The sequence below is a fragment of the Marinomonas spartinae genome, assembly GCF_900089775.1.
In the GTDB taxonomy this organism is placed as follows: domain Bacteria; phylum Pseudomonadota; class Gammaproteobacteria; order Pseudomonadales; family Marinomonadaceae; genus Marinomonas; species Marinomonas spartinae.
The window spans coordinates 1-57671 of sequence record NZ_FLOB01000004.1 but is presented as its reverse complement, the minus strand read 5'-3'; the positions used below and the strand labels follow the sequence as shown (position 1 = coordinate 57671).

Genomic DNA, 57671 nt, shown 5'->3' with positions numbered 1-57671 from the left:
GCTGTGTGCGGAAGGTAAATTCACCGATGCCATGCATCTACAAGACAAGTTGTTTGCCCTTCACAGTGCATTATTTCTAGAGCCCAACCCAGCAGGCGCTAAGTACGCTATGTCATTGCTGGGGTTATGTACCGAAGAGTGCCGTCTGCCGATTACCGCGTTACAGGACAGTAGTAAAGCGGCGATCCGTCAGGCTATGGAGTCACTAGGCTTACTATAATTTGGATTTATTATTAAGCACTTCCCCATCTAACTTGATGGAAATCAAAGCCAATTGTTTTAACGATTGGCTTTCCTTTTTCCGATAAAAATAATTATTTGTCATGTTTTATTGCTACAGTAGAAGCTCTGAATTTTTTTCTATTATTCTGCCAGCTAGCAGAATAATAGAAAAAAACACTCACTCTAAACACTTAAACCTCCAGTAATAGGGAGATATCAATGGCTAAGGTACATTTTGTTGGTGGTGAAAAAGGCGGTGTGGGTAAGTCCATGACGGCTCGGGTATTAGCACAATTTTATATCGATAATGAAAAACCTTTTTTAGGCTTCGACTGTGACGCCTCTCATGCTACTTTTTCTCGTTTTTACAGTGATTTCGCTTCCCCAATTATTGTGGGTGAAGAAGACAGCTTAGATGGTATGCTCGCCGCTGTCGAAGAGTACCCAGAGCGTGATTTAATTGTCGACTTAGCAGCACAAACAGCTAAACCATTAGGAAAGTGGATAGAAGAAACTGACGTGTTTGGTCTACTTGATGAAATGGGCTACCAAGTCTGTCTTTGGCATGTCATGGACGATGGAGCCGATACCATTACTCTACTTGATCAACTCCTAGAGCGCTATCCACAAGAGTCGGTGGACTTTGTCATCGTACAAAACTATGGTCGAGGCAATGACTTCTCTCGTTTCCAAAAGTCTGACACCTATAAAAAGGCGGTAGAACGCGACGCATTGATCATTGAGCTGCCTAGATTGCAAACGAAGTTAACGCAGAAGATCGACTTTAATAACAGTAGTTTCTGGGCTGTCGCCAATGACCGTAGCATCATGAATATTGCCGAACGCCAGCGTATGAAAGTCTGGTTACGTAATACTTATCAGCAGCTACATCAGCTTGGCTAACCTTTTTACCGTTACAGCAGAATAAAGTGATATCAATCAAGCCAAGGTGACTCCACTGATAAATCAAAGCCTTGGCTTTTTTATGAGCGCCATAAAGACACTCAGGCTATAGGAAAATATTTTACGGCCTCCCCCCGCTATCAGCGTCCAGATAAAGGTTTCTTAATTCAACGCATCTTAAGGTTTTTCGATCACTAAATAAAAATCCCCCTCTGACACAGCATCTGTGTCAGAGGGGGATTTAGACGCTAATAATAGCGAATAATTACACTACCATGTTAAGCCGTTTTTGCTTCTGTCCCTTCATGATATTCAACCTGATGCTCATCCTCTTCTTCAGGAATAACCGGCGTTTCATAACTAGAGGCGATTCCCCAGAAGTAAGTCACCAAAGAAATTATCACAAGAATGATGATATCTACGGGTGAACTAACATAGCCCTTACCGCCGAAGTTACCAGCGTACGACAAGATGAAAAGCGCGATATAATAAACAAGCAACCAAACGGCACGCTTAACATCGCCTTTTCCTTGATCATTCTTAGCAAATAAAGCATATCCGACCCACGCCAGCATCAACACAGGTAAGAGCAGTTCATCTACGCCCCAACTACTCCAATAAATCAGTAAAGTACTTGCGATGAAGGCTAGAGGACTAATAATCGCAAAAGCTGGTAACACAAACGGACGCTTCAAATTTGGAAGACGCTTACGGAAAACTGCCGCACTAACAGGACCTGGCATATACGTTAGCACGTTAGCCGATGTAACCGCTGCAATCAGACCACCCCAGACCTGAAACTCAGAAGGCAACGTCCAAGCAATGGCAAGAATCAGAGACAACCACAGAGCACCACGAGGCACACCAGACTTCACATCCACCTTACCCAACGCCTTAAATAAATGTCCATTCTTTGCCCAAGCAAACAAAATACGACTTGCGCCTGCCAAATAAATATTGCCTGTACCCGCTGGGGAAATAACCGCGTCCACAAGAATTAAGTTAACCAACCAAGCAAGCCCTAGAGAACGAGCCAAATCCGCATAAGGAGAATTGAACACATTCGCAAGACCATGCCAGCCATGTGCTTTCAATAAGTCTGATGGCACGGCTCCCATAAAAGAGAATTGCAACAGAATATAGATAACAAAACTGGCTCCTAGTGCCAACATAATGGCAATCGGAATATTTCGTTGTGGGTTCTTCGCCTCACCAGCAAAGTCCACCGCTTGGCGAAAACCAAGGTAAGCGAAAACAATCCCTGCCCCAGTTAGTGAGGCAAACACTCCATGCACCCCACCTGGATGAGTCGCAGGAACTTGCAAATTCGCACTTTTGAAGTAGCCAAAAAAGATAACGATTGCCACGATAGGAACAATGAATTTAATTGCAGTAACAATGGTATTAATGCGACCAAAAACATTCACACTCCAATAATTTAAGGCGAAGAAAAATACCAATAAAAGGATCTGCATAAAGAAGCCAAGATCCGTCGGACTGCCATCCGACTGACCTAATGCAGGCCACCAATACATGGCATATTGACGAACCGCCTCAACTTCTACCCCCGCCGTACTGGTATAAGCCAATAAGGCACTAACACCAATAACAAAGCCAACAAGATTACCATGCGTGAAATTTGGATAGCGAACAAATCCTCCAGCACGTGGCACACTTGCCCCTAATTCAGCAAATACCAGACCAATAAAAAGTACCATAATGGCACCCAACGCCCAGGCATAACCAGACCACGCTCCCGCAAAGCCGGAGCTTCTTAATGCGGCATAAAGCCAGCCAGAACCGATCATAGAACCGATTCCAAGCAGCGTTAAGTCTAACAATCCTAATTTTTTCTTAAGCTTACCATCAGCCATAGCCGTTCCCCTACGAAAGCAAAAAGGTTGGAAAAGTGAACTACACTATTATTTTTTATTTGAAGACACTTCTTTCTTTAAATAATAAGTACTGATTTATCACTATTTTTCTAAAATGTGTCAACTATTTGAAAGGGATCACTATATTGACTTAAAGCAGCAAAGCCACGCTAAGGAAATTAGCAAAAAGCTGAACCATTAAATGTCGATGAATATCAGAATTAACAGGATTTTTTATAAGACACTGTTTTATAAAGATTTTATTTTTATGATGTTTATACTTTTTAAGTAAATAGAAAACATAAAGCACACAAAAAACAAAAAAATCGCAATAAATAAGACTAAAAATATTAAAAAAATCGTAAATAAAAAACAATTAACATGCAAACAAATAGGCTATATAGAAATTTAGATGATTTTTTGGAGGAGGAAAATAATTCGTAAAAAAAGTGGAATAAATATTAATCACTTGGAAACAACCCTATACATTAGATCTATACCCCCTTCCAAAGGACGTTTCTTACCATTGATAAATAGATTTTCTCTGAGTTATACCCCATTATTCGATAAGACCTCGAGTATACTTCAAAAATGTTACATGAAATAACAGTTTGACTATATAATTATTTAATCATCCTGCTTTTTTACCTGATGTATTTGATACTCTATGGCCACTTTGACTAAGTAGATTCATGAAATATTATCTAGGCTAGACACCCTGCCCCCATCCAAATTCATTCCATGAAATTGGAAACTATTTTTTCGCTAGCACTTCAAGAAACACTTAGTTTTAGTTGGAAGACTCAACATTCTTTTTGGCTATGCAGGCTAATTTTCCTTTAACCCTAAAATTAAGCTTTCCTCGTTACAGAGCACTAAGGCAGCATTAAGACGTGATACTGAAGGAATCTAGGTGTACGTAAAAAGAGTGGTGCCTTTCTGAAAGACATATTGAACAAGATTTAAAGGCATGCATTCTTTATAAGGTGCCTTCCTTAAATACCCTCAAAACCGTTTCGCGTTAGTTTTTAAGAATCATAAAAAACACATTCAAAAAAGGACGCCAAGGCGCCCTTTTTTAGGATGATATAAACTCGCTTTAAACAGAAAAAATGATCCAGTTAAGTTAGGCCAAAAATTGAATAGCCCGCTCAACACCTATTCTAGGGCTACTAATCACTGGGATTGAAAGTTCAACATCATCAGTCACTCCCGCCATAGAGGACTGAGCGAGCAGAATCAAGTCATAGTCTTGTTCTTTTTCCCTTAAGACTTTGGCTATGTCCTCATAATAGCCTTTTTCATTGCCTGATAAAAAATGCTCCCAAGCATCATCAACGTACTGAAGAGTCACTAAGGGTTTTACTCCAAAATGATTCATAGAAGATTTCAATAGCTCGCGAGTTGGCTTTAACGTACTCTGTAACGCTGATAAGACCAATATATTATTTGCTCTCTCTACCGCAAAGTCCGCCATCGCTCTATCAATGCTTTCAATATGGCTATCATTAAGCATACCGATATTTTCTGCTACTTGCCCAATATACGAACAGGTGACGACCACCACTTTCGATTTTTGGCTTAGCGCTTCTATGGCTGCCGTCACATCACCTTCTAATACTCTATCTATGCCATTGGCGTGAGCTCGACTCAAAAAGTGGGGCCTCACTTCATGTTTAACGGATAACTCCGGCGCAAGCTCAGCCATAATGGCATCAAAGTGTTTAACAGATAAAGCAGAGGTGTGCAAAAAGCCAATATCATATTTTTTAGTGGCTACCCTACTTTCAACGGCAGTATTTACCGTTTTCATATTAAGTGCGAATGTTTCTGTTATCGTAGTCATAATCATCCCTCGAATACATAAAACAACTTATTTATAATAAGTCATATATAAATATCTTTAGCTTCTTTTAAAAAAGCTTCTAAGATAATTTATAGTTCCTTTTGTTTTAATATTCTAGGAGGAAACGGCTTCATCCTTATAGTTTTTTCATTTATAAAAAAGCTGACATAGAACGTCTATTTGTATATAAAAAGACAACAAAACTTGCTCTTCTATTAACTATAGTAAAGATATATAGAGAATCATTTATTGGAGGAGTATTTGACGCCCAATTCTTTCAAAGACTGACATTTCCTCGCTATAGAATGTCGACCAAATAGCCTTATCATCCATCAAAGCAAAGAATATCTCTTCACTGCATAACACTTGCGGACGCTCCGTGAATGTTGTGCAAGCAAGGTTATAAATGACAAACTCTAACTCTTTGACGCTCTCGAAGCTCCAGTCCGATTCTCTATACTCAAAACACTCGTATTGCCTAAGATTGCCATAGAACAACTCTACGGTACGGTGAACAAGTGTCAGTCGAACACAGAAACAAGGCAAGCCAGTCATCAGTAACAACCAAGGCAAAAGAAGGCGTGGCAATATTGTTAAAAAGGTGAGTTGAAAACAAGGTCAATAAAAAAAGCAGAAAGACTTAAAGTGCTTTCTGCTTCTTATCCTATTCTAGTCAATCAGCTTGTTATTCTCATCAAAAAAAGGAAACGGCCCAGCTGATTTTTCACCGACCTCAATGTAACTAATATGACTCACAATACTATCAGGCGCCAGCTTGAACAACTGGATAGCAGGCGGTTCGAGGGAGAACCTTGATGGCGCATTGGGGGTTAAATCCAGCGTCACCGCATGACTATGGGAGGGTCCAACCCACACAGGTAAACCATTCCATGTGGCGTATATAGCACGATGTAAGTGCCCTGCTATTAGTCCTTTTACCTGTTTATAAGGCTCAAGTACTTGCCATAACTCATCATCATTGAGGAGTTTTTGCACATCCATATGGTCAATCCCCACCTTCATTGGCGGATGATGAAGAAAAATCAAGGTTGGCAAGTCACACTTGTCGGCCAGCTGAGTCGCTAACCACTCTAATGAGTCTGGGGTTAACTGTCCGTATGGCTTACCTAATACAGAAGAGTCCAGCCCTATCAAATGGTAGCCATCCACAACATGGGAAAAGTGGCAGTAATCTGCATGATCAAAACTTGAAAAACCCTCAAAGGCAGCACGAAGGTATGCTCTATGGTCGTGATTCCCTGGTATCACTTTAACGGGAGCATGCAATTTTTTTAGCTCTGGTACCAACACATCGTACTCTTCAGGGACACCAAAATCGCCTAAGTCGCCTGTTACCACCACCCAATCTGGCTGGGGAGAGAGACCATTAATGTGCGTCACCGCCTGTTTGAGACACTGTAATGTATCCACTTTTTGATAGGCGATTTTACCTTGTTTTTTTATATGAAGGTCCGTTAGTTGGGCAATCAGCATAGCACTTACTCCATACCACTATTGGGTAACAACACAAGACGTGATGGCGGAATCATTAAGCCCACCCGATCCCCTATCGTATAGCGCTTACGCTCAAAACAATCTACATGCACAGGCTCTTGCAGCCCTTCAACTTCGACTAAAACTCGTGTTCTGTCCCCTAAAAATACACTGTGAGACACAGCCCCTTTAACGGTGGCCTCGTCAAACGCCATTAAACACACATCTTCAGGACGAGCCATACAGCGAAGACGCTTACCTCCGGAGCAGGATTGATACAGCGATGGAGACAGTGGTAAAAACTGCTTCCCAAAAGACAAAGCTTGGCCTTGTAACAAACCATCAAAATGGTTCATTTGACCAATAAAGTTAGCCACAAACTCGCTGTTAGGTGACAAATAAATCTCTTCAGCGGTCCCTATTTGGGCGATTTCGCCATGATCCAAAATAGCAATACGATCTCCCATCGCCATGGCTTCTTCTTGGTCATGCGTCACGTACACCGCCGTAATGCCCAAACGTTTTAACAAAGCGTTAATATCGGTCCGTAAGCGTTTTTTCAACAAAGCATCCAAAGCGGATAATGGCTCGTCGAGTAAAAGCACTTCTGGCTCGGTAATGATGGCACGAGCCAAAGCCACTCGCTGACGCTGACCTCCAGATAGCTGATCGATCGCACGTTGGGCATAGGGTTGTAAGTCAAACAACTCTAGCATTTCGTTTACTTTTTTCTGTTGGGTGGCTTTATTTTCACCACGCACTCGCAAGCCATAAGCAATATTTTCACTCACATCCATATTGGGAAACAGTGCATAGGATTGAAAGACCATACCAACACGACGCTGTTCGATGGCTATCTGAGTGACATCCCGCTCACCAAACAGAATTTGACCACCCTGATCACAAAATTCTAAGCCAGCAATAAGACGCAAAGTGGTGGTTTTGCCACAACCTGATGGCCCTAATAAAACTAAAATTTCACCCTGTTCAATATGAAGGTCTAAAGGCTTCAAGGCCAGTGTGCCATCAGAAAAGGTTTTCTGAACCTGCTTTAATGTAATCGCCACACTCGTTGATGCATTTTTCATTGTGTTACTCATCTTATTCATTCATAAAGGCTGTTTAATGCGAACTACGCGCTACGCTTGGGTCGACGGTTCAGAAATTGCGCGGCAATCAATAAAGGCAAAATCATACCAAGGAAAATCAAGGTGTAAGCGGAGCTGACTTCCAACCGCATAGAAGCATAAGAATCCGCCAAGCCAACGGGCAAGGTTTTCGTCAATGGCGTATGCAACATCCAGGTTAAATTAAACTCCCCTGCTGACAAGGTCAGGGTCATCAAGATGCCGCTCACGATACCTGTTTTGCAATTGGGCACGATGACATGAAAAAAACGCTGCCAAAAACTCGCCCCTAGACTGGCGGCCCCTTCTTCCAATACGCGGAAATTAATGCTTTGCAAAACCGCTAAGACGGACTTCACCATAAAGGGCAAAGTAAAAATCACATGACCCACTAAAATAAACGACCAGCTCATGCGAAACTCAGTGATACCGCCGTATACAGAGATCAGCCCCAGCGCAATCGCCATACCTGGGATGGCAATGGGTAAGGTTAAACACTCATCTAAAAAGGCCGATAATTTGCTTCGAGTGCGCGCCAAATAGTAGGCACAAGGCACACCCACACAAAGATTGACCAAGGTTGTTACCAAGGCAATTTTCATGGTTAGCCAAATGGTATTGGAATACATATCCCATACCTGCTCGACCCAACGAAAGGTCAAGCCACTTTTAATACCAACAAAATAGTTATTGGTCAGGCCTGCCGTGATTGACATAAAAACGGGCACGATTAAGAAAGCACAAATCAATAAAGTGAAGGCCAATTGCAAATAAAAAAACACGCCCTTTTTCATATTAACCTCCCATCCCTAACGACGAACCACCTTGACGCCGCGCAATGGTCAAACATACCCAAGTAATAAAGCCAAGAATTAAACTCAATGCGGCCGCCATAGCGAAATTCGCATTTAAGGTAAATTCGGTATAGATCGTCATCGGCAAGACATTGAGATTGGTTGCCAAGGTAAAAGCGGTCCCAAACGCCCCCATGGAGGTAGCAAAGCAAATAGAGCCAGACGAAATTAAACCTGGAGTCAGTGCGGGTAATGTCACATCCCGGAGTAACTGCCAACGATTTGCTCCTAGGGAACGTCCCGCTTCAATCAAATTATCATCCAACTTCTCCGCCGCGCCCATTACCGTCAGTACCACGCGAGGAATAGAGAAATACAAATAACCAATAAAAAGGCCCGAAATAGAATAAGCGAGCGTCCACCGTTCGTCTGTTAATGCAAGACTCAACTCAGCGAGCAAACCTTGTCGCCCTGCCAACATAATGACAAAAAAGCCAATGACGACCCCAGGGAACACCAAAGGAAAGCTCAACATAGCAACCAATATAGATTTGCCTTTGAAGTCATGGCGAGTCAAAAACAAACCAACAATGGTGGCAATGATCAAACTGGCTAGGGTAACCACGGTAGACAGCCAAAAGGTTGACCACAAACTGCTTAAATACATTGGTTTAGTCAAAATGTACCAATAACTGATGCCATGCTGTTTCGCAAAAGATAGCCATACCAGCTTCGCCATTGGCAGCAAAAAAAACGCTAAGCTGACAACCAGCGCAGGAATCATCAATAAAATATATTGCCTATTTTTCTTCATAAAAACGCTTCGTTGCGAGATAGTTCAAGAAAATGAAATAAAAAGAGCGGCATGCGCACTCCGCTCTTTTCGTGATGGTCTTAATGAACTTCGTTTAAATAACGCTGAGCAAACCCATTCTGGGCGGCTGCCATTTTCGCGAAGTTGACGGGTTTAGCTCGTTTATAATCTGACTCAGGTAAGAATTTTTTCTCGATTTCTGGAGTCATAGCAGAGGCAATGACAGGACGGAGATAGGCCTCAGCCCATAGACGCTGCCCTTTATCAGACAAGACAAAGTCTAAAATTTTATGAGCCAATTTAGGATGTGGTGCATTCTTGACTTCGCTCATCACGTAAGGCACCACAATGGAGCCCTCTTTAGGAATCACAAACTGCACATTCGCCCCGTCTTTGTATTTCGCACGGTAGGCATTGAAGTCATAATCCAGCAGAATCGGAATCTCACCAGAAATCACGCGGGCGTAAGCCGTTTGTTTGGGGACAATCGGATCGTTCTTGGCTAATTTTTTAAAGTAATTGATGGCGGGGGTAAAATTGCTCATATTGCCACCAAACGACTGATTAATCGCCACGGCACTGGCATAACCCACAAAGGCACTGGTCGGATCAAGATAACCAATCATACCTTTATATTCTGGCTTCAAAAGGTCTTTCCAAGACTGTGGAACAGGACGACCATCTAGAGCATCTTTGTTAACAAAAAAACCAATGGTTCCAGAATGGATGGCGAACCAGCGCCCTTTAGGGTCTTTCAATCCTTTGGGAATTTTATCCCAATTTTTGGGTTTATATGATGCAACAACCCCCTTTTCAGCGGCTTTGATACCAAACGACACACCGTAATAAACCACATCAGCAACAGGACTGTTTTTTTCAGCCACCAATTGCGATAACGCCTGACCTGAGTTTTTATTATCCATTGGGATAGAAATACCTAGGTCTTTTTTGATCAGCTGCAGCTGCCCCCCCCAATTAGCCCACTCAGGTGGACAGTTATAACAAATCGCATCCGCTGCGTAAGACGCTCCTGCGGTCAACCCTAAAGATAGGACCGCCAGTTTAGTAAACTGCTTTAAGATACTCACAACTTTCTCCTTCTCTTTAAAAGAACGTTTCTTATTGAACGCTTCGCATGTTGGATGGCTGATGACGTTCAGCCACGGTTCCCACAAAGTGGGTTTGGTAATCTAATTGTCTTGCTAAAGGAAACGCCGTTTTGTGCTTGGCGTTAAACAGCAAATCCACTGCACACAATCCCATATCGTGGTGTGGTACTTGAATTGTTGCTAATGGAGGGTAAAGAATCTGCCCCAAAGCCATGCCGTCAAACCCCACTACTGATACCGCTTCTGGCACAGCCACACCTTTTGACTTGAGATGATTCACCAGCTTTAACGCCAACAAATCGTTACTGCAAAACCAAGCTGTCGGCGCACTTGGGGAATCAAAAAAAGACGATTGGGTTTGATCAAAAGGTGTCAGGGCATATTGATCCACTTCAATCAATTGACTGGAGATCTCAGAAGAATGCTCTTGCAGAAAATCGGTAAATCCTACATAACGTTGCTTAGCTCGATCAGAAGACAGAAAACGGCCAGCCACCATGCCGACTTTTGTATGACCAAGAGACAAAAAATGCGCTGCAACCTCTCTGCCTGCTTGATAATTATCCACAAAGACACAAGGCTCGTTTACTGATTGATTATGAACAAGACAAAAAGGGAAACGAAACTCCCTTAGTAAAGATAAGGCGTCATTATCATCCACCGATGTCGTCGTCAAAATCACGCCAGCGACGCGTTGGCGAATGAGGTCGATAATGGCTTGTTTTTCAAGACAACGCTCATATTGCGTATCCACGACGATAACAGAATAACCAAAATGTCGTGCTCGCTTTTGAATGCCCGCAACAATTTCAGAAAAAACGGGGTTTAGCAAACTAGGAATCATGACACCAATGGTCGGGTTTTGATTCCACTCAACCTGATTCGATGTTCGGCCCGTATCATATCCTGTCAATGCGACCACTTTCTCAATACGGTCGCGAGTCGCCTTGCTCATCGGACCTGTATTATTCAAACATCGCGATACACTTGCAGGAGACACCCCTGCTAACGCCGCCACATCTTTGATATTCATAGGAATGAGCCTTCTTTACCCCACTAGATGCAGCGCAGTATAAGAACCCACCATGACAAATTCATGACAAAAAAAGACAGCTAACCAGAAGTTAAAAGATTTTAGCCGCAAGATATCATTATTTTTTGAATTTTAACGACAGAAACGCATTTATTTCATAGCAAAAAGCCACACAAAAGAGAACAAAAAATAATCAGTTTTTTTTCACCCCCCTATTCTGACACAGCAAAAAAACAGCTTTTTCTTATCATATACACAGTGCTTAAACCTTAGCTTTTCGCAACAAACACAACACAATTTCTGATGATAACTTACCGTCTTTCTATGGCCGTTTCCCATATTTAGTCTATGGTTAATGATAAAATTGGCTGTATAAAGGATTATTAAGTTATGCGAACACAATCAATTCGAATCAAAATGATGCTCCCCATTATTGCCCTATCTTTGATTCTCGCCGGTTTATTTGCATTTAACGCAATCATAAGCAGTTATCAAAGCAGCATTTTAAAAAAGCAAACCAGTCACTATTTTGAAGCCATGTCGGTGGTGTTAAATGCCGATCGAGACATTTACCAAGCACGCTTAGCGCAAGAGCAACTTTTTTTTAATCAGGGCAACCCTCAAAAAAATCGTGACACCTTTACAGAAAATGCCCAGCAAGTATTCGATCGATTTCAAAAATATCGGGAATACTTAGCTGATGAACCGAAAGCAGTCCTAGAGCCTTTTGCAGATTTTGATCGCCTCTATAAAGAGTGGCTAAATGTAAGCCAATCACTTCTTAGCACCAGCCAAGCGGCCACACCATCCCCCGTGGTAGAGATAGATAAGCAGTTTTTTAAGCTACGTAATACGCTCGATAAAGCAGGTGAAAGCCTTCATGACTTCGCCAGTAGCACAGAAAATATGCAAAGCCTTAGTGCTCAGAGCTTAGAACGCTACCTAGAAGCTATCACAGAAGTATTGAGTGCTGACCGAGATCTTTATCAGGCCCGCTTGGCCCAACAAAAAATCATCAATCACATTGGCGAATTTCAAGAAAATAAAGCTGAGTTTCAAAACAATGCAAAACAGGTCATTCAACGCTTTAACACCTATCGCACCTATCTTAAAAACGAGCCAAATCTCACAAAGCCTTTCGGTAATTTTGATGTGCAATTTAGTCAGTGGCTGGCTGACAGTACAGACTTAATCAATACTTACTCGGCAGGCAGCAACAAAGAGCCAAAAGGATTCAAGCAAATGGAAGAAAAATTTTCTGCCATTCGTGATTTGTTAGACAAAGCAGGCGAATCCGTAAGAGAACGCTCCCACGACCTACAAGTCGATGTAGAGCAGAAAGTTCAAGAATACCAAAACATTGCGAAGATCATTCTACTGATCTCCTTCGCGATTGCTCTCGTTGTCGGTTACATCATTCCATTAAAGCTGACAAAAAGCGTTGAAAGCATCACCCAGCGGATTAAAGAGATTTCAGAAGGTGATGGCGACTTAACTCAGCGTATCAACTCATCTTCTAAAGATGAACTGGGGGATCTGTCTAATGAGTTCGATAATTTCTTAGAGAAATTACGCACCATCATCAGTCATATCCAAAAAGAATCCTTTGCCTTGGGGGACACGACCAGTGAACTTAATACCGTCTCCGATAAAACCGGGAGGATTACCGATGCATTGGTCGCGGCGTCAGAGTCCATTGTCAGCGCAGGTCACGAAATGAATATGTCTAACCAATCGATGGAGGAGATCGCAAGTAATACAGCAGCAGAGGCGAAAACCTCAAACCAATTAACGAAAAATGGCCTCAAAGCGGTCAATGATTCTCAAAATGCCATGTCCAATTTAGTAAAAGACATTGCCGAAGACTTATCCCGTTCCAACGAACTTGAAAAAAGCTCGGAAGCCATTGCTTCGGTTTTGGAAGTCATCCGCAGCATTGCAGAGCAAACCAACTTATTGGCCTTAAACGCAGCTATCGAAGCCGCTCGCGCCGGTGAGCAAGGACGAGGGTTTGCTGTCGTTGCTGATGAGGTTCGAACACTTGCGACCCGAACACAAGACAGTACTAACGAAATCGAAGCCATGATCACTCAACTTCGTGAAAACGTACAAAAATCGTCTCTGTCTATTCAAAACAGTCAGTCCAATGCAAATCATACCGCCGACAACTTTAATGAGGTCACCAAAGTTTTCAACGCCTTAACGGAATCGTTCAACAAAGTTCAGGATATGGCATCACAAACCGCTCAAGCTACCCAAGAACAATCCACCGTTGCCAACGAAATTAACCAAAACTTAGCATCACTCCAAGAACAAACCGACAGCATTCAAGAGATCTCTCAGCTCATTAGCAGCCAATCAACACGAATTTCAAGTCTCTACAATGGGTTGGAGGAACAGGTCGGAAGCTTTAAGATTTAAGGAGAGGGAGAATAAGGCTAGATAGAGAATAAAAAGCGCTCAAGGGCGCTTTTTATTCAAATTCATTGTTATTCAATGAACAATACGGATAGCCCATCTACAAAAGTGGCACACTGGCGGTATTATTCTTGAACATCCATATACTTGCTTGCCCAAACTCGGTTTTCTTCTAGTGTCGAATAACGAGTAGACAATTCAGAGGCATTTAACTTACCTTCCGCTATACCACGCTGTTCACGCAGACAATCATATGTTGCTTTAATAGCGGCAAAATAGGCAGCATGCCCATTTACCACAATACGAACACCCAGCTCTGCCAAACGCTCACGATCTTCTAATTCAGGGTTGCCATAAGCAATTAACATTAATGGAATAGAAACATGCTGACTGATTTTCTCTAAATGATCGAAGTCACGAATCCCCACCATACAAATGCCATCAACGCCCTCTGCTTCATAAGCTTTCACACGCTCAATGGTTTGCTCATCGGTCAATTGCCCCGCATTGGTGCGCGCAATAATGCACATTGCAGGATCAATACGGGCATCGAGCGCCGCACGAATCTTACCAACCGCTTCTTCCTGAGGGATTAAATCCGTCGACTTACGTCCATATTTGGCTGGTAGCAAAGTGTCTTCGATTGTCAAAGCGGCAACACCAGCACGCTCAAGTTCAGTAATGGTACGCATCACATTCAAGGCATTACCATAGCCATGGTCCGCATCCGCAATAATCGGCAGGCGGGCAACACGGCCAATGCGTGTCGCTTGCTCTGTAAACTCACTTAATGTAATCAATGCAAAATCGGGAGCAGCAAGCACTTGAAGAGACGCAACGGAACCACCCAATATACCGACTTCAAAACCAAGGTCTGCTGCAATACGCGCTGACATAGGATCAAAGGTCGAAGCAGTGTAGTAACATTTTTTTGTTGCTAATAATGCACGAAAGTCATTTCGCAAATCATGTTGGGAAGGTGTTGCCATCAATCTACTCCTAAAATCTATCGTCAGTTTACATGGTGCGATGGCAGGGCATTATACCTACCTAATATAGAGGCTTCATCAGAATTTAACTGATTGGTTAGTTTTGAAGCTAAAGAAAGCGCAAGGATAATTATGAAAAAAGGTCTCTTGTATATCGCTCCATCAAACCAAGTACCCTGCCTGAAGAACTGGCATGGCTCTGTGTTTGTTGTGTGACGGGGATTCTAGCAAAAACATATAGTTGAAATTCACAATATTTGTGTATGAATCATTAGCTATGCTTATACCGACTATTCATCAAACAACGGTATCAGCAGCAAAAAAATACTCTTTACGCCCAAAATCGACATTCTACACCACGCCAATTAAAGTCGATCTTACCCAATAAAAACGCCTCTTACCTTTATAAGAGGCAAGAGGCGCTTAAATAGATGAACCTAGCATCATTATATCAAGAAGCAAGTCACACCATAGAATTACAATGGCTCACCATCAAATTTTTTGACGATGCAATCCTTGCCTTTTTGTTTGAGCATATTACAGAAACCAACACTGTAAGCACGATCTAAAAACGGACCGACTTTTAACTGGTACATGGTGCGTCCATTAACAACAGCTTGATTAATATGTGGAGTAAGGTTCACAAAGACATCTGAATTATTTTTACTCAATCTCTTCCATCCATTCACCGCTTCTTGACGACTTGTATAAGCCGCGAGCTGAACACCATATTGATTATGGCCGCTCGATGCTTTGCTCGTAGTTTTGGCAACAGAAGGCGTATTATTGTAATTCGGCGTTAAGGCTTTAGGCTCAGAAGACGACATGGGCGCGGCTTGCATTGAAGACGACTGGGAGGAAGCGGTTTGTGCAGAGCTTTGTGCAGGAGAAGACTGAGCAGGTGCCATTTGCTGATTTTGGTTGTTCGCAACAGGGGTTACCTGAGGCGCGACACTGGGCGCCGCTTGCGTTTCACTCTCAGACAATCCTAAACCATCACTATTAGATTGAGAGGTTGCATTATTAGACTGTGATGCACTATTGGCAGCCATTGGTTTATTCGCACTGTCAGTCTGTTTAAGTTGCGCAAGCTGATCTTGTACCGCTTTTATCTCGGCATCGTGTTCTCTTACTTTTGTCTGCAAGTCCTGATACGTCATAAAGGTATTTTTACCTTCAAACATTGAACAAGCACTTAATGATAACGCCGCTGCAACAACCAGCAGTTTTTGTGTGACACCCATTAAAATTCCTCCATGTACACCAAATAAGGCAAAACTAACCATGAGAAAGCATAATCAAGAACATTATTGCTCTCTAACCGTTTAAGAACCAGCTCTGCCCCCACAGTATGAACCCATATCTTGCCGCCTTCCCAACAAAAACGAAAGGTAAAAAATACCTTATTTGCGTATGAAATACACCTGCAATTAATGAAATTCCATCACCAATGACAGGAAGCCAAGTAAATAATAAACTCCAGTAGCCATATTTATTAAACACACGCTCAGCACGCTGGCGTGATGTTGCACTCACTGGAAACCATTTTTTTGTCTCAAAACGAGAGATAAAACGACCGAGATACCAATTAGTCAACGCTCCTAGGGTATTACCTACACTAGCGAAAAACCATAGCCATACAACGGACGATACAGCTTCATTAGCATAGTAAAGCAAAAAAGCTTCTGAACCCAAGGGCAAAATAGTAGCGGACAAAAATGCTGTACCAAAAACAATTAAATAGCTCAATTTTTATTCCTAAAAGCCGCTATAAAGACTGCACCACACATACTTTATTTGTGAATATTATGATATACATCAAAGTGTAAGTTCGAGTTCTTATCATTAGCACAGTAGAATGCGCCAGGGATTACATCGGGAGTAATGCATGCTGAAAAAAATTAATAACATAAAAATACGCTATAAACTCTGGGCAATTATTGGCTTAATGTCATTAGGGACTGCGGCATTAATCCTAGTGTCATTGACTACACTGTTTCACAGCGAAGTGAAAGACCGAGAAAATCAAACTCGAGATGTACTTAGTATTGCTCACTCTATCATTGCTCCTCTTTACGAAAAACAAAAACAGGGTCAACTGACGGCTGTTCAAGCCAAACAACAGGCGATTCAAGCCCTTTCACTTATTCACTACGGCAGCGATCAAAAAATATGGTTATTGGGTAATGACCAAGAGTTACTAAACGCCCCAAGCCTGAATTCAGGTGGCCAAACACCGCCAGACTCACTCCTTACCGGAATAAATACCCATACTGAAAATCAAGCTTGGCGTTTTCAATATCAAGATAAAAATGGCCAACAGCACAGCATGATAGCCAGCAGCACAACATTTTCACCTTGGCAATTAACCTTGGTCACTACCTCTTCTATGGACGAGGTAATTAACCTATTTTTAGACACTTTAATTAACTATGCCATTCTGGTGGGGGTGTTAACCATCGTCATTGGCGGTTCTGCTTTGTTCATTATTCACATAGTCACAACCCGCATCAGCACCTTATGCAATACTATGACATCGGTGAAAAAGTCCGGCAATTTGACTCGCCGTGTTGAGTTTGATGGTTCGGATGAAATGGGAGAAATGGCAGACGCTTTCAACAGTATGATGAGTGATTTCCAGTCGATCGTCCGTAATGTCAGTCACTCCAGCGAAACTTTAGACAACATTGTTGGCCATACAAACCAATCTACCGAAAAAACCGTTAACGGTGTGTCCATGCAGCTAAGAGACACAGAACAAGCCACACAACTTATGCAGGACATGATAGCGTCAGTCGATGAAACACAAGACATTGCCGAGCGCGCGAGCCGAACCGCCACAGAGTTAGGGCAGCATTCGCAGCAAGGCTTAAGTGTCATGAACAATGCGAATCAAGACATTCAGCGTCTTTCTCGTGAAGTAGGCGATGCAACGAAAAAAATCCACCAGCTCCGAGAAGATGTTACCAATATCAATGAGCGACTCGGTATTATTTCCGAAGTTGCCGATCAAACCAATTTGTTAGCGCTGAATGCGGCCATTGAAGCAGCCCGTGCAGGTGAACAAGGCCGAGGCTTTGCCGTAGTTGCAGATGAAGTTCGCCAGTTAGCTCAACGCTCACAAATGGCGGCTACGGATATTGGCGGTTTGATCAATGAACTAACTCAACAAACCCTTACTACCGTGGAAGTCATGGAAAATGCACAAAACACGGCAAACCAAGGAGCTGAACAAACTTCTGAAGCAGGAAAAACCTTTAAGGAAATCGCCAGTAGCGTCTTATCCATTTCTAAACTCAACACGCAAATTACCCAAGCGACCAGTCGACAACATGCCTCGTCGCAAACTGTCAGCGAAGCCTTGGACAATATTGCTAATGTATGTGGTACCACCACAGTCAATTCTAATGAGATCCATGAGTCAGTTGAGCAATTAACCCAGTGCGCCTCTCAATTACGCATTCTTGTGAACCAATTCAGCACATAAAGAAGGCTGAAGAGACGCCAATTTCACCGTCTTTAATTTATCCTACTTACTCATCAGACCGCCCGTTTTTATAAAAAGCGGGCGCTACCTAAATCTATACCTGTTTACTATCAGGTTCCCTTCTATTGCCCTGCTTGCGTTCGTGTATTTTGGCTTCTGCTCTGCTAATGAGCTCACGACGGCATCCTTTTTGCTGATTATTTTTTATCTATACTCTAAGCCGTTATGCACTACCAAAAAAAGCGCCTATGATGATAGCTTCACTAACTTGAATCGATAAGAAGTTCGCTTTACTGCTTTATCTTAGTAGCAACTCACCATATGCTTACGGTAGTACATTTATATATAAGTAAACGAATCCAGCATCCAGACAACTGATTTCATGTTTTACGTTCTGAGGGAAGGAATATGGCGTTTGATACCCAAAAAAAGCTAAACTCTCTATACAAACACATCCAGGCTGTGATCCTCTCTCGGCAACACCCTGTTACTGGACTTTTTCCCGCTAGCACCAGCATTAATAACCACGGCAACTACACCGATGCCTGGGTGCGAGATAACGTTTATAGCATTCAAGCTGTCTGGGCTCTTCACCTCGCCTACAAACGTGCATCTAATCCAGATAAACGTGCTCATGAGTTAGAGTATTCCTGCATCAAAATGATGCGTGGCTTGCTGTATGCCATGATGCGCCAATCCCATAAAGTTGAAGCCTTTAAACACAGCCTCGACCCCAAAGATGCACTGCATGCAAAATACGACACCAAAACAGGGCTCGAAGCGGTCGCAGACGATGCTTGGGGCCACTTGCAAATTGATGCCACCAGCTTCTACTTATTGACATTGGCTCAAATGACCAAAGCGGGTAGCAAACTCATCTTCACCCACGATGAAGCCAATTTCATTCAGAACCTCGTCTATTATATTTCTCGCACCTATCGCACCCCTGATTACGGTATTTGGGAGCGAGGTAATAAAGTAAATAACGGCAAAGCGGAAATCAACGCCAGTTCCGTCGGCATGGCCAAAGCCGCAATGGAGGCCTTAGATGGCTTAAATTTATTTGGTAATGACGGGCCTGAATGGGCAGTCATCCATTCCTTTGCAGACGCCGTGGCCAGAGCAGGTTCCGTGTTACAATCTCTCCTGCCAAAAGAGTCACGCTCAAAAGAGGTGGACAGCGCGCTGTTAAGCATCATCAGTTTTCCTGCCTTTGCAGTGAATGACGAAAAACTTACCCAAAAAACTCGTGATGAAATCCTTAGCAAGCTAGGTGGTGAATATGGATGTAAACGCTTCTTATTAGATGGACATCAATCGGTTCTAGAAGATCAAAGCCGAATCTACTACGAATACAATGAGTTGATTAACTTTGAACATATTGAATCTGAATGGCCACTCTTTTTCACTTATTTGTACATTGACCGACTTTTTGCCCGCGACTGGGAAAGCGCAAATTTCTATCGCCATAAACTCGAAACACTGATGATAGAAAAAGACGGTGAGATGCTACTCCCCGAACTCTACTATGTCCCGAAAGAGAGCATCTTGGCAGAAAAAGAAAAACCCGGTTCGCAAAAGCGCCTTGCGAATGACAACCTGCCTCTCGTCTGGGCACAAAGCTTATATTTAGTGGGTAAAATGCTCGATGATGAGCTGATTCGAACGGATGATCTCGACCCTCTAGGATTGCATCGTATTCAGCATCGACCTAACGTGGTCACCACCTCCATGGTGATTCTCGCGCAAAACAATGCAGTAAAAGAAAAGCTGTTAAAGGCGGGCTGCCTCTGTCAAACCATCGATGAAATTGCTCCTTTTAAGGCCATTAGTGCTGTCCAGCTTGTCGAAACCTATCGTCACTTAGGCGCCTCTCCGGCATTAGGGCTCAGTGGGCGCCCTAATAGAGCATTAAACAGCTTAGCCACGTCCCAACCTTTTAGTATTAACGATGAAAGCTACTTGTGTTTATCTTGGATTCAGAATGAAGACAAAGACTATCGCAAAGTCGACCCCATACTGTTTAAAGCGCATATTAGTAATGAATTAAATATTATTAAAGATCATTGGTATTATCCTGCCAATGCCGTGTTTACTATTTTGATCGATGAAGCCTTAAGCGAAATGCCTGGCTGCGATGATTTATTTGAGTTTATCCGTCAACTGCAAGAACGTAAAACGGAAGAATTTCGAGTGATTGCTCAATCTGCCAAGAATGCTTTTAAATCAGGGAACCGTCGAACCATCACGATTGTATCACCAGAATCCCAGGTACTGGGTGCAACGTTACCATTGCACGAAAAACCTTGGCCATTAGCGAAGAGCAATACACATTACGATACGCAAAAAATTCATGAGATCGACACAGACACATTACTGGCTCGCTTACACCAAAAACCAAGCTTATCGGAAGCCATTGACTCCTTAATAGAACTAGGCACACGACGAGCGCTAATGAATACTATCCCTGGGTCAACACCCGCCGTCACCGCCTATAAAGTATTGGACTCCGTCTACACTCAAGCACTTCTCACAGAAAACTGGCAAGCTTCTAGACAACTGTTCTCTTTGATGCTGAAGCCCACAACAGATCTTGCTACATATATCGCCGACATTACGGTTCGTCAGCGCCTATTAGTCGTCGGGGATGCGCTGGAAAACGAAACTGACATCACCTTACCATTACACCAAGATGAAATTATGGAGCTGTTAAAATCAACCTCATCATCGTCCCTATCTTTAGTCATTTGTCATGAGTTGATAGCCATTGCAGGCACTTTGATAAAAGTTCATCCTGAGTTTTTTTCTGGAGTACGAACCATTCGTATTCATAGTTTGGCCTTACTCTGTGCTAGGCATATAAACCCTGATGAAAACGCCCCCGTATTCGAAACCTTATCAAAACTTTCACCTAGTTTGCTTTACGACACCTTCAAACAAGTGTTACAACAAAAACATGAGGATTTTAACCACGTGGTGAACCATGTTCGCTATCATCACAAAGTAGACAGCGACAACAGTAAAATGAAAGATATGGACTGGTTCGACTGGCGTATAGAACAAGGTATCATCACAAAACTACCGGAATCCATGCTCAAACAGCTATGGGAAAGCCTAAGCCATGTGGATGCCATTGTGTTTGGTGATATGCAAAGTAACACCACCTTACACTGCAAACAAACATTAAGCTCCATGACACCGGGGGAAGATACCTTTGCAATTTTGATAGAAAGTCTTACCTCTGACATTCATCCCGTTTGGTATAAAAGCCTAATTTTTGAAGGCTTATACGCTTTTATTCAATTTTGTCAGCAACATAAAAACTGCCATTTCGATCAAGAGATTAATCTGCCCGTTTTGGTTTCCCGTGCAGCGGTAGATCATGTGAAACAACACCAAGTAGATCACCCTGAAGAAAATTTGACTGAAGCCGCCTTAGATGAATTTGCCCAGTTAACACCAAATAAAGTGAACCAATATCTGCGTTGGGCGGTCAGCAAATTACACAGTCGACAACGCCAACAAGTAACGGAAAAGAAACACTAAATTAATATTATAAATACACTAACCCTTCTTTGGAGAAGTGAATGGATCCGCTTAAAAATGTTCTAATTAACGATATATTGAACGCACGTTGTGCCGACCCATTTGGCTGTTTAGGCTTACAAAAATCAAAGACTTCCAGTGGTTTTACTCTGACTGTATGGCGTCCTACTGCAACCGCTATCACGGTGATATCACTGACGGATGATACCGTTTTAGGAAAAATGGACTGTCTTCATAAAGATGGGTTATTTGAGTTATCTTTTCCTAAAGCAAAAGCCCCTTTTTACTACCGTATTAACGTCACTTATGGCGACAATACCTATACCATTGTCGACCCTTACCAATTTTCCGACGCCACCTTTCACGACCCTGAGCATCATCAAGCTAACCTCTACAAAAGTCAGGGGGCGATACATCGCGGTGCATACATTAACAAGCAATTAACCATTAATGGCACACGGTTTGCTGTGTATGCTCCAGCTGCGCGTTCGGTTTCAGTGGTTGGTGACTTTAATGCTTGGGACGGACGCCTTCATCCTATGTCAAGCAATGGTGATGGCATCTGGCGACTGTTCATTCCAGACGTCAATCATGGCGCCCGCTATAAATTTGAAATTCGTGCGAACAATGGCGATATCCTGCCACACCGCAGCGACCCTTTTGCTCAGCGTATTGAACAATACCCGTCTTTTGCAAGCGTAGTCTGCTTTGATGAAAAACATCAATGGCAAGATGAGCAATGGACCCAGCGTCCACTTGTCGATATTTACGAAACCCCCATGAGCATTTATGAACTTCACCTTGGCTCATGGCGTCGCAAAGAAGATAACCAGCCACTCACCTACTTGGAATTGAAAACCGAATTAGTTCCTTACCTACAAGAAATGGGCTATACCCACGTGGAATTACTGCCTATCAGTGAATACCCATTTGACGGCTCTTGGGGCTATCAACCCGTTGGTTTATACGCTGTAACCTCCCGCTATGGCACACCAGAAGAGTTCAAAGAGCTAGTCGATGCACTCCATCAGGCAAACATTGGTGTCATCATGGATTGGGTACCCGCTCACTTCCCAGCAGACAGCCATGGTTTGGCCAACTTTGATGGTAGCAAACAATATGAATACCCCGACCCAAAAAAGGGCTGGCATCCGGAATGGAACTCATTGATTTACGACTTTGGCAAGGATCATGTCGTCAACTACCTCATCAGTAACGCGGTTTTTTGGCTTGAAGAGTTCCATATAGATGGCCTACGTGTGGATGCCGTCGCCTCGATGCTTTATCTTGATTATTCACGGGAAGAGGGAGAATGGATTCCTAATCAGGATGGCGGCAACCACAATTACGAAGCCATTGCTTTTTTACGTCGACTGAACGAAACCGTCTATTTAAATCATCCTCGTTGTTTTACCGTGGCAGAGGAGTCAACCGCCTTCCCTGGTGTGTCGAAACCCACCTATATGGATGGCCTGGGTTTTGGCTTTAAATGGAACATGGGCTGGATGAACGACTCATTAGAGTACATTAAAAAAGACCCTGTACATCGCAAATACCATCAAGGTGAACTCACCTTTAGCATGGTCTATGCGTTCGACGAACAGTTTGTCTTGCCTATATCACACGATGAAGTTGTCCACGGCAAAGGGTCCATGATCGAAAAAATGCCCGGTGATCCATGGCAAAAATTCGCGAACTTACGCGTTTTTTCCGCTTACATGTATTTTCACCCAGGCAAAAAACTCAACTTTATGGGCAACGAATTTGCTCAAGGTCAGGAATGGAGTCACCAACGTTCTCTTGATTGGCATTTGCTGGACATTGATTACCACCAAGGGCAACACCGTTTAACGCAAGATTTAAACCATTTATATAAAAATGAACAAGCCCTGCATCTAGATCACTCAGGCCATGGTTTTGAATGGATCAGTTATGATGATAGTGCTAACAGTATCTTAGTCTTTGTTCGAAAAGCCAAAGAGTATACCGCCCATGGTATCGCTATCACCAACTTTACACCTGTGCCTCAAGCAAACTATCGTATCGGTGTACCAGAGCCGGGCCGCTATCAAGTGATCTTCAACTCCGATGATGGACGCTACTCGGGAAGTGATTACCTATTAAGCCAAGGCTGCCAAAAAAATCACATCTATCAAACTGAGGCTATCGCCAGCCACGACAAAGCCAATAGCATTGAAATCAAAGTGCCGCCTCTCAGCGGTGTCTTTTTAAAGTGGCTAGGTGAATAAAAAGGAACCTTTCATGAGCGATACTTACACGGTTAATCTTGGCCATCCTTTTCCCCTCGGGGCTCAAATCACCGAAAATGGTGTTAATTTCGCCGTCGCCTCTGAAGAGGCCAGCACCATTTTTTTGTGCCTCTTTGACGACAAAGGGAACGAACTAGAACGCTTGCCTTTTATTGCTAAGCGTCGTGGTATATGGCATATGGAAGTGTTTGGCTTAACAGAAGGCCAACACTATGGATTTCGTGCACAAGGTCCTTTTAACCCCAGTTCACAGCGACTATTTAACGAAAACAAGCTGCTTATCGACCCTTATGCGAAAGCATTATCCGGTAAACTCGAATGGCATGAGGATCAAGCCGCTATCACAAAAGACGGGGAACAACATCTTGTAGACTCCGCCTATTGTGTGCCCAAATCCATTGTTAGACGTGTTAGCGCCTCATCGATTCGCCCTAAACGAGTCCATGTGCCACATGCCCAACGCGCCTTATACGAGCTGCATGTCAAAGGGTTCAGTCAGAACTTACCCATTGATGAGACGCTTAAAGGTACCTATCTTGGAGTCATTTCCAAACCTGGTATTAAACACTTAAAGTCCCTTGGCATTACCACCATTCAGTTAATGCCTTGCTTCAGCTTTGCCACAGAAAGACACTTACAACACCTCAGACTCAGCAACTACTGGGGCTATAACCCCATCAGCTTTTTTGTCCCAGAACCCTCTTATGCTCAAAAAGATGCCATCAGCGAGTTTCAAACCATGATAGATGGGCTTCGTGAAGCTGGTTTTGAGGTTATTCTCGACGTGGTGTACAACCACACAGCCGAAAGCGAGATGGATCAAGCAAGCGTCTGCTTCCGCGGCTTGGATAATGCCCAATATTATCGCCACAAAGAAGGTCAATATCTTAATTATACTGGCTGTGGAAACTGCCTGGATACCTATAACCCAAGCAGTATTCGTCTTATTTGCGACAGCATGCGCTATTGGATAACGGTCATGGGTATCGATGGATTCCGCTTTGATTTAGGTGTGGATTTGGGTAGAACAGACGATGATTTTTCAGCTAAAGCGCCGTTATTACAAGCCATCTTACAAGACCCAGTACTAAGTGAAGCCTGTTTAGTTATGGAGCCTTGGGATATTGGTCCAAACGGTTATCAACTAGGGCAATTTCCTAGAGGTTTCTTAGAGTGTAACGACCAATACCGTGATGCGATACGACGTTTTTGGCGTGGTGATGAAGGTTTAACTTCTCAATTGGCCACACGCTTGATGGGGTCAAGAGACATTTTCCATAAGGGTCAAAAAAGTGCGTTGCATTCTGTCAACTACATCACCTACCATGATGGCTACACACTGCATGATTTGGTCTCTTACCATCGCCGCCATAATATGGCAAACATGGAAAACAACCGAGATGGCCACGGCGACAATATTAGCCAAAACTTTGGTGTCGAAGGTGAAACAGACAACGCCGAGATCTTGCAACGTCGCTTAAATCAACAACTTTGCTTTATCGCAACCTTGCTTCTTAGTCAGGGAACCCCCCATATTCTGGGTGGTGATGAGCTATCTCACACGCAACAAGGAAACAACAACGCCTATTGTCAAGACAACGACATAACATGGCTTAAGTGGGAAGAAAGTGCCCCTAGAACCGCATTACAGGAAGCCATTACAAGCTTAATGGCGATACGAAAAGCCTACCCTATTCTGGCAGAAATTTATTTAGAAGATGACCCCCTATACCAACACCAACCCTCAGACCAAATAGAGTGGCTGAATGAGCACAGCCAACCCATGACTAACGACGACTGGGCTCAGAAAGAGCGAGATTTTTTATCGGCCATCCTTACCCCAGCGGATTTATCGACACACCTTTGGCTTGTCTTTTATCGTGAAGACCACCCTCTAAGCGTGCCATTACCAAAAAACACCACCCAACTAGACGTACTTTATAAAACACCAGGAATAGAGGTTGATAAAACGCAAATCCACTGCCATTACCGTGGGGTCATGATCGCGAAACTTTAAGATAAAGCTAAATAAAAACACAAAATCAAGTAAGGCTAGACGGCGCATCGACTTTCGCAAAACTAACGCGATTTCGACCCTTTTCCTTTGATTCATAAAGAGCTTTGTCTGCCGCTTGAACAACATCCCAGTCGTCCAGTCTAGCAGCTTGCTTACAAGTGAGAGTGCTGTAGCCAATCGATATGGTAACAACATCATGGGTAGCGCTGGGAGCATGCGTTAAATTCAACTGCTCTATCGTGTGGAGTAGATTATCAAGATGCATCCCTACGCCTTCAGCATGTGTGTTTGGGAAAAGAAGCGCAAACTCCTCGCCACCATACCTAGCCACAAGATCGACTGGCCGTCTAGCACTGCGAATTAAAGCTGAAGCGATACTTTTGATACACTCATCACCCGCGATATGACCAAAATGATCGTTGTATTTTTTGAATTCATCAATATCAATGATTGCCACCGTAAGCGGCTCTTGCTCACGATAGCATCGCTTAAATTCTATAGCTAATTGCTCGTCAAACGTACGTCTATTCGCAAGACCTGTCATGGCATCGGTATGGGCCAGCTTTTCTAGCAACTCAATCGCTCGATGATAGGCAACATGCGTTTTGGCTCGTGCGGCAACAACACGAGGATTAAGTGGCTTCGCTATATAATCCGCGCCCCCAACATCGAACACTTTCTCTTCAAAACCCACTTCGGTATTACTGGTAATAAAAAGCACGGGGATGCTTTTGGTATCCGGTCTATTTTTTAGAGTCGAGCATACTTCTAAACCTCGCATATCGGGTAACTCTACGTCCAATAAAATCAAATCGGGAAGTCGCTCTTCTATCATTACAAATGCTTGCTTAGAGTTCAATGCAAAACGAACTCGCCCAAGATCTTTTAGCGCTTTGTTTAACGCTATGACTACCGTCCTATCATCATCAATAATCAGAATATCAGAACGTTGGCTCTCTACTAATTTCTTCATATTGCTACGTATCCCCAAGCCTTTTTATGAGTGGCTCCAGAAAAGCTATGGCCTGTTTATAGTCAAGCCTAGCTAAACTTCGTTGAAATTGTTGGAACCTCTCATTCCCTAAAGCCTCACGAAGTGACGCACTGTGCTCATCCACTTCATCCAAAGCACTTAAGTCTTGTTCTGCTAACAGTATCAAAATAGATTCTACCGTTTCCAATTTAAGCGATGGAGCCATCACGTCGACAGCGGATGTTGAGGCGACATGCTTTTCTTCTTTCCATAAATCTAATGCCTCTTTGCTAGCATTCTGCAAGGCTTGTAATGCTAGAGAAAGATTCATCAACACTTTTTTTGCTGACTGACTTTCAGTACGTACTATTTCCTCAGCTTCGGATGCTAATTGCTGCACCCTCTCCGCCCCAACCATACCAGAAACACTTCTTAACTTATGCACTTGAGAGGCTATTTGAAGGCGCAAGTCTGCGTGTCCTGCATCATCAATATCGATTTGAGGAGGCATACTTAAATTAGTATATTCAATTAACAGATTCTCTAAAGTCTCCAAAAATAATGACTTGTCTCCAAGCAACATATTTTTCGCTTTATCTATATTGAGCTCTACAATAGCTGGCCAACGATCCTGCTCCGAAGTTGTCTGTTGGGCGTCTGGACTAGGCGGTTCAGAAATAGACAAATGTAGCGATTCTATCGGAATATCCTTGCCTCGATAGACCTTAATATACAATCGTAATAGAGTAATAAGCGTTGATGGATCAATGGGTTTTGTCAAAAAGTCACTCATCCCGGCTTCTAATGCCTGATCTTTTTCTTCTCCCAACGTCCCTGCAGTCAGGGCAATAATAGGCAAAGTCGTTAAGTGCAAGCGCTTACGAATAAGGCGCGTTGCCTCCAAGCCATCAATCCCTGGCATTTGCACATCCATTAAAACGGCATCAAAATCATTGTTTGGGTCTTCCAGAATAGTTAACGCTTCCTCACCACCATTCGCCGTCTGTAGCTTCGCACCGTTATGCTTCAAGATATAGCTGACCACCGCTAGATTCGTCGCGCTATCATCGACAACAAGTAGATGGGTATTGGGTAACCATTTGGCCTTGATGACTTCGGTTGAGGTAGCTTGTAATACTCGATTGAAATCCCCCGTCCGATTTGTCACAACATCGTTAACCGCGTTAAATAACACGTATGCATTTAATGGCCTACGCAAAACACGGTCCACCAAACGCTCTGTGTCTTGTTCGATTATAGTGTCACTATCGTAAGCAGAAATCATCAGCACTGCTGGCAGATGTTCTCGACCAATATGACGAGCCAACGAACGAATCACACTTAGGCCATCCATAGAAGGCATATGGCTGCTAACCAGCAAGGCATCCGGTGAGCACGAGCTATTATCATGATGTTTAATACACTCTTGAACGAGTTCTGAGCCATCATTGACAAGGCTTGATTGCCACCCCAATGCACGAGTCATTTTCTGAAGATGCTCAGCCTCTAATGGATCACCTTCGACAATCAATACAAAGATAGATTGACGTGGATTATCTTGCATCGCAATGTCTTCGGCAATCCGAACTTTTAATAGTAAATATATTCAAAATCGACTTCCTACATCCGCAGCACTCTCAATACTAATTTTGCCCATCATATCCATCAAGTTTCTAACAATAGAGCCCCCAACCCCATACCATCAATATCACACTCTAGTTTTTTGTTTCTGCCTGCGTTTTGAATTCAATAAACACCTCTTAAAAAAGCACCGTAGAACGATGGACGGCTCTTCTAACCTCTCTTGGCCGAAGTGAATGAGGTAGTATACTATTAGCGGTAAACATCGACTCTCATGTCAACTCTATAGCACGAGCATCCAGCTGAGCCAAAGTTACTTACGTTTTAGCGCAAACACTTTTTAGCTCTACCTTCCATTTAATAGTAGACCAAAAAAACGATAATATAAGACCTCTTCTTTATTATGATGTTAGAGATAGAAGAGGCCTTTATAACACCTTTTTAGTCCCCCAATCCTAGGTCCTCGGCTGACCATTTCAACATCTCTTGCCACACCGGATTAATATCCCAACGCTCAAACATAATGGATTTAGAAGCGTGTTCGGAGCATTTTTCAACCTTAGAAAAATAGTGGTACATAAACGCCGAAACACGATAGTTCATAATGCAATGAACAAACACCTTTTGAGTCTTTAACAAAGAAAGTAATCGGCAAAAAAGTGCCACTTGTTTTTTAGAGGGCGCATCAAATTTTACGGGAACATGGATATAACTCATCCCTAATTCGCTGACTAACTGATCCTCTTCTAAGACCGCGTCTGGATGATCAAGCATCCCAAGGTTAATAACATAGTCATAGCCATTTTCTGCGATACTCAAAAATTGTTCGGCCTTTGGCTGTCCTCCTGTCGCAATAAGCGGTGTCAATTGAACAAAATTTCTAATTTTCTCCATCTATCCTTTCCCTTTATCAGAATCACGCTCATCAGCACTCAAAAAATATAACAAAAAGTTCACAAAAGACAAAAACTCTCTTTAACCTTATGATTTTTAATACTTTATCCTCCATAAAGTCATATATATGACGTGTCAGTTTCAACATTTTGCACATAGGCGCAAAAACGTCACCACTTTGTAACATAACCTCTCTATGGTGATTGCCGTGGATAAGCAATAAGGAAAAACACCATGCCGTTGTCGGTTGAAACACCTCACCATTTAAAGCCAGATTGGTGGCTAAGAGTACGTCACTCCATCGCAGTCAGCAGGCATGAGCCAGCTAACGTCATCGCTTTTATATTAGCGGTTTGCTTTGCCTATTTGATTCTAGCGCCTGTTATCTCCATATTACTTGATGCCATTTTTGTTCACTCAGGCGATGCGGGACGAACTCATCAAGACGAAGGTGCGTTCACTCTCTACTATCTGACTCGTGCTTTTATGTCACGTATGTCGCAAATTATTCTTTGGACTCCTCTGTACAACACCCTCGCGATCGCTCTTGGTACTGTAGCATGTTCTTTAACCTTGGGAGTGACACTGGCTTGGTTGATCAATCGAACCAATATGGCAGGCCGTAGGTGGTTTGCCAGCGCCTTGATTGTCCCTTTCATGCTCCCGTCTTGGACATTTGCCATGGCTTGGACAACCATCTTTAAAAACCGCACGATCGGCGGGCAGCCTGGATGGCTCGAAGCATTGGGATTTCATACCCCAAACTGGCTCGCTTATGGCTTTTTCCCAATTGTCGTTATTTTAATTTTACACTATACCCCTCTGGTCATTTTAATTGTTGGCAATGCGCTAACTCGTTTAGATGTACAAATGGAAGACTGTGCCCGTATTTTAGGTGCCCCTCGTCGCACTATTGCCTTCTCCATCATTTTACCCTTAGTACGTCCAGCCCTTATGTCCGCCGCTTTGCTGATTTTTGCCGACTGCATTGGCGAATTTGCTGTGCCATACATCCTAGGATTACCCGTCAATTACGACACGCTGTCAACGGGCTTGTATCGCTCCCTTGACTCTCGACAAAACGGCGTTGCGGCGGTTCTAGCCGCCGTCATTATGATCATTGGTGTTATCACCTTGCTCATCGACATGCACATGATGCGTGAGGCACGCCGTTTTGTGACCGTGGGCGGTAAAGGCAATATGGATCGCCAAACCTCCCTTGGCAAATTCCGCGTAATTGCGGCCAGTATTCCCATGGCGTTTATGCTCATTGCCATGGTGATCCCACTGATCACCTTATTTTTATCAACCATCATGACTCTGCCTGGCCGCTTCACCCTAAGCAATTTCACCTTTGATTATTGGATAGGACACCATTTAACGACCGTCGCCCTGCGCAATGGTATTTTGTTCACCCCAGAATTTTGGCAAGCCACTTGGAATACCATCTTCATTGTAGGTATTGCTTCTCTATGTTCTGGCATTTTAGGCTTGCTGGTGGGTTATGCGGTAACACGCTGTTCATTCCGTGGCGTCAGCGGTTTTTTACGCCATATTACCTTTATGCCCTATTTGGTTCCGGGGATTGCTTTTGCGGCCGCCTTTCTGTCACTGTTTGCTGTCGCTCGCGGCCCTATTCCTGCCCTTTACGGCACCCCTATATTACTTATCATCGCACTTATTGCAGAAAAAATGCCCTTTGCCAGTCGCTCTGGAATCGCGGCAATGACACAACTCGGTAAAGAGCCTGAAGAAGCCGCTCGTATCGCCGGAGCGAGCTGGTTCACTCGCATGCGTAAAATCATCGTTCCCATTCAAGCAGGGCCGTTAGCAACCGGTATTCTTTTGCCTTTCATATCCGGTATTAAAGGCGTCAGTCTGTTTATTATTCTAGCGGTTCCCTCGACCGATGTTCTTACCACCTATTCCCTTCGTTTACTCGATTACAACTATGACCAAGCAGCCAACGCCGTCGTCTTTATGATCGCCTTGATTGCTTGGTTTGGCACCCTATTGATCCAACGGATCTCTGGTACCCACTTGGCCCAAGGTCTGGAGAGCTAATATGCCGACTATAGAACTGAAAAACCTAACAAAAACCTATGGAAAAAATACAACACCAGCGGTTAATGACGTCACTATCACCATCGCTGACGGCGAGTTTATGTGCTTACTTGGCCCTTCTGGTTGCGGTAAAACCACAATTTTACGCATGATCGCAGGCATTGAGCATGCCAGCTCAGGGGAAATCGTACTAGGAGGCTCAGTCGTTGACTCCGTCAACAAGTCGCACTTTACTCCCCCTGAGCAGCGCCAGATTGGCTTAGTGTTCCAAAACTATGCACTTTGGCCTCATATGACCGTAGAACGTAATGTGGACTTTGGCCTGCGTATACAGAAGATACCAGCAGAAGAACGCCATGCTCGCTGCCAAGATGTTATGGAAAAACTGCGTATCGCGGAATATGCAAATCGTTACCCGTCACAGCTTTCTGGGGGCCAACAACAACGCGTCGCATTAGCACGTATGTTAGCGGTGAACCCAGGTATCTTGCTATTAGATGAGCCTCTTTCTAATTTAGACGCCACGCTGCGTTTAGAAATGCGAGCCGAATTGCGCCGTATTCATGAGACATTTGGTACCACCATTGTGTTCGTCAGTCACGACCAATGGGAAGCCATGACCTTAGCCAATACCATCGCCGTGATGAACAAAGGCACACTACAGCAAATTGGTACACCCGATGAAATCTATGCAACACCGCAAAATCGCTTTGTTGCCGAATTTATCGGAAACCCAAAAATCAATATGATCGAGCTTAGCAAAGCAACCAATTCCCTCGACAAAGTGGCGGATCATATCCTAGCACGCCTACCTGAGTGCGCACATGCAGACACCTGCTGCATTCGCCCAGAAGAGATAGTCTTAAGTGACGTACCACATAGCCACACTCTGCCAATGACCATAGAAAATATTATGCCAACAGGTGGTAGCTGGGTGATTGAGCTAAGTTACGGGAGCAGTCGTCTGTTCCACTCAACACAGCAGCGCCCATACTGGCGCGTGCAGGAACAAGTCAACGCTTTTTTGCCGGCTCAAGCCCTACACTTTTTTGATCAACACCATCAACGACTGATAATAGACACGCCCCAAGACGAATCGCTAAAACGGCTAAAGCAGCCTAATCAATTCGGATCAAACCATACGTTTGAACCCAATCATCCACTTACTCAGCCAGTGAATCACAGGGTATAGACCTTCAACCTTAGACCTAGGAGATGACCATGAAATTATCAACAAAAAACGCAATAACTGCCGTAGCTGGCTGCCTATTATCAGTATCTTCTTTATCCGCATTTGCTGCTGATTCATTTGACTTACAAGCCTTGGTCAAAGCAGCCAAACAAGAGCCCCCTCTAATCGTGTATGCCTCAACAGGGAAGATTGTTAAACAAGCCAAAGCGTTTGACAAAAAGTATGGTCTTCATGCCACTGGGGTCAAAGCGAAGGCGCCACAGATTTTGGAAATCGTCTCCCGTGAAGCCAGAGCTCATAACGTCAAAACTGGCGTCATATTATTAGAGGATGCACCGGCGGGCATCGAACAGCTACTCTCTAAAGGCTATGTAGAAAGCTGGGTACCACCCGATCTGGCAAAGCACATTCCTGCTAACTATCAACATCCTCTAACCGTGGTTCTTGCTCCCAACGTCTGGGCGTACAATACTAAACTGTATAAAACCTGCCCAATCACTAACATATGGCAATTAACCGAACCTAAGTGGCACGGTAAAGTCGCTATGCAAGATCCATTAGGCAAACCCGCTTATACCGACTGGTTTAACCAAATGGCGACCCATCATGACAAGGCCGTAGCTGCTGCCTACCAGGCAGAATTTGGTAAGCCATTAAAAACCGACGAGAGCAGTGCGACAGCCGCGTTTGTTAAAGCGCTAGCAGAAAATGGCCCCCTATTAACCAGCTCCGACACCGCTGCCGCTGCGGCCATTGGTGCACCAGATGTCACCAACAGTTTTGTGGGCTTAATCAGTACCGCTAAGTTTCGTAAAAACAAAGATGGAATGAAACTTGGCTTATGTAAAAACATGGTTCCTTTTAGTGGCTGGAGTTATCCAACCTTAGGACTGATTGTCAAAGGGTCTCATAGCCCAAATGCCGCCAAGCTGTTTATCCATTATGTAATGACAGCGCAAGGCATCGCACCACAAAGTATCGATGGCAAAATGTCGACCAACCAAACCGTTCGCTTACCCAAAAACGAACCATCCGGCGTTGGTAAGGTACGTAATCAAATCATGGGGTATGAGGCTTCTAGTGCCAATTCGGACTGGCAAAGTCGCCAGGATTGGCAAGACCTTTGGAGTTTGAACTACCGCAAATAACCATTTGATGAGAGTGGGGAACCTCCCTCCTCACTCTCTTGATTCTAGACGTAATTAAGGACGAAAACTAAATGGTAGACGATATAACAACACGGGAATCCGCGTTAAAAAGCATCATCCAAAAAGCAGGTAATTTGGCTCTACAACACTTTAGAAGCCGCCGACAAGGAGATTTCACCCTAAAAGGCCAACAAGACTTTTTAACGGAAGCGGACGCCTTAGTAGAAGAGTACATTCGTGATGCCCTGTTCTGCCAATTCCCACACGACGGACTGTTGGGAGAAGAAACGGGAGGCTCTATTGATACGCCATCATTATGGGTCGTCGACCCCATTGACGGCACCGCCAATTTTGCCCGAGGTATTGAGCACTTTTGCGTATCTATTGCATTCGTTCATCGAGGTGTTACCCACCTAGGTGCCATCTATAACCCCGCCAGCAATGAACTTTATCTCGCTCGGCGCGGTCGCTATGTCACCAAAAATGATCAACCTTTGCGAGTCTCAAGCATGCAAAGTATGACAAGCGCTACCATCGAACTAGGCTGGTCTAATCGTATTTCAACACAAACGTTTCTCGAAATAACCAATTCCCTACTTCAAGCGGGGGTCAATATTCGCCGTGGTGCTTCTGGCGCCCTCGCCCTTGCTTGGGTTGCCGAAGGTCGAACGGACGGATACGTAGAACAACATATGGCAGCTTGGGACTGCTTGGCGGGACTGCTCATGGTGGAAGAAGCAGGTGGACGAATTGGCAAATTCCCAGAAAACCATGAAGAGATTGCTAAGGGTGGCCCCATTATTGCGGTTACCGGTGCACTGGCCAACGATATTGCCAAAGCGAGCCATATCGAACTAAACAATACAGCAGCGCTTTAAGTTACCGTTAGAGCGACTCAAAAAAACAGCTAGAGATTAAGTATGACAACACCAGACAATACATCAGATAGAAAACAAAAGCCTCAAGCACCTCGCTACCCACGCCCACCGATTAGCTTAATTGAAAGCAATATCCCAGGCTGGGGGATTGATGTCTATATTGGTGGTTCAACGGGGGTAGCTGATCCCCTATTACTCGAAAAACATAATATTAAAGTCGTGCTTAACTGTGCCGTCAATCTAGACATCAACATGGTGCACTATACAGAAGACAACATTCCAGCGCATTTGCATCAATATGGCTCCAGTCAGGTGCGTTACTATAAAGTCGGCTTAATTGATGGACCGGGTAATCCAGACACCCTGATGTTAGCGGCGTATTACTTAATGCGCTCGTCTTTACAACAAGAACTGCCGGTTAAACCCTCCTACAAGGTCCGAGAAAAAGGCAATATTTTGGTTAACTGTCGTGGCGGCCGGAGTCGCTCCGTCACAGTTGTCGCCTTGTTTTTGCATTTAGAAATGCCGGAACGCTACCCAACCCTAGAGGCGGCTATCGAACACATCCGTGATAAGCGAGAACTCCACCCAGATGAGTGGTATGAGACACCTAAACCAGAACTCATTCACTTAGCTGAGCGTGCTGTCAAGATGGAAAAGTTACTCAGAGAGGTCGATTTTGATGCCGATGGCGAATAACCTAAACAGTATAATCAAACATAATAACGGTTAACTTGTATGTCTGTGAAGAATATTGCCAATGCGACACAAGTCGCCAAGTTAGCGGGCGTATCCCGCTCTGCGGTCTCTCGCACCTTCACTCCGGGGGCCAGCGTGTCTGCGGCAACTCGGGAGCGGGTGTTAAAAGCAGCGAAAGAGTTGAACTATCATGTCAATCATTTAGCCAGGGGCCTATCCCATGAACGCAGCCGTCCTGTCTGTATTTTAGGAGCGGACTTAAAAGCGCCCTATCAGGCTAGCTTATTGAATGCGATAACAAAACGCCTACAAGAGGTGGGTCGGGCGGTCATGGTGATTAACAGTTTCGGTGACCAAGAAAGCTCCGAGGCCGCCATTCGACAAACCCTAAATTATCGAGCCTCCGCGACCATTGTTCTATCAGGCACCCCACCTGCCTCATTAATCGAAACCTGCCTACAGGCAGGACAGCACGTTATATTGGTCAATCGTGAGGGGCAATTCGAAGGCCCAGATCATATTACGGTTAATGTTCAATCTAGCATTATCAAAGCCCATCAATTAATGTCTGAGGCAGGCTGTCAAAACTTTGCCGTCGTCTCATCGACAATACAATCGCCCAGTTTGGTTAAACGAGAGAACGTCTTTATTCAAGCGACAAAAGACTCAGGACAAGCTTGCGAATTACGACGTGATGGCCCCACCAGTTATGAAACGGGAGCTAAGTCTGCCAGACAATTGTTGTCTAGGGAGACCCCAATAGACGCTGTATTTTGTGTCACGGATTTGATCGCCTGTGGGTTTATGGACGTTGCCCGTCACGAATTCGGACTGCGGATCCCTGAGGACTTGTGCATACTGGGCTTCGATAACATCGAACAAGCTGGCTGGTACGGTTACCAATTAACCACCTTTTCACAGCCACTTAGTGAAATAGCCGACGCCATTAGCGAATTATTAGAAAGTGCGTTAGACAACCATCGCAAAGCGGAAACCCGCGCCTTCGATGCTCCCTTAACGTGGCGTAATAGTATCCGTCATCGAAAAAGCACTCATAGCTAGCCAGAACTCATAACGAACCAGAGTTCAAAGTGCTTTTACGACGATGTCCCACTTAACCAACAATATGTTCAAAAACTTAAAGGCTGTCTCAATTAGGTTATATAGATTTGCCCGTTATTTAATTTTTCCCGCTTTAACAAAGAAAGGCAAGGTGATACGTTTCTTTTGGGTTGGGTTTTGCCAGACGGTGGATAGAATCTGGTTAGCCTCCACCAAGAAATCATCGCCTTTGTCTTGAATACGTAATTGTGATGCCGTCCAAGTGCGCATAAAATCCATGGTTTGAGACATGGTCCAATTACACTGTAAATCAAACGAAGGGGTTTCGATGGGCTCATAGGGGAAACGAATGTCTTTATACTGATCCCAAAGTAAACGACTTTCTTGTGGCCAATAAGAAGTAAGATGAGGCAGCACATGCTGAGCAATCACTTCATCTTCCTGCTCTCCGACTCGGAGCCAGTTATATCCCCAACAAACGAATAATCCACCGGGTTTCATTACCCTCTTCACTTCTTGCCAGAATGCCTCAAGATGAAACCAATGCAGAGCATGACCAACACAAATCGCATCAAAATAGTTATCCGGATAATGGGTTTTTTCAGAAGGAAATACCTGATAATTGACTTTACGATGAGGGGTGGCCTCAGCAATTTGCGACTCACTGATATCCGAGGCCTCCACACGATTAAAATACGCAGCAAGATCAATAGCGGCTTGCCCAGTGCCGCAGGCCGAATCCCAGACTACATCTGTAGCCTTAACCTGTTGAGATAACCAATAGTACAATTCCGCAGGGTACGTCGGTCGAGAACGAGAATAAATACCAGAAGATCGTCCATCAAAAGTTCGCATAAAAACACCCAATTAAAGTTATTATTTTACCCTACACCAGACGACTTGCTCCAGAAATAAAGGGAAGAGATGTGCTTAGACTGTCAATAGCATAATATTTATTGCTTCAATAATACATTATAGAAACTCAAAATCGATTTCGCCTCTTCAACGCCTCGAGCTAAATGTGCTTGTATACCTAAAGCATTCGCGGCATCAACGTTTATCTGATTATCATCCACAAATATTATGCTTTCAGGCGGGACTTGTAACGCATTTAAAACATGCTGATAAAGACTAGGCTCAGGCTTCACTTTGCCAATCAAGTGAGAAGCAAAATAGCTATGAAAATGCCCAGCTAACCCCATCTCATTCATCAGCCTTGGCCAATGGGCTGCATTCGTATTCGATAAAATTGCCCTGTGATAATGTGGCTTAACCGAATCAACCAGAGCAAGTGCCCCATCGAACAATTGCTTAGGCCACGCTTTAAAACACGCCTTAAAAGCCTCTTTATCCATTTCCGTACCGACTTCTGTAGGGAGCCGCTCGGCAAACTCATCGAAAGAAATTTCACCAGAATCAAACGCCGCAACGGCTGGAGATTTCAGCCATTTTAACCACACCTCTGTTATGTCCCCTTGAGTATTCAGCATAGTATACATCTGCTCGATACTACCAAGATCCACAAGAACATTCCCCAAATCAAACATCACTACATTTATATCTTGATTTTTAACCAACAAACGTCATACCCTCTTTAAAGAAATCGAAAACAATACGCAAAAAAACCAACAAATAAAACAGGTTACTAATTTGGCTACCTTCCATAAAATTAGTAATAGATTAATCGATTCAACGCTTTAATTGGAGAATAATAAGATGAAATTAGCCTTCGCATCAAAAGCCCTATTAACAGCGTCCGCTCTCGCTACGCTCACCTTCGGTGCCATGAACGCCGCTGCGGCCAACAAAGACTACATACTTGCCACAGCATCAACGGGCGGAACTTATTACCCTGTCGGCGTGGCAATTGCCACGTTGAGTAAAGTGAAACTCGAACCCAAATTTCACTTTTCCTTGTCCGCTATCAGTTCCGCTGGCTCAGGTGAAAACATCAAGCTGATGGGAGAAAACCAAGCTCAGTTTGGTATTTTACAAGGCTTATATGGTGCTTGGGCATGGAACGGTGAAGGTCCATACAAAAAAATCGGCAAACAAAAAGAACTTCGCTCAGTCACGATGCTGTGGCAGAACGTTGAGCATTTTGTTCTAAGAAGCAACCTAACCAAAACAGGTACGGTTAGCGATTTAAAAAGCCTTGAAAATACCAATCATAAGTTTTCGATTGGTAGCAAAAACTCCGGTACAGAAGGGTCTGGCCGTCAACTTTTAAAAGGGCTTGGTATCGATCCAGATAAATTCAGTCTGGCATATATGGGCTATGGCTCCAGTGCGGATGCCATCCAAAATGGCAACATTGATGGCATGAACACCCCGGCGGGTGTGCCAGTAAGCGCCGTCACCCGTCTATTTGCCTCTGTGGGTGATAAAGTGACCGTGCTTGATTTCACTGACAAACAGATGAAAGAAGCCAATGGGCACTATAACTTATGGACGCGCTACATCATTCCAGCAAACACCTACCCAAGCCAAAGCAAACCGATCAAGACCATTGCTCAACCTAACTTTTTGGCAACACGAGCGGATGTATCGGAAGAGGATATCTACAATCTAACCAAAGCCTTGTATGAAAATTTAGCTTATCTTAGCGCCATCCATAAAGCGACCAAGGTCATGGCGATAGAGAAAGCCATTGCAGGCTTACCAGTTCCATTACATCCAGGAGCTGCTCGCTACTATCGTGAGCAAGGCATTAAGATCCCGGCTGAACTCATTGCGGATTAGTAAGCGCCTTGGCGCTAGAGCCAGAGCAAAATGACAAATACACACTGTCTAAGTTAGGCAGTGTGTATTTACCAGAGAGCCCCCTACAATCTTTTATAAGCATAAATGGAAGAATGCTAAACAAAGACCAGATTCTGTTTGCAACAAAGGTAACTGTTTTATGTCTGTTTCCTCTAACGCCAGCTCACCAACCCCCTCATCACCTGACAATGAAATCAATTTAGACGATTTTGAAACCCAACACCGTTCAGGCCATTGGCTTAATCGTGTTGTTTTTACGTTAAGCATTTTTCTCGCCGTAGCGCACGTGTACATCAACACCATAGGTACCCTACCTGAACTCTGGGTATCTTCCTTTCATTTTGCTGGTTTTGGTGCCTTGTGTGCCTTATTAGTGCCCGCTCGCCCCAAATGGCGAGATAGCAAGCTGGCTCTTTTTTTCGACACCTTGATGGTACTGGCCTTGATTGGCATGGTGCTCTATATCGTGTTTTTTGAAGATGCCCTTTACGCCCGAGGAGTTACCTTCGATACGGGCGACTGGATCGTTTCTAGTATTTCAATATTGATGGTATTAGAGCTCATTCGACGTACCAGCGGCTGGTTTATTCCTTTATTAATTCTGGTCGCTCTCACCTATGTCGTTTGGTGGGGTAAATGGCTGGGAGGCCCTTTTTCGTTTCCAGGACTCAGCGTTGAAACGCTATTATATCGCAGTTTCTTTAGTGCCGATGGCATGTTTGGCCCAATCTCGCGGATATCATGGAGCTTCGTCTTTATGTTTATCCTGTTCGGTGCCTTTCTTGTCAAATCAGGGGCTGGAGACTTCATTATCGATCTATCTCGCTCTTTGGCTAGTAAAATGATTGGCGGCCCTGGCTTTGTGGCGGTATTAGGCTCTGGTCTAATGGGCTCGGTATCGGGCTCCTCTGTTGCCAATACTGTCTCCACTGGCGTCATCACCATTCCTTTGATGCGAAAGGCGGGCTTTCCTGCACGCTTTGCTGCGGGCATCGAAGCCGCCGCCTCGACAGGTGGACAGCTGATGCCTCCAGTGATGGGAGCAGGTGCCTTTATTATGGCCTCTTACACTCAAGTGCCCTATGTCACCATTATTGGTGTTGCTGCCATTCCTGCCCTACTCTACTTTTTATCAGTGGGCTTTTTCGTGCGAGTTGAAGCTAAACGTAGCAAAGTAACCAGCACCTCAGACGTTGGTATACCTGTATCCCAAGTGTTTAAAGAAGGCTGGCATCATATCGTTCCCCTTGGCGTATTAGTCGCCCTGTTAATAAAAGGCTATACACCGACCTACGCTGCAGGGTTGGGCATTCTTGCGGTGATTGCCGCCTCTTGGTTATCCAAAACACACCGCATGGGGCCAATACGTATTCTTGATGCCATGGCACAAGGTGCCAAAAACATGTCTACAACGGCCGTATTACTAATAGGCATTGGCTTGGTGGTCAACGTCATTAGCACCACAGGTGTCGGTAATACCTTCTCTCTCCTCATCTCAGACTGGGCTGGTGGTAGCTTGTTATTAACCATCATATTAGTCGCCATCGCGTCTTTAGTACTAGGGATGGGCTTACCCGTTACCGCATCCTATATTGTACTGGGCACACTGTCTGCGCCCGCTATCTTTAACTTGATCGCCCAAAGCCAGCTATTAGAAATGATGAGCAACGGCACCTTACCGCAAGCCGCCCATGCGGTCTTTATGCTGGTGGATCCGACATCGATCAGCAAACTGACTGAAGGCATGCCGATGGATCAAGCCTCTGCGTTATTAGCGCAAGTCCCTGCAGACTTTAAGGGCATGCTGATGGATCAAGCACTCGGTGCCAATACCGTCGCAATGACGCTGTTAACGGCTCACATGATCATTTTCTGGTTATCACAAGACAGTAATGTCACGCCACCTGTCTGTTTGACCGCCTTTGCCGCCGCAGCCATTGCCAAAACACCGCCTATGCGGACGGGGATAACCGCTTGGAAACTAGCGAAAGGTTTGTATATCGTGCCGCTTTTGATGGCCTATACTCCATTAATTGGCGGCGATACAGAAACACTCATCAGGCTAACGATCTTTGCTATCTTCGGCATGTACGCTCTCGTTGCTGCGATGGAAGGCTATTTGGAAGACAGGCTGTCGATTCCCACTAGAGTATTAGCACTTATTGCCTCTATTCTAATGCTTTGGCCGCATTTCTCACTTTGGTTACAACTCATTGGTCTCGTTATTTTTCTGGCCTTGTTTGTCATGGGGAATAAGACCTACGCCAAAAACAATGCGCCCGCCTAACGTGATTTAAACTTCCCTCTCTACGCAACCCTCTTTTGATGACTTATCAAAAGAGGGTTGTCTTTAAGAATAATGGCATTACTGTTTGCTAACGTCATCCAGTCTTCATCATAATAGTGTTTACTAATAAAAAGCGTTCTTCATTCCATGAAGGGAAGGTACGAACAAGCCCTCTTGCCTCGGCAGTTGCTCCGGCACTACCTCAATGACCTACATCCATGTAGGTAGTATAGGAGCTTAGACAGCTTATTTGCACCGTCCCAAGATTGGCGCCTATCTATTCACTACAAGGAATCGACATGTTTAAAAACAAGCACATTATGAAACGAGCACTGGGACACATCGCTCTGATCGGGGCCGTCAGCTTATCCACCAGCGCTTTCGCAGACAGCATCAGTATGGATGTCTTTGCAATCCCCTCTAAACCCATTACAGAACTAGTCAAGCACACCAGTGACACCTTGAAAAAAGGAGGCATCACCACCTTTTACGAAAAAGGCATGCCTGTACATGCCACACTCTACCTGACCAATTTTCCAAAAGATGCGAAATCCGCTATCGAAAAAGCCGTTAAGCAGATAGCCACACAGTATCGCCCTTTTCCGATTAAAGCGAATGGACTGACGGTCACGAAAGGCAACTGGGCCTTTATCAATCTAGATGACTCAAGCAAACTTCAACGTCTTGCAGACGAAGTGACCCTCGCTATTGAACCATTGCGAGATAAGCATGCGCCTCTACCAGGCTGGGTAAAAAACTACCCTAACAAGCTTGCTGCGTTCCAACGCTATGGCAGCCCGAACGTTTTCCAAAACTTCCAGCCCCATTTAACTCTACTAGCGAACGAAAAAAGCCCAAAACTGGCCAGTTTCAATATAAAAATGAAGAAACATCCGCCAGAAGCCCAAGGGGAAATTGTGGGTATTGGTATCGGTATTGCCGATGAATGGGGTCAACAAAAAGAAATCATCGCTCGCTACTATTTTAAAAAATAGCAGACAGCTAAGCCAAGAACAGATCATTGATTGAGCGTTTGTTCTTGGCTTGACTCAACCTCTAACAGAAAAATTCACTTAACAATCCATACTCAAATAGAGTCAGGATTAGAAACAAAACATCTTTTGTATTTTGTACACTTTCTTTATTAGGCGATAACATAGCCTGTTATCTCACTCGTATTAAGCGTACACAAAAGCAAACAAGCTTCTTTACTATGAGATGAAACAGCCAGCTGACCAGACGAATCCCAAGCGGCATTGTGACCAAATGTCTGCCAACCACCCGTTTGAGAAATATGATTTGAGAGCATAACAGGCATCTGATACTGAGCCGCAATGTGAGACAAAATCTTAGCATCCGCTTCATAGCCTGATTCTGAAATCAATGCACTAGCGACATACAGATCCGCCAATTTTTCAGCCGCCCTCGCAGGGTGACGAGCATCCGAAAAATCCGCACAAATCCCTAAGGCCACTCGATAATTCCCAACTAAGAACACATAATCCTTAGTGCCAATAGAACAATATTGATCTTCTCCATCGTGCAAATACTGCTTAGCGTAATGCTCAATCCGACCATCAGGAAAACAAATCACAGCACCGATGGCTGGCTTATCCTTTTCCACCGCGCAAGGGCAGCCTGCGATCACAATAATATTGTTCTCGATAGACGCTTTAGATAACACAGCAAACTCCGGTGCATGAGCATGGAAAGCAAGACCAGCAGCCAACTCTAGCTCATATCCTGTCAGTGATAATTCAGGAAACACCACCAAATCTGCACCGATCGCCGCAGACCTAGCGATAGCGAAAAGGTGTGTTGTAAGGTTTTCATCAACCGCGCCTTTAACAACAGGAATTTGTGCCAAACTGACGGTTATAGACTGGGAACTCATCGCTTTCCTCTATTTTACAAGTCGATCCGTTGCCAGCCATTGTGCAACCTGTTTAGCATAGTAGCTAACAATAAACTCCGCCCCGGCTCGCTTAAAGCCCACTAGGGTTTCAAATACCGTTTGCTGCTCATCCAGCGCACCCGCTAACGCAGCAAACTTAATACCCGCGTATTCACCACCCACTTGATAAGCGGCCAATGGAAGATGTGTTTCTCGGCGTAAATTGGCTAAAACATCCAAATAAGGGGTTCCTGGTTTCACCATCAGAACGTCCGCGCCTTCTTGCTCATCCAGTAAGGCTTCTTGCAACGCCTGACGACCATTAGCGCAATCCAATTGGTATGACTTTCTATCACCATTCAATTCACTTTCAACCGCTTCACGAAACGGTCCGTAAAAAGACGATGCAAATTTCGCGGAATGGGCCAAAATGCCCACTTGCTTAAAGCCAGCGTCGTCCAGACCTTGGCGAATGGCCAACACTTGACCGTCCATCATAGCCGAAGGCGCTAACATATCAGCTCCTGCCCTAGCTGCCGTAATGCATTGCTTCACTAAGTTTTTGACGCTTTCATCGTTATCCACATCACCATGATGCACCACACCACAATGACCGTGATCTGTGTATTCGCAAAAGCAAATATCTGGAATCACAATCATCTCAGGACACGCTTCTTTTATGGTCAAAATCATCCGCGCCAGTAAGCCGCCATCATCCCAAGTATCACTGCCTATCGCATCTTTTTTATGACTAATACCAAACGGCATCACATAGCGGATGCCTAAAGCAAACAAGTCTTTTGTTTCTTGAGCCAAAGCGCTTTCTGGCAAACGTTCTATGCCTGGCAACTTAGTAAGTGGAATGGCTTTATCAATGCTCTCTTCGATAAAAAGAGGATAAATCAGATCATTGAGAGAAAAATCATGCTCTTTAACCAAGTCACGCATGGCTTGTGTCCCCCGAAGGCGACGCAAGCGACGTAAAGGACCAGCAGATGTTGAAGATGACATAATCTATTTCCTTCTAATAAAACGTTAAAATACAAAGAGTAATGTAAAGAAGATTACACCCAAGCCATTACCCTCAGCTATAAAGAGACGGGGCTTCCTCAGAATAAGCACATTTCATCTGCCACCTAGACTTCCTCCACCGTCCACCGCAAGAACTTGTCCCGTAATAAAACTCGCCTCTTCTGATAAAAGAAAGCAAACGACAGAAGCCACTTCTTTCGGCTGGCCAAGCCGACGCATTGGAATACTGGAAATCGCCGCCATTTCAGAGGCACTACCGACAGAATGTGCCTGACGAAATAGCTCAGTCTCAGTCGGACCAGGTGCGACAGCATTCACTGTGATACCATACTCTGCGAACTCTAGCGCCCATGTTTGAGTGCAACCAACCAAGGCACTTTTTGCTGCTGAATACGCAGTTCTATTTCGAGAACCATAGATTGCTCGGCTGCAAACATTCACAATGCGACCAAATTTTCCCCACTTCATTTGCTCTATAAAAAACTGAGTTACCTGAACGGCGCTTCTAACATTCAAATCAAAGACCTTTTCTAACGCTGATAGGTCCACCGACTCTAAAGACTGTGGTATGGCAATGCCCACATTATTCACAATACCGATGATCTGAAATTCTTGATCTATCTTGTACAAAACATGTTCTACCTGCGTAACGTCTGTTAAATCACAGGCCAATAGTGTTCCCGGAAAGTCTATGTCTTTAATGTGCCGAGCCAAACCAATAACATGATGGCCGTCATCAGCTAATCTCTTGGCTATAGCAAAGCCAATTCCTTTTGATGCACCCGTTACCAAAAAAGCCAACTTTTTCATTTAAAACACCTCTCGCTATAAAGCCATTAAGGCGCATTCCGTTGTGAGGGATCAGCCAAAAAGCTCTCAATCATCTTATGAGGATCGACTTGTGCTCGATGATCCGCCGTTGCTTGTGCCCACCATACTAATTGTTGAAACGTACGAGCAAAGTAGCCAAACCACGCTGATCGATTAACAGCGTCCTTTGTCTCACCATCTTCCTCAAAAACCTCCTGTGCTTGTGGTACATGGATCATTGAAGAAACCGGCAAACAGCCCAGTTCAGAAAGAAAAGTTCGCATACCAATGGCCGCACGCATACCGCCCCACTGACCCGCTGAATAAGTCACAATGGCACTGGGCTTATAAGAGAACAAAGAACTACCAAAATGATTAAGTAAGTTGGCAAGTGCCGGGCTCATTGAATGGTTATATTCTGGGCTCACCATGACATAGCCATCCGCCCATTCTATCTTCTGAGCCAATTCTTCTAACTGCTTCGGGACTTTGCTCTTTGAATAAGAAAAATGCGGTTTAAAAACAGGCTCTAACGCATAATCCAGCGCATCAACTAACTCGATTTCATGCTCAGGAAAATGTGTTTTAAAACAAGCAATACACGATTTCGCCACACGCTCACCCAAGCGAGCAGGTCGTGGAGGTGTACTGTCCCTTACCGAGCCAAGAAAAATTAAAAACTTCATATTGACCTCACCCTGATTAAAGAATATTTTAGAATAACTTAATATCAATTAGCTATATATTTAGATAACTAAGCCGAACCACTCGTAAAAGCAGTAAACCACAAACAATATCACTGTTTTTATAGTGCTTATTTTGATCTTAATTATTAAGAACTATTAAAAAATACAGTTCAACAGCCTTTATCCTATTCGATCAAATGATAACTTCTTATAAATGGAGTCTTTTAATGCAAGTTAATCAAGAAAAAAATGATAGCAATATGTTGCTATCTCCCATATTTTGGCAAATAGCAGGTGTCATGGCACTTGCTATTCGACTCGTCTCCGGTTGGATATATTGGGGCGGTGCCAGCCGCCGTTTGATTTATGACCCAGTAAAATTAGACCCAACATCCCATGCTTATTTAGCGAATAAACTGGTTCATGCCGCTCCTGGTGTAGCCTTTGACCTGACGGGGGTGATGCATTGGTTACTGGCCCATGGCACTCTACTTCATACCGCAATCATCTTCTTCACACTGGTCGAGCTTGTCGTTGGTATCGGATTAATTATTGGTTTTGCAACACGACTCATGTCATTCATTAGCATTGGCTTAGCTTGTACTCTAATGATCATTTTTGGCTGGATGGGCACCACATGTCTAGATGAATGGACAATGGCTGCTCTTGGCTTTGCCACCGCATCCGTTACTCTCATTACTGGTGGTGGTAAATACGCGGTTGATCAGCTCTTTCAGAAGCATATCGAGAATAGAAGCTGGGCTTGCTGGTTAACCAGTGGCCCTTTGCCATTGTCTATCGACCAATTGAAAAAGTTCTCAATTGTGATGGGGAGTTTATCTATTCTGTTTACTGTCGGCTTCTACGGTTATAATTATGGTGCTATTGTTACCCCACTGGGTAAACGCATTGACAGTGCCCACCATACAATAACCCTATTCCAAGCAACACTCAAAGACAGTCATCTGGATGTGAACACCTACATTAATACGGGGCCAGATACACAAGGTGCTTATATTACACAAGTAAATTTAGTCCAAAATGGCACGATACTAACCTCTTATCAAGCAACTCAATTAAAAGACCCAAACATCGTGACCATTAAAAACCCATTTGCTCCTTGGTCTAGCTGTAAAGCCATGGCTTTCGCAGTACGCTGCCAACTAGGCTCAAAAGCCACTTGGTCATTGGCTCTGCCAAAAGGCATCGAAGTCAGTGCAACGCAACCAGCCTATTTACAATTTATTAATGTGGAAGGAAAAGTGTTTAAAACCACTGTTCAGCAATAATCCTAACCTCTCTATAGAAAAAGTGAGAAACTAATCCTTTCTCACTTTTTTAAAATAGCGCTTGTACTGAGTGTTTTCGAGATACCCCAATTTTTCGTATAACGATTGAGCGACACGATTATCAAGCGATGTTTCTAGCTCAACGCCTTTGGAATGCGTCTGCACCGCATAGTCGTCCACTTTAGCCATCAACAAAGTACCTACCCCTAAACCACGGGCATCGCTTGTCACATACAAATCATTCAAGATCCAATATTTTTGCAAAGACACCGAGCTAAACCCTTTATACAAGGTCGCAAAGCCGAATAGCTGACCCTCCTTTATTGCCAGTAAAAACGTCGCATCATTATTAGTCAAACAATCTGTTATCCACTTTTTAGATTCCTCAAGGCCCGCCGTACTATCCAAGCTGACAGAAAGTTGTCTGTAGTCGTGAAACAGAGGTAATAAGAGATCGACATCGGATAACTTAGCGCTTCTTAACTCCATATTTCCTTTATCCACCATTTTATATTCTCGCCCTAATACAAACGCCTCTTCGCTAGCCCGTGTAACTTCAAGCTAATTTGGCAAAGTAAAATAACCATCTCCTAGAATTAGCTCCAGGGGACAAAGGCGCTTAACTCTCTTGATAATAGGCAAGCACTTTCTCGGCGTGCTTTTCAGACAATACTTCGATATTTGTCACTTAACCCATTCTATTCACACAAAAAAGCCAGCGAAAAACAAGTCGCTGGCTTTGAGTGTAAATTTAGAAGTGCTATAGAGATTAAGCTTGGGTCGCTCTTAGCATCCACGCTGTTTTTTCGTGCGATCGCATACGATCGGACACCAATGATGCAGAGGATTCATCATCCGCTTCTTGTGCGACTTTTAAGACCTTACGCGCAGTTTTCACCACCTGCTCATGACCCTTAGTTAACAATTTCACCATATCCGATGAGCTCGGTATGCCATCAACTTCTTTCACAGAACTTAATTCAGCGAAGGCTTTGTATGTGCCTGGAGCAACAACATCCAGGGTACGAATCCGTTCCGCAATATCATCCACCGCTAACGCTAGCTCTTGATATTGCTCTTCAAACATTAGGTGCAGTTCACGGAACTGAGGGCCAGTAACATTCCAGTGAAAATTATGGGTTTGAAGGTACAAAGTATAAGAATCCGCTAATAGGCACTTTAGTCCTTCTGAAATTTCGGATCTATTTTCTCTATTAATACCAATATCAATGTCTGTCATGTTATTACCTCCTCTTTAGAATACTGATCAACCAAGCGATCAATCAGCGGTGAGCCTTACAAACATACAGCGAACCAATACAAAATTCACTGACCATTATCAGCTTCACTCCAAGTATTCCTCTATATTGTTACAGAAAAAAAGAGCCGTCTGAAACCACCTAAAACTTATAAAATAAGGAGATAATAAGGGAACGTCTATAAACCCTAATCAATTCACTACTGATAAGTACGGCCATTGTGCTTAAGCCAACCATTCACATGACGATGATGAGGGTCGCGATGGGTCCAATGCAGTACGCCACCTTTGCGATTCCATTCATATTCACCATAGAACTCAACCGTATCGCCCTTTTTCAAATCCATAATTTTGGGGGCTAAATCAATGTTATGTGCTACTAACAGAGTCTGACCACTGGGAAGTTTCAGAATGAAGCGTTGGTGTTTTATCCCTTTGGTATCGTCTTTCAGTATACGCACCACTCGCCCCGTCCCCTCCACTTGAAGGTCACTCTGATGAGACTCAAAGGCCTGCTGTACACGACTATCATCTGCTAACGAAAGTGCTGGCAACCAACTGACAAAACATACCAGCAAAATAAAAATAAATTTCACACATTCCCCCTGCTATATTTTATAGACAAACACACATCAAGCGGATATTAAGGGTTACATTTCTATTCTAATCCTACCCTCGCATTATCGAATGCTTTTTCAACGCATTCTAGACAGACCAAATAAAATACAGATGGCGCCACCAACCATACCTGCCCACGCCTTCATCGGCGTATCACCACTTAATGCACGAGCCACTTGAGAGGTGGCAGCATCATAAATGTTATACCCCCATACCGCTAAAGCAGCACCAGCAACAATCAAAATCAGTCCAATAATTTTATTATTCATGTATGTACTCCAATAAATTTAAAGCCTCAGTGTGAGACCTAGCCATCATGACACAAATAATGTGAAGACTTAAAAACATTTGCTTCTAGCACTTAAATAATCACCACTTTACCGCTAGAATGGCCAAAATTTAGCCTTCCATATTGATCAGACAACAAGCGAGTCATCTCCATGAAAATAGTTATCAACTTAATCCGTAATCTATTGGGCTACATCATTATTGCCCTTGACCTTGTTACCCGAGGCGCTAAGAAAAAACGTCCGCCCGAACAGCAACAAGAAGTGAGTGATGAATTAAAACACTTTGCGCTCTATCAGTTCGCGGCCTGCCCATTTTGTACTAAAACCCGCAGAGCGATGTACAAGTTGAACCTCCCTATCGAAAAGCGCAATGCCCCAGAAGGCTCAAAGCACCGTCAAGAATTACTTGAAGGAGGCGGTAAAGTGAAAGTGCCATGCTTACGTATTGAAAAAGAGGGAACGGTAGAATGGATGTACGAATCCTCTGAGATTATTCGCTATTTAGAAAAGCGCTTTGCCTAACCTTATTATTCAGGCTGACCTTCTTCAAGGCACGGTGTCTAGCAATAGACGCCATGCTTTGTCCTACCCGTTCTACTCTTCGGGCACACTCACGTATTGACGCCAATTATGCTGTTCTTTAAACCCCAGCACATCGCGAATTTTACGATTCGAAAACAAGGCTTCGTGCTCTCCCATTTCTCGAGTGAATGGCACGCCAGGAAAAAATCGTTCGGCTAACTCTTTTGTTGGGATAATCGCCCCATTATGATCATTACCCGCATTAAACACCTGAAAACCTAAGCCGTCTTTTTGCAAACACAAATCCACAATTTGCCCGAGGTCGCGAGCATCTATATAGCAAAACGCGTTTCGGCGGCGCACTTCAGGGTGTTTAAAATAATGCGGAAACAGTTCCGCGTATTCATGGGGCTCAATCACATTACCAATGCGCAGTGCGTAAATATCAAAACCTGAACGGCTCTGGAAGCTACGAGCCGTTTTCTCATTCACCACCTTAGACAACCCATAACTGTCCATAGGATCAACATCATAATCCTCCTCTAACGGCAAATAATGCGGGTCGGTTTGACCATCCGAAAAGCAAAGACCATAGGTTGTTTCTGACGAAGCAATCACCACTTTTTTAATACCCAACTTCACGGCGGCTTCGATGACGTTATAAGTCCCCATGGTGTTAACCCGAAAAGTTTCATTATCAGGGTGAATTAAAATACGTGGGATAGCGGCGAAATGCACGACGGCATCAAATTTTGGCACACCGAGACCGGGGTCCAGCTCATCAAATCCCGCATAAGCGCTCAATGCATTGAACATTTGCCCAGAGTCCGTAATATCAGCAATCAAATTATCCACTCCTGGATGATCCAAAGGCACCAAGTCTACATTCAGCACTCGATGGCCCTGTTCGAGAAGGTAGGGGATAACATGCTTTCCTGCTTTTCCCGATCCACCAGTAAATAATATGCGCTTTGTAGTCATAAGCTAACCTCCATGAATTCTAATTATTGTTGAAAGACTCTACTTCATTCTTAGATAAATAACGCCATTGCCCAACATCTAGGTCAAGGCAAACTTCGCCGATTTGTTCACGATGCAAGCCAACCACACGATTCCCTACGGCAGCGAACATACGTTTTACCTGATGAAACTTGCCTTCGGTGATGGTTAACAGTACTTCTTTTGGAGTAATAATGTCTAATTTGGAAGGACGAGTTAACCCCAGCTCACCTTGCAGTTGTAAGCCTTGTTTAAACTGAGTGACAAGGTCGCTACTCCGTTCTGCAGGAATGGCTTGGGACAATTGAACTCGATAGACTTTGCGGCAATCACTGCTCGGTAGAGTAATATGAAAAGACCAACGCCCATCATCCGTGATCAGAACCAAGCCCGTCGTATCCGCATCCAAGCGCCCTGCTATATGAAGTTCTGAGACCTTATCAATCTCTAAATAATTGAACAAAGACGGGTAAACTTCATCGATATTGGAACACACCGTACCCGCTGGTTTATGCATCAAGATATAACGAAAGTCCCGTGCTTTCAGCCTAGCGCCATGCAACAGTACGGTATTGTTTTCATGGACCTGAACCGCTTCATTCATCGTCACTTCGCCGTTAACACTCAACTCACCAGAGTGAATACATTGAATCGCTTCCTTTCGGGTTAGCTCGGTACTTTTACAAACAAATTTATCAAGGCGCATAGCAGGCAACGTTAACGGATGAAAGAGCCAGACATTATCCTTTCTAACTGACTGTTATCAACCTAACCAAAACCTTAATGCGTTAACTTTTTTTTAAAAAACGTATTCGTGTAACTTCATCTTCCTAATCTATGGTAATGACTTGATTGCGTAGAGCCTTAGCATAATGATTTTTCTGCGTTTAAGGTGATGTTGGCATTTCTAACGCCCGCGTAATGGGATGGTTTGTAGCGCCATCGGAGAACCAGTCCCAATTGACGCGATTGTTATATTTTTCCCCACATAAAGTGTTGAGATGCTATAAACGCGATACTTCCCGCATAGATTGAATATGATATCCCATCAGTCACTGGCGCCGATTCTATACCATGAAAATCGGGGGAATAAAGCTCTCGAAAACGACCAATATCCCCTTTTACTCGATAGAACTTCTGCCCAAGGTTGGGAATGTCACGAATTTCAAACATTTCAAGAGAGTTTTCTTTGATTGCCTGCTCCAGTTCACTTTCAAGATTTTCCAATATCTCGCGCTTGCTTTCATGTAACTGTATATATTCTTTCAATACACTTAATGTATCTTTAAAAACCTCAGCCTCTTTATTACTAGGTATTCTTGTATAAATCTCTTTAACACTATCCCAGAATACTGTTGATAAGTTTATATACTCTTCAGGTGTACTAGGGGCTCTCTCCTTCTTCAGAAAAGAGAAAATAGATTTTTCAGGTTGAGTGTTTTCGTAATGAGATACATCGTCTTTTATAAACTTGAGAGATCTAACCCTACTAGTGAGATTAAGTCCGGTTTGATAAGTTAGTTCATGATCATAAGCCTCCCTTACTACCGTTATTGCATTGTGGAAACAATGCCGAAGGTATGGGTGTCCAATGCTTGAATTATCATATCTGTCTAGAGTCTCACCTATTTCTGTACTGGCCTTTAACGCAGGATAAGATAGCGACTTAACAATTTTTTCGAATTCACCATTCACTTTACTCAACAGCCTAACGTATTTTTGGCTGGATTCCGTTAGTGCAACATTGGAAGTGAGTTGCAAATGATCTTCAGATATTCTTTGCATCTGCTTAGCTGTTGAAAGGGAAGATTTAACCGCATGTCTATAAGCTAGAAAAGCGACAATAAGACTAAATAGTGCAATCAACTCAGATATCTTAATTTCCACAGATTCTCCCTACTGCAATGAAAATATAACGCCCGCTTAGGTGGTGAGCAACGCTACCTCGACACTAAATTATTGCACCGTAAACACAAAAGCAAAATCAAACCAAAACAGCCATACGTTGCAAATCCGTCTTGATGCGTTTGTTATGTAACAATATTTTCGATGCAATAAATATGATCAGCATACAGTTTCCCACCAATTTCGTAGGCATTCGGTACTACGGTTTTGAGAAAAAAACCACATTTGACAAGTACTTTCTCTGAACCAACATTGCCCTCTGTGACTACTGCACTAAATTCCGTAATAGCTTGTTCATTGGAAGCCCAGTTGATTAATGCCTTCAATGATTCTGTACCAAACCCAAGACCATGGTATTGAGGGAGAATTAAATACCCAACGTTTGCAACGCCATCGATAAGTTGAAAGCCGGTGATTCCAATTTTTTCACCAGTTTCCCGTACAGTCATTGTAAGGCATAGCCAATTTTCTGAAGTTTTAGACCACATAGGAAGCCTTGATTCAAATTTTTCTTTTATTTCAAAAGCCGATGGTTCATCGAAACATAAGCTAATAACAGCAGGATCACGATATAAAGACTCAAATAATTCCCAATCGTTGTCCGCAATTTGAGTCATTTTCAGTCTATCCGTAAATATTTCCATGCTCGATTTTTCATTGTTACATAACGCTCGCCATCACCAGTGACAAAGCCGCAGCGAAGCGGAGGTTTTGGCATCCGGTGCATGGCCTAGTTATGTTTCGTTTTCTGGCAATTCGAGCTGTCTCTCACTTCGCCAGACTCGTATGAGCACAAGCTCTTTAATCTGCCTGAGGTAGACAACCCGAAATGGCGCGTGAACCAATTCGCGAATATGATCCAGGTTGAACTCCGGAACAACTCGACCAGCATCAGGGTAGATTTGAAGCATTCCACAATGCTCCAAGATAGCAGCCACGAAATCATCACCGATATGTGGCACATCCTGCTCTCTGTAATACTCCTGAATTGCCTGTAAGTCCTCAAGAGCGGACTGTGCGATGCGTAATTCCATCTACTTAATGCCCAACGTTTTCTTGGCGTCCTCCAGCGATACCGTATTGCCCTCGCGAACATCCATAAGTCCCTGCGCCACCGCCTTTACAAACCGCAATTCCTCTGCGGTTTTCTCATAATCCTCAAGCCCCAGAACAACAGCTACACCGCGACCACGACTGGTAAGCAGGATTGGGCGATGCGTATCCTGAGCTCGACCAACCACCTTTCCGGGATTGATCTTCAGGTCTGAGAGAGGAATGACATCCTCGGAAAATTTCACTTGCATAGTGATCACCTAGCCAACGATTTGGTGCCATTAATAGCACCAGTTAACAAGTGCTGTCAAGAACCAACGCTTGCACTCAAGTCCGTATAAACCTTTTCCCATATTTCATACAAAACATTCAGATTATTACCAGCAGAGAAAAGTCTTGCTTGGTCATATGTAAACATTTCTATGTGAAAGTCGTCCGATATACCTTGTACTTTCCCGATAACCATTTTGTTATCGCCATAACTGTCTATTACACCATGAACACACACATCTCGTACCTGAGCGGTTCCCTTTGTGAGTTGAATAATTTCATCTATATCAAGGTTACAGACCATTGCCTGAGGCAAGCACTGTTTAATGTAATCAAGTTTTCGATTTAGGCTAAGTCGCTTTTTACCATTTCCTGTTGAAGATGAAAGAAGAAATACACATTCATCAATTTTCCGTTCTATTGGAGTCCACATGACTGTAAGCAAGCCGATAACCGACAACCATGGTTCTAATAGCTTTTGCTTTTCTGAAGTATCCAAATTCATATTAACTGACTCCGTACGGCTAACATTCCTGCTCACGGGCTTGCCTACGAGTCCCGTGCAACGGTTTATTAAGTACCAGCATTGAACTCGTAGAGGTTCCTAGACATATCATCAAGATATCGAACTAACTTGAAACCAACTCGTTCTAAAATTTTGTTTGATGCTACGTTTTCAGGGTGTGCAAAAGCAACGATTTTGCTGAGCCCAATTACATTCGTAGCATAGCTCGTAGCAAAATTCGCTAACTCACTGGCATAACCTAATCCACTTTTCTCTGGGGCGATATAGTAAATCAGCTCAGGACCCCAATGTGGGTCATCTTCATCGATGACAATACCACCCCACCCAATTACCTGGCCGGTTTTCTTTTCAGTAATCGTCCAACAACTATAACCCAACGTTTTCCATTGCTCAGCAAATCTCTTTATATATAAAGCGCACTTATCATATGAATCAAGGTTCACGCTATACCTCATATGTTCAGAATTATTCATAATCCCGATTAGATGAGGAAGTGCCTCAACTGAAATTTGCCGATACGATAAAAATTGACTTTCCATAAAAGTACTTAATGCCGCAAATCACCGGAATCAAAAAGCAATGCGAAGCGGCTCTTTTGCTGTCCGAGTGAATTTGCTTTGTTAGCCATTATTTTTACGACGATTGGCCACGGTTGTGTTATGTCTTTCTTGAATGCGTCTCGTAGCATCAGAAAGTGACTCAAGCCCTACTTCCTTGCGTAGCGTTTCAACATTTGCAGGCTCTTCAATTGGCAATGGATAGGCAATTCCATTTTCGTCAATATCATGCTGGGTGCCATATATTTGAGGCTTGCCAGACATTGTAAGAACCCTATCTTGAAGGTATGCCAAGCACCATCCCTCTGACTCACCCCGATTTATTGCATCTTGTAATAGGGGTAAGCATTTATCCATGAAATCTGTATCCAGAACCGCATGCTGAATTACTAACCAGGCAGCACTTGAACCTTCTTTGCCGACTAGACTAAAACCCGGCCAACCATATTGGTTGATAATTTCTTTGATGCGTGCATTGTTCTTTTCATGAACTGCTTTCATTCTAGGGTGGTAATCATTGGCTCTCAATTCCCCACTATCAATTAATTCCTGCAAAACTCGTTGATCTTCCTGTTGCATCGACTGCAATTCATTTTTCAATTGCTGGTTCAATTCTACGATTCCTTTGATGGCTAACGCCTTAATAACTGGCGTGTAGATTGGTATTGTTTTTACGGTTTTTTTTTTGCAAAAACGATGACAAGCGTAATACGTCCAGTTGATTAACTTGTTAGATTTTTAATTTGGTAGCACCCCAGTATTTTTTACCTTTTGATGTGATACTCCAACCTAATTTACTCAATTCTTTAGCCGTATATTTATTCATCAATCCATGCCCAAAAACAGCAATATTTCCATGTTGCACTGCTAACTCATGCAACTTTTCAGCTGAACTTTTAGCTCGAACCTTTGCGGCTTTAAAAGATTCTACTTTCCCACTGAAACCTAGCAACCAAAGAATACGATTAATGATAAGCCAAGTATAAGCTTTAAATTCAAACGGAAATTTATGACTTGGAATTTCCATTTCTCGTAACTCTTTAAATTTTAAATCAGGCTCTTTATTTACACATAAACATGCGGAATCAATCGAACGTGGCAAATTACTTCCAACAATAAAATGCGAGCTCAGTGATCCACCAAGTTCTTTGGGTGGAAGGCTACCCTCTTCAATTTTAGATAAATTGTAATTGCTAACCCAATTTTCAAAACCTGCTGCTGACAATTTAGGATTAATTGCACCAGTTGGTTTTCCATGCCTAATTAATATTATTTCCATTTAACTTCCAAATACTCAATATTGCTCACGACTGAAATCTAACGCCTCAATCAGCTGCCGCGTTAGCGGTCGGCTGCATTGTTTTGTTATGTTTATCATCTAAAACATTCATTGGCAGTTCTTGGTAATGATTTACAACCCAGAATGAAACTCCAATAAAAATAACTATTGTTAATAGAGCAAAATATTTGGAAACCCAGTATGCAGGCTCACCGCGCTTTACTCTCCGCCACTCGTTTTTTAATAAAAATTGTGAGGAATAAACAAGCTTGTTAATTTTTTCTTCTATTTCCATGCTGGATTCAGGTATGACATTACTGTCAAACAGTTTGTGAACCTCTTCTAAGCTTTCGACTAAAGCAAGATCGTCTTTGGGGTTAATCCTAAGCAAGATTCTTGTATGAAGTTCCCTTATTTCAGCCACCAAGTTATGGTTGTCGTGTAACGATTTGTCGTACCTTTTCATCATTTCATCATGATTTTGACAAGTTTCCTGATAGTAAATTAGCAATGAAGCCATATGGTCTACTAGCGAAATAAATCTTGATAAATCTTCTCGCAAACTATCGATCCAGATCTGCCTAAACTCGGAAGTCTTTTGATCCTTTGAAGTGACTAGATTGACGAAGGCAAATATGCCAGAAATGAAAGCTGCCAGTACAGCGCCCATAGCAATGAATATTGTAGCGGGAAGTTCCATCTAATCTCCTAAGAAACATAACGCCTTTAGCACCGGCCGAAGCAAGCTGGCGACTTTTTTGGAACAAAAAAGATGACAGCTTGAGAAGGTCCAGCACGAAGTGCGAGGATGCCTAAACTTGTTATGAGTTTCACTGTACGACGCTCCATAGATCATCACCCTGTTCGTCATAAGATCTTTTTTGAATGGTGCTCTCTTTAATTCTGAGGTAGGCCAGTTTTTTTACTACGCCAGAATTTCTAGAGACAACATTCCAATACGCCCAACCATCTTCGATGTATTCATCATCCCAGATTTCAACATCAAGCCTACTATCAGAGATTTCTTTAAAAAATTCAGAGTTTCTAATTAATTCTTCCATGCTCAATTACTCATAACATTTTAATAGTGCGCATGCGCGTTTAGACAATTCCAAAAAGTTCTAATGAACGCCGTAAGTAACTGAATCAAAGTTACTTTACGAAATTACTCACAGAAACTGAAAATGGAAAAACGAGCA

At 43.5% G+C, this 57671-nt stretch carries 54 protein-coding genes (1 of these 54 running past the window's edge); 18 read left to right on the top strand and 36 right to left on the bottom strand.

All coding sequences use genetic code 11. The features are described from left to right. Positions 1-220, top strand: partial view of a 4-hydroxy-tetrahydrodipicolinate synthase gene (gene dapA / locus MSP8886_RS10250; RefSeq protein ID WP_067016035.1) — the end only. It extends 653 nt beyond the left edge of the window; the window shows 220 of its 873 coding nt (coding positions 654-873); its start codon lies off the left edge, out of view; it ends in the stop codon at positions 218-220. A gap of 221 nt (positions 221-441) precedes the next feature. Further along, a complete protein-coding gene (locus MSP8886_RS10245) occupies positions 442-1125 on the top strand; it encodes a P-loop NTPase family protein (protein WP_067016032.1) in 684 nt (227 codons plus the stop codon). A gap of 278 nt (positions 1126-1403) precedes the next feature. Here MSP8886_RS10245 and MSP8886_RS10240 read toward each other — a convergent pair whose 3' ends face one another. From MSP8886_RS10240 to MSP8886_RS10200, 8 genes are all read right to left on the bottom strand, one after another. After that, positions 1404-2999 carry an APC family permease gene (locus tag MSP8886_RS10240; RefSeq protein WP_067016029.1) on the bottom strand — a complete coding sequence of 532 codons (1596 nt, stop codon included), beginning with the start codon at positions 2997-2999 and terminating at the stop codon, positions 1404-1406. A gap of 1126 nt (positions 3000-4125) precedes the next feature. Beyond that, positions 4126-4845 (bottom strand): aspartate/glutamate racemase family protein, encoded by a 720-nt coding sequence (locus tag MSP8886_RS10235; RefSeq protein WP_217491127.1) that lies wholly within the window; start codon positions 4843-4845, stop codon positions 4126-4128. A gap of 669 nt (positions 4846-5514) precedes the next feature. Next, on the bottom strand, positions 5515-6339 hold the full coding sequence (locus tag MSP8886_RS10225) for a phosphodiesterase (protein WP_067016023.1): 825 nt from the start codon (positions 6337-6339) through the stop codon (positions 5515-5517). Positions 6340-6344: 5 nt separating this feature from the next. Continuing rightward, positions 6345-7427, bottom strand: a complete 1083-nt coding sequence (locus MSP8886_RS10220; RefSeq protein ID WP_067016020.1) for an ABC transporter ATP-binding protein — start codon at positions 7425-7427, stop codon at positions 6345-6347. Between the two features lie 44 nt (positions 7428-7471). Further along, positions 7472-8260 carry an ABC transporter permease gene (locus MSP8886_RS10215; protein ID WP_067016017.1) on the bottom strand — a complete coding sequence of 263 codons (789 nt, stop codon included), beginning with the start codon at positions 8258-8260 and terminating at the stop codon, positions 7472-7474. A gap of 1 nt (position 8261) precedes the next feature. Next, positions 8262-9074 carry an ABC transporter permease gene (locus MSP8886_RS10210; protein WP_067016014.1) on the bottom strand — a complete coding sequence of 271 codons (813 nt, stop codon included), beginning with the start codon at positions 9072-9074 and terminating at the stop codon, positions 8262-8264. Between the two features lie 80 nt (positions 9075-9154). Next, positions 9155-10162 (bottom strand): ABC transporter substrate-binding protein, encoded by a 1008-nt coding sequence (locus MSP8886_RS10205; protein ID WP_245659073.1) that lies wholly within the window; start codon positions 10160-10162, stop codon positions 9155-9157. 31 nt (positions 10163-10193) lie between these two features. Continuing rightward, the gene (locus tag MSP8886_RS10200; RefSeq protein WP_067016011.1) at positions 10194-11216 is read right to left on the bottom strand and encodes a substrate-binding domain-containing protein; all 1023 of its coding nucleotides are present in this window, start codon (positions 11214-11216) and stop codon (positions 10194-10196) included. 390 nt (positions 11217-11606) lie between these two features. Between MSP8886_RS10200 and MSP8886_RS10195 the strand changes: the two genes are divergently transcribed. Continuing rightward, a complete protein-coding gene (locus MSP8886_RS10195; RefSeq protein WP_083200904.1) occupies positions 11607-13637 on the top strand; it encodes a methyl-accepting chemotaxis protein in 2031 nt (676 codons plus the stop codon). 122 nt (positions 13638-13759) lie between these two features. On the opposite strand, the gene MSP8886_RS10190 is transcribed toward MSP8886_RS10195, so the two are convergent. The 3 genes from MSP8886_RS10190 to MSP8886_RS10180 form a co-directional block, all read right to left on the bottom strand. Then, positions 13760-14623, bottom strand: a complete 864-nt coding sequence (locus tag MSP8886_RS10190) for an oxaloacetate decarboxylase (RefSeq protein WP_067016009.1) — start codon at positions 14621-14623, stop codon at positions 13760-13762. Between the two features lie 476 nt (positions 14624-15099). Continuing rightward, positions 15100-15867: an SPOR domain-containing protein gene (locus MSP8886_RS10185; protein WP_067016006.1), complete on the bottom strand. Its 768-nt coding sequence runs from the start codon at positions 15865-15867 to the stop codon at positions 15100-15102. A 73-nt stretch (positions 15868-15940) separates the two neighbouring features. Next, the gene (locus MSP8886_RS10180) at positions 15941-16372 is read right to left on the bottom strand and encodes a YqaA family protein (protein ID WP_067016003.1); all 432 of its coding nucleotides are present in this window, start codon (positions 16370-16372) and stop codon (positions 15941-15943) included. A 139-nt stretch (positions 16373-16511) separates the two neighbouring features. On the opposite strand from MSP8886_RS10180, the gene MSP8886_RS10175 reads away from it, so the two are divergent. The 4 genes from MSP8886_RS10175 (at position 16512) to glgX (ending at position 25943) form a co-directional block, all read left to right on the top strand. Next, the gene (locus MSP8886_RS10175) at positions 16512-18110 is read left to right on the top strand and encodes a methyl-accepting chemotaxis protein (RefSeq protein WP_067016000.1); all 1599 of its coding nucleotides are present in this window, start codon (positions 16512-16514) and stop codon (positions 18108-18110) included. 408 nt (positions 18111-18518) lie between these two features. Further along, on the top strand, positions 18519-21656 hold the full coding sequence (locus MSP8886_RS10170) for a phosphorylase b kinase regulatory subunit alpha/beta (RefSeq protein WP_067015997.1): 3138 nt from the start codon (positions 18519-18521) through the stop codon (positions 21654-21656). A gap of 41 nt (positions 21657-21697) precedes the next feature. Next, positions 21698-23905: a 1,4-alpha-glucan branching protein GlgB gene (gene glgB, locus MSP8886_RS10165; protein ID WP_067015995.1), complete on the top strand. Its 2208-nt coding sequence runs from the start codon at positions 21698-21700 to the stop codon at positions 23903-23905. 13 nt (positions 23906-23918) lie between these two features. Beyond that, the gene (gene glgX, locus MSP8886_RS10160) at positions 23919-25943 is read left to right on the top strand and encodes a glycogen debranching protein GlgX (protein WP_067015992.1); all 2025 of its coding nucleotides are present in this window, start codon (positions 23919-23921) and stop codon (positions 25941-25943) included. A 25-nt stretch (positions 25944-25968) separates the two neighbouring features. On the opposite strand, the gene MSP8886_RS10155 is transcribed toward glgX, so the two are convergent. The 3 genes from MSP8886_RS10155 to MSP8886_RS10145 all read right to left on the bottom strand — a co-directional run bounded on the left by MSP8886_RS10155 (position 25969) and on the right by MSP8886_RS10145 (position 29391). Next, a complete protein-coding gene (locus tag MSP8886_RS10155; protein WP_067015989.1) occupies positions 25969-26916 on the bottom strand; it encodes a GGDEF domain-containing response regulator in 948 nt (315 codons plus the stop codon). A 4-nt stretch (positions 26917-26920) separates the two neighbouring features. After that, positions 26921-28480: a response regulator gene (locus MSP8886_RS10150; protein WP_067015986.1), complete on the bottom strand. Its 1560-nt coding sequence runs from the start codon at positions 28478-28480 to the stop codon at positions 26921-26923. 458 nt (positions 28481-28938) lie between these two features. Then, complete coding sequence (locus MSP8886_RS10145; RefSeq protein ID WP_067015983.1) at positions 28939-29391, bottom strand: protein tyrosine phosphatase family protein; 453 nt, start codon at positions 29389-29391, stop codon at positions 28939-28941. Positions 29392-29625: 234 nt separating this feature from the next. Between MSP8886_RS10145 and MSP8886_RS10140 the strand changes: the two genes are divergently transcribed. The 6 genes from MSP8886_RS10140 to MSP8886_RS10115 all read left to right on the top strand — a co-directional run bounded on the left by MSP8886_RS10140 (position 29626) and on the right by MSP8886_RS10115 (position 36434). After that, positions 29626-31455, top strand: a complete 1830-nt coding sequence (locus MSP8886_RS10140; RefSeq protein ID WP_067015980.1) for an ABC transporter permease — start codon at positions 29626-29628, stop codon at positions 31453-31455. Position 31456: 1 nt separating this feature from the next. After that, on the top strand, positions 31457-32647 hold the full coding sequence (locus MSP8886_RS10135) for an ABC transporter ATP-binding protein (protein ID WP_083200902.1): 1191 nt from the start codon (positions 31457-31459) through the stop codon (positions 32645-32647). 29 nt (positions 32648-32676) lie between these two features. Further along, positions 32677-33795, top strand: a complete 1119-nt coding sequence (locus MSP8886_RS10130) for an ABC transporter substrate-binding protein (protein WP_083200901.1) — start codon at positions 32677-32679, stop codon at positions 33793-33795. A 71-nt stretch (positions 33796-33866) separates the two neighbouring features. Continuing rightward, positions 33867-34673 carry an inositol monophosphatase family protein gene (locus MSP8886_RS22460; protein WP_067015975.1) on the top strand — a complete coding sequence of 269 codons (807 nt, stop codon included), beginning with the start codon at positions 33867-33869 and terminating at the stop codon, positions 34671-34673. A gap of 42 nt (positions 34674-34715) precedes the next feature. Next, positions 34716-35372, top strand: a complete 657-nt coding sequence (locus MSP8886_RS22455) for a dual specificity protein phosphatase family protein (protein WP_067015972.1) — start codon at positions 34716-34718, stop codon at positions 35370-35372. Positions 35373-35411: 39 nt separating this feature from the next. After that, positions 35412-36434 (top strand): LacI family DNA-binding transcriptional regulator, encoded by a 1023-nt coding sequence (locus tag MSP8886_RS10115; protein ID WP_067015969.1) that lies wholly within the window; start codon positions 35412-35414, stop codon positions 36432-36434. A gap of 114 nt (positions 36435-36548) precedes the next feature. Here the strand turns inward: MSP8886_RS10115 and MSP8886_RS10110 are convergent, their stop codons facing one another. After that, positions 36549-37289 carry a class I SAM-dependent methyltransferase gene (locus tag MSP8886_RS10110; protein WP_067015966.1) on the bottom strand — a complete coding sequence of 247 codons (741 nt, stop codon included), beginning with the start codon at positions 37287-37289 and terminating at the stop codon, positions 36549-36551. 98 nt (positions 37290-37387) lie between these two features. Further along, entirely contained in the window at positions 37388-38014 is a 627-nt protein-coding gene (locus MSP8886_RS10105; RefSeq protein ID WP_245659072.1) for an HAD family hydrolase, read from the bottom strand. Between the two features lie 136 nt (positions 38015-38150). Here MSP8886_RS10105 and MSP8886_RS10100 point away from each other — a divergent pair, with 136 nt between their 5' ends. The 3 genes from MSP8886_RS10100 to MSP8886_RS10090 all read left to right on the top strand — a co-directional run bounded on the left by MSP8886_RS10100 (position 38151) and on the right by MSP8886_RS10090 (position 42479). Next, entirely contained in the window at positions 38151-39176 is a 1026-nt protein-coding gene (locus tag MSP8886_RS10100; RefSeq protein ID WP_067015963.1) for a TAXI family TRAP transporter solute-binding subunit, read from the top strand. A 160-nt stretch (positions 39177-39336) separates the two neighbouring features. Continuing rightward, positions 39337-41484, top strand: a complete 2148-nt coding sequence (locus tag MSP8886_RS10095; protein WP_067015960.1) for a TRAP transporter permease — start codon at positions 39337-39339, stop codon at positions 41482-41484. A 299-nt stretch (positions 41485-41783) separates the two neighbouring features. Then, positions 41784-42479 carry a 2'-5' RNA ligase family protein gene (locus tag MSP8886_RS10090; protein WP_067015957.1) on the top strand — a complete coding sequence of 232 codons (696 nt, stop codon included), beginning with the start codon at positions 41784-41786 and terminating at the stop codon, positions 42477-42479. Between the two features lie 149 nt (positions 42480-42628). Here MSP8886_RS10090 and MSP8886_RS10085 read toward each other — a convergent pair whose 3' ends face one another. From MSP8886_RS10085 to MSP8886_RS10070, 4 genes are all read right to left on the bottom strand, one after another. Further along, positions 42629-43378: a carbon-nitrogen hydrolase family protein gene (locus tag MSP8886_RS10085; RefSeq protein WP_067015954.1), complete on the bottom strand. Its 750-nt coding sequence runs from the start codon at positions 43376-43378 to the stop codon at positions 42629-42631. Positions 43379-43387: 9 nt separating this feature from the next. Continuing rightward, a complete protein-coding gene (gene hemB / locus MSP8886_RS10080) occupies positions 43388-44389 on the bottom strand; it encodes a porphobilinogen synthase (protein ID WP_067015951.1) in 1002 nt (333 codons plus the stop codon). Positions 44390-44503: 114 nt separating this feature from the next. After that, a complete protein-coding gene (locus MSP8886_RS10075) occupies positions 44504-45220 on the bottom strand; it encodes an SDR family oxidoreductase (RefSeq protein ID WP_067015948.1) in 717 nt (238 codons plus the stop codon). Positions 45221-45246: 26 nt separating this feature from the next. After that, a complete protein-coding gene (locus tag MSP8886_RS10070) occupies positions 45247-45906 on the bottom strand; it encodes an NADPH-dependent FMN reductase (RefSeq protein WP_067015945.1) in 660 nt (219 codons plus the stop codon). Positions 45907-46133: 227 nt separating this feature from the next. Between MSP8886_RS10070 and MSP8886_RS10065 the strand changes: the two genes are divergently transcribed. Next, the gene (locus MSP8886_RS10065; protein ID WP_067015942.1) at positions 46134-47195 is read left to right on the top strand and encodes a TQO small subunit DoxD; all 1062 of its coding nucleotides are present in this window, start codon (positions 46134-46136) and stop codon (positions 47193-47195) included. A gap of 30 nt (positions 47196-47225) precedes the next feature. On the opposite strand, the gene MSP8886_RS10060 is transcribed toward MSP8886_RS10065, so the two are convergent. The 4 genes from MSP8886_RS10060 to MSP8886_RS10045 form a co-directional block, all read right to left on the bottom strand. Next, a complete protein-coding gene (locus MSP8886_RS10060) occupies positions 47226-47684 on the bottom strand; it encodes a GNAT family N-acetyltransferase (protein ID WP_083200923.1) in 459 nt (152 codons plus the stop codon). A 280-nt stretch (positions 47685-47964) separates the two neighbouring features. After that, positions 47965-48435 (bottom strand): Dps family protein, encoded by a 471-nt coding sequence (locus MSP8886_RS10055; protein ID WP_067015936.1) that lies wholly within the window; start codon positions 48433-48435, stop codon positions 47965-47967. Between the two features lie 218 nt (positions 48436-48653). Further along, positions 48654-49049: a DUF3465 domain-containing protein gene (locus MSP8886_RS10050; protein ID WP_067015933.1), complete on the bottom strand. Its 396-nt coding sequence runs from the start codon at positions 49047-49049 to the stop codon at positions 48654-48656. 99 nt (positions 49050-49148) lie between these two features. Continuing rightward, a complete protein-coding gene (locus MSP8886_RS10045; protein WP_067015930.1) occupies positions 49149-49340 on the bottom strand; it encodes a DUF3185 family protein in 192 nt (63 codons plus the stop codon). Between the two features lie 171 nt (positions 49341-49511). Here MSP8886_RS10045 and MSP8886_RS10040 point away from each other — a divergent pair, with 171 nt between their 5' ends. Continuing rightward, positions 49512-49883: a glutathione S-transferase N-terminal domain-containing protein gene (locus MSP8886_RS10040; RefSeq protein WP_067015927.1), complete on the top strand. Its 372-nt coding sequence runs from the start codon at positions 49512-49514 to the stop codon at positions 49881-49883. Positions 49884-49955: 72 nt separating this feature from the next. Here MSP8886_RS10040 and MSP8886_RS10035 read toward each other — a convergent pair whose 3' ends face one another. The 12 genes from MSP8886_RS10035 to MSP8886_RS09980 form a co-directional block, all read right to left on the bottom strand. After that, a complete protein-coding gene (locus MSP8886_RS10035) occupies positions 49956-50864 on the bottom strand; it encodes an NAD-dependent epimerase/dehydratase family protein (protein WP_067015924.1) in 909 nt (302 codons plus the stop codon). 19 nt (positions 50865-50883) lie between these two features. After that, on the bottom strand, positions 50884-51588 hold the full coding sequence (locus MSP8886_RS10030; RefSeq protein ID WP_067016606.1) for a pseudouridine synthase: 705 nt from the start codon (positions 51586-51588) through the stop codon (positions 50884-50886). A gap of 266 nt (positions 51589-51854) precedes the next feature. Then, complete coding sequence (locus MSP8886_RS10025; RefSeq protein WP_067015921.1) at positions 51855-52769, bottom strand: hypothetical protein; 915 nt, start codon at positions 52767-52769, stop codon at positions 51855-51857. Positions 52770-52912: 143 nt separating this feature from the next. Beyond that, positions 52913-53404, bottom strand: coding sequence for a GNAT family N-acetyltransferase (locus MSP8886_RS10020; protein WP_217491128.1), 492 nt, complete (start codon positions 53402-53404; stop codon positions 52913-52915). 117 nt (positions 53405-53521) lie between these two features. Further along, a complete protein-coding gene (locus MSP8886_RS10015) occupies positions 53522-53821 on the bottom strand; it encodes a type II toxin-antitoxin system RelE/ParE family toxin (RefSeq protein ID WP_067015915.1) in 300 nt (99 codons plus the stop codon). Beyond that, positions 53822-54091: a type II toxin-antitoxin system Phd/YefM family antitoxin gene (locus MSP8886_RS10010; RefSeq protein ID WP_067015912.1), complete on the bottom strand. Its 270-nt coding sequence runs from the start codon at positions 54089-54091 to the stop codon at positions 53822-53824. Between the two features lie 56 nt (positions 54092-54147). Then, entirely contained in the window at positions 54148-54615 is a 468-nt protein-coding gene (locus tag MSP8886_RS10005) for a hypothetical protein (protein WP_067015895.1), read from the bottom strand. A gap of 68 nt (positions 54616-54683) precedes the next feature. Continuing rightward, a complete protein-coding gene (locus tag MSP8886_RS10000; RefSeq protein WP_067015892.1) occupies positions 54684-55175 on the bottom strand; it encodes a GNAT family N-acetyltransferase in 492 nt (163 codons plus the stop codon). Between the two features lie 81 nt (positions 55176-55256). Next, positions 55257-55805 carry a DUF6624 domain-containing protein gene (locus MSP8886_RS09995; protein WP_067015889.1) on the bottom strand — a complete coding sequence of 183 codons (549 nt, stop codon included), beginning with the start codon at positions 55803-55805 and terminating at the stop codon, positions 55257-55259. Positions 55806-55923: 118 nt separating this feature from the next. Continuing rightward, positions 55924-56472 carry a hypothetical protein gene (locus MSP8886_RS09990; RefSeq protein WP_067015886.1) on the bottom strand — a complete coding sequence of 183 codons (549 nt, stop codon included), beginning with the start codon at positions 56470-56472 and terminating at the stop codon, positions 55924-55926. A 46-nt stretch (positions 56473-56518) separates the two neighbouring features. Next, positions 56519-57172: a hypothetical protein gene (locus tag MSP8886_RS09985; protein WP_067015883.1), complete on the bottom strand. Its 654-nt coding sequence runs from the start codon at positions 57170-57172 to the stop codon at positions 56519-56521. 130 nt (positions 57173-57302) lie between these two features. Further along, entirely contained in the window at positions 57303-57533 is a 231-nt protein-coding gene (locus MSP8886_RS09980; protein ID WP_083200899.1) for a hypothetical protein, read from the bottom strand. Between the last annotated feature and the right edge of the window lie 138 nt (positions 57534-57671).

What these genes read in the sequence shown, in the direction of transcription:
- MSP8886_RS10245 (WP_067016032.1), top strand. Translation starts at nt 442, where the DNA reads ATGGCTAAGGTACATTTTGTTGGTGGTGAAAAAGGCGGTGTGGGTAAG.
- MSP8886_RS10240 (WP_067016029.1), bottom strand. Translation starts at nt 2,999, where the DNA reads ATGGCTGATGGTAAGCTTAAGAAAAAATTAGGATTGTTAGACTTAACG.
- MSP8886_RS10235 (WP_217491127.1), bottom strand. Translation starts at nt 4,845, where the DNA reads ATGACTACGATAACAGAAACATTCGCACTTAATATGAAAACGGTAAAT.
- MSP8886_RS10225 (WP_067016023.1), bottom strand. Translation starts at nt 6,339, where the DNA reads ATGCTGATTGCCCAACTAACGGACCTTCATATAAAAAAACAAGGTAAA.
- MSP8886_RS10220 (WP_067016020.1), bottom strand. Translation starts at nt 7,427, where the DNA reads ATGAAAAATGCATCAACGAGTGTGGCGATTACATTAAAGCAGGTTCAG.
- MSP8886_RS10215 (WP_067016017.1), bottom strand. Translation starts at nt 8,260, where the DNA reads ATGAAAAAGGGCGTGTTTTTTTATTTGCAATTGGCCTTCACTTTATTG.
- MSP8886_RS10210 (WP_067016014.1), bottom strand. Translation starts at nt 9,074, where the DNA reads ATGAAGAAAAATAGGCAATATATTTTATTGATGATTCCTGCGCTGGTT.
- MSP8886_RS10200 (WP_067016011.1), bottom strand. Translation starts at nt 11,216, where the DNA reads ATGAATATCAAAGATGTGGCGGCGTTAGCAGGGGTGTCTCCTGCAAGT.
- MSP8886_RS10195 (WP_083200904.1), top strand. Translation starts at nt 11,607, where the DNA reads ATGCGAACACAATCAATTCGAATCAAAATGATGCTCCCCATTATTGCC.
- MSP8886_RS10190 (WP_067016009.1), bottom strand. Translation starts at nt 14,623, where the DNA reads ATGGCAACACCTTCCCAACATGATTTGCGAAATGACTTTCGTGCATTA.
- MSP8886_RS10185 (WP_067016006.1), bottom strand. Translation starts at nt 15,867, where the DNA reads ATGGGTGTCACACAAAAACTGCTGGTTGTTGCAGCGGCGTTATCATTA.
- MSP8886_RS10175 (WP_067016000.1), top strand. Translation starts at nt 16,512, where the DNA reads ATGCTGAAAAAAATTAATAACATAAAAATACGCTATAAACTCTGGGCA.
- MSP8886_RS10170 (WP_067015997.1), top strand. Translation starts at nt 18,519, where the DNA reads ATGGCGTTTGATACCCAAAAAAAGCTAAACTCTCTATACAAACACATC.
- glgB (WP_067015995.1), top strand. Translation starts at nt 21,698, where the DNA reads ATGGATCCGCTTAAAAATGTTCTAATTAACGATATATTGAACGCACGT.
- glgX (WP_067015992.1), top strand. Translation starts at nt 23,919, where the DNA reads ATGAGCGATACTTACACGGTTAATCTTGGCCATCCTTTTCCCCTCGGG.
- MSP8886_RS10155 (WP_067015989.1), bottom strand. Translation starts at nt 26,916, where the DNA reads ATGAAGAAATTAGTAGAGAGCCAACGTTCTGATATTCTGATTATTGAT.
- MSP8886_RS10150 (WP_067015986.1), bottom strand. Translation starts at nt 28,480, where the DNA reads ATGCAAGATAATCCACGTCAATCTATCTTTGTATTGATTGTCGAAGGT.
- MSP8886_RS10145 (WP_067015983.1), bottom strand. Translation starts at nt 29,391, where the DNA reads ATGGAGAAAATTAGAAATTTTGTTCAATTGACACCGCTTATTGCGACA.
- MSP8886_RS10140 (WP_067015980.1), top strand. Translation starts at nt 29,626, where the DNA reads ATGCCGTTGTCGGTTGAAACACCTCACCATTTAAAGCCAGATTGGTGG.
- MSP8886_RS10135 (WP_083200902.1), top strand. Translation starts at nt 31,457, where the DNA reads ATGCCGACTATAGAACTGAAAAACCTAACAAAAACCTATGGAAAAAAT.
- MSP8886_RS10130 (WP_083200901.1), top strand. Translation starts at nt 32,677, where the DNA reads ATGAAATTATCAACAAAAAACGCAATAACTGCCGTAGCTGGCTGCCTA.
- MSP8886_RS22460 (WP_067015975.1), top strand. Translation starts at nt 33,867, where the DNA reads ATGGTAGACGATATAACAACACGGGAATCCGCGTTAAAAAGCATCATC.
- MSP8886_RS22455 (WP_067015972.1), top strand. Translation starts at nt 34,716, where the DNA reads ATGACAACACCAGACAATACATCAGATAGAAAACAAAAGCCTCAAGCA.
- MSP8886_RS10115 (WP_067015969.1), top strand. Translation starts at nt 35,412, where the DNA reads ATGTCTGTGAAGAATATTGCCAATGCGACACAAGTCGCCAAGTTAGCG.
- MSP8886_RS10110 (WP_067015966.1), bottom strand. Translation starts at nt 37,289, where the DNA reads ATGCGAACTTTTGATGGACGATCTTCTGGTATTTATTCTCGTTCTCGA.
- MSP8886_RS10100 (WP_067015963.1), top strand. Translation starts at nt 38,151, where the DNA reads ATGAAATTAGCCTTCGCATCAAAAGCCCTATTAACAGCGTCCGCTCTC.
- MSP8886_RS10095 (WP_067015960.1), top strand. Translation starts at nt 39,337, where the DNA reads ATGTCTGTTTCCTCTAACGCCAGCTCACCAACCCCCTCATCACCTGAC.
- MSP8886_RS10090 (WP_067015957.1), top strand. Translation starts at nt 41,784, where the DNA reads ATGTTTAAAAACAAGCACATTATGAAACGAGCACTGGGACACATCGCT.
- MSP8886_RS10085 (WP_067015954.1), bottom strand. Translation starts at nt 43,378, where the DNA reads ATGAGTTCCCAGTCTATAACCGTCAGTTTGGCACAAATTCCTGTTGTT.
- hemB (WP_067015951.1), bottom strand. Translation starts at nt 44,389, where the DNA reads ATGTCATCTTCAACATCTGCTGGTCCTTTACGTCGCTTGCGTCGCCTT.
- MSP8886_RS10075 (WP_067015948.1), bottom strand. Translation starts at nt 45,220, where the DNA reads ATGAAAAAGTTGGCTTTTTTGGTAACGGGTGCATCAAAAGGAATTGGC.
- MSP8886_RS10070 (WP_067015945.1), bottom strand. Translation starts at nt 45,906, where the DNA reads ATGAAGTTTTTAATTTTTCTTGGCTCGGTAAGGGACAGTACACCTCCA.
- MSP8886_RS10065 (WP_067015942.1), top strand. Translation starts at nt 46,134, where the DNA reads ATGCAAGTTAATCAAGAAAAAAATGATAGCAATATGTTGCTATCTCCC.
- MSP8886_RS10060 (WP_083200923.1), bottom strand. Translation starts at nt 47,684, where the DNA reads ATGGAGTTAAGAAGCGCTAAGTTATCCGATGTCGATCTCTTATTACCT.
- MSP8886_RS10055 (WP_067015936.1), bottom strand. Translation starts at nt 48,435, where the DNA reads ATGACAGACATTGATATTGGTATTAATAGAGAAAATAGATCCGAAATT.
- MSP8886_RS10045 (WP_067015930.1), bottom strand. Translation starts at nt 49,340, where the DNA reads ATGAATAATAAAATTATTGGACTGATTTTGATTGTTGCTGGTGCTGCT.
- MSP8886_RS10040 (WP_067015927.1), top strand. Translation starts at nt 49,512, where the DNA reads ATGAAAATAGTTATCAACTTAATCCGTAATCTATTGGGCTACATCATT.
- MSP8886_RS10035 (WP_067015924.1), bottom strand. Translation starts at nt 50,864, where the DNA reads ATGACTACAAAGCGCATATTATTTACTGGTGGATCGGGAAAAGCAGGA.
- MSP8886_RS10030 (WP_067016606.1), bottom strand. Translation starts at nt 51,588, where the DNA reads ATGCGCCTTGATAAATTTGTTTGTAAAAGTACCGAGCTAACCCGAAAG.
- MSP8886_RS10020 (WP_217491128.1), bottom strand. Translation starts at nt 53,404, where the DNA reads ATGACTCAAATTGCGGACAACGATTGGGAATTATTTGAGTCTTTATAT.
- MSP8886_RS10015 (WP_067015915.1), bottom strand. Translation starts at nt 53,821, where the DNA reads ATGGAATTACGCATCGCACAGTCCGCTCTTGAGGACTTACAGGCAATT.
- MSP8886_RS10010 (WP_067015912.1), bottom strand. Translation starts at nt 54,091, where the DNA reads ATGCAAGTGAAATTTTCCGAGGATGTCATTCCTCTCTCAGACCTGAAG.
- MSP8886_RS10005 (WP_067015895.1), bottom strand. Translation starts at nt 54,615, where the DNA reads ATGAATTTGGATACTTCAGAAAAGCAAAAGCTATTAGAACCATGGTTG.
- MSP8886_RS10000 (WP_067015892.1), bottom strand. Translation starts at nt 55,175, where the DNA reads ATGGAAAGTCAATTTTTATCGTATCGGCAAATTTCAGTTGAGGCACTT.
- MSP8886_RS09990 (WP_067015886.1), bottom strand. Translation starts at nt 56,472, where the DNA reads ATGGAAATAATATTAATTAGGCATGGAAAACCAACTGGTGCAATTAAT.
- MSP8886_RS09985 (WP_067015883.1), bottom strand. Translation starts at nt 57,172, where the DNA reads ATGGAACTTCCCGCTACAATATTCATTGCTATGGGCGCTGTACTGGCA.
- MSP8886_RS09980 (WP_083200899.1), bottom strand. Translation starts at nt 57,533, where the DNA reads ATGGAAGAATTAATTAGAAACTCTGAATTTTTTAAAGAAATCTCTGAT.